The sequence below is a fragment of the Arthrobacter sp. DNA4 genome (genome assembly GCF_024362385.1).
GTDB lineage: Bacteria > Actinomycetota > Actinomycetes > Actinomycetales > Micrococcaceae > Arthrobacter.
Genome location: NZ_CP101466.1, coordinates 1,587,346 through 1,643,608 on the forward strand (window position 1 = coordinate 1,587,346; position 56,263 = coordinate 1,643,608).

A 56,263-nucleotide genomic window follows, 5' to 3' on the forward strand; every position below is an offset into this window, starting at 1 on the left:
TACTCCGGGGTGCGGGCCCTTGCGGGCTGGATATGGAGCCTCCGCGGAGGCAAAATGGATCCCCCGGGCGCAAGCGTAGGCCCCTACCGGCTGGTAGCGGTTGGGGGCAGCTCCCCTTTTTGGCCCCCTTTCCATCCCCCTGCGGGGCGCCCGTGGCTAGGATCGTGCTATGACCTCCGCGGACCACGGCAACAGCCCCTCTACTGACCCTGAGTTGAGCCAATACCTTGGGCAGGCCGTGGACCTCGCCACGCGGAACGTCGGCGAGGGCGGCGGTCCCTTCGGAGCGGTGGTGGTAACCCCCGACGGGCGCGTCCACGCAGGGGTCAACCGGGTGACCCGCGACAACGACCCCACCGCCCACGCCGAGGTGGTGGCCATCCGGGCCGCGGCGGCGGCCACGGTGAATTTCGACCTCACCGGCTCAGTTCTCTACGCAAGCTGCGAGCCGTGCCCCATGTGCCTGGCGTCCGCCCTCTGGGCCAGGATCGGCCACGTCTACTTCGCCGCCGACCGGCACGGGGCAGCCGCCGCCGGCTTTGACGACGCACTTTTCTACGACTACTTCAACGGTGCCGCGCCGGAGCTGATGCCGGTGACCAGGGGTGACATCCCGACGTCGGAGGTCCCCTTCCAGACGTGGCGCGCCTTTGACAGCAGGAAGGAATACTAGCCATGGAACCCACACTCCTCAGCTGCCCCAGCTGCGGGAAGACCAACAGGGTGCCCGCACAGGCTGCCGGCCACCCCCGCTGCGGCAACTGCAAGGCAGACCTGCCGTGGATCGTGTCCGCGGGTGATGGTGACTTCGCTGCCGTGGCGGAGCAGTCCTCAGTTCCCGTGCTGGTGGATTTTTGGGCGGCGTGGTGCGGACCCTGCCGCATGGTCAGCCCCGTCCTGGACAAGCTGGCCCGGGAACGGCCGGGGAAGATCAAGCTGGTGAAAGTGGACGTGGACAAGTCGCCCGGCCTGTCGCGGAGGTTCGACGTGCAGGCCATCCCCACCCTGATGGTGCTCGTGGACGGCAAGGTCGCCGCCCGCCAGGCAGGCGCCGCGCCGGCGGAGGCGCTGCGGTCCTGGCTGGACAAATCACTGGGCGGCGCCCGCAGCTGATACTGCCTGGGCCGGGTTTTACCGGCCGGCGGCAGGAAGCCGGGACAGTCCTTCCAACAGATCCTGCTTCCGGCCGCACAGCGCGATCCGGACCCACCCCTCGCCGATGGACCCAAAGGCAGTCCCGGGAGCCAGCGCTACCCCGGAGTCGGCCAGGAACCGCCGGACCCAGGACCGCACATCGCCGCCGGTTACGTGGGACATGTCCGCCCACAGGTAGAACGCACCCTGTGCCGGCAGGTAGCGGATGCCCTTCGCCGCCAGGACCGCGGACGCCGCATCCCGGTTGTCCCGGTAGTGCTGGTGCGCGTGGCGCACGTAATCCTGCGGCCCGGTGAGGGCTGCGAGCGCCGCGTACTGCGGGGCGGACGCCACGCAGGAGACGATCGATTCCATGACGTTGTCCATCTTCTGTTCAAGCCCCGGCGGGCAGACGAGCGCGCCGATCCGCAGCCCCGTCAGGCCGTAGGTCTTGGACAGCGTCAACGAGGTGAATACCCGCGCATCCTCCGCCGTGCCGCCGTCGAACCTTGCCGGGCTGACGTGCGGGACATCGTAGGTGAATGCCTCGTAGCACTCGTCCGAGATGACCCAGATGTCGTGCCTGCGGGCCAGCTCCACCAGCTCACGGACCAGGTCCTCACTGAGCACGGCGCCCAGCGGGTTGGACGGGGAATTGAGCACCAGGACCCGGGTGCGGCTGGTGATGAGGGCTTCCACGTCGGCGACCCGGGGCTGGAAGCCGTGGTCCGGGTGCAGGGGATAGCCGACGGGAACGGCGTTCAGCAGCCGGCTGGTCATGGCGAAGGTGGGGTAGCCCGGGTTCGGGATCAGGATCTCGTCGCCGGGGGAGAGCAGCAGGCTCATGGCGAAGTGCAGGCCCTGCTGGGCGCCCGACACCACGTACACCCGCCCCGCACCGACGTCCACGCCCTGTTCCTCCCGGAACCTGGCGGCGAACGCTTCGCGCAGGGCCGGGATCCCGGCATTGGGCGTGTAGTTGGTTTCATCGCGGTCCAGGCAGGCGATGCCGGCGTCCAGGACGTGGCGGGGGAGGGGGAAGCCCGGCTCCCCGATGCTGAGCACCACGGCGCCGGGAGTGCGCCAGGCGGCCTCGGTAATCTCACGGATCTGGTTGACGGGCACGTCGCGGATATGGGCGGCAAGCTCAGGCATGCCAGCCATCCTAGCCGTCCCCTGCCCTGCCTCCGCCCCGACCGGTGACGCGGCCGCCGTGCTGGGCCGCCGCCGTCGTACGCTCCCTGCCGGTACCCTGCACATGCGCCCCAACCCGCGCCCATATACTGGGAGGCGTGCTTTCTGGACTGGTGATAGTGGACAAGCCGCAGGGATGGACCAGCCATGATGTGGTTGGCCGGATGCGGCGCCTCGCAGGGACCCGGAAAGTGGGGCACGCAGGAACCCTTGACCCCATGGCCACCGGTGTTCTGGTGCTTGGCATCAACAAAGCCACCCGCCTGCTGACCTACATTGTGGGCACCTCGAAGACCTATACCGCCACCATCCGCCTGGGCCAGTCCACGGTGACCGACGACGCGGAGGGCGAGGTCACGGCCACCACCAGCGCGGACGGCGTCACCGACCAGCAGATTCACGACGGCGTTGCGGCCCTCACGGGGGACATCCAGCAGGTGCCCAGCAGCGTCAGCGCAATCAAGGTCAACGGCGAACGCGCCTACGCCCGCGTGCGGTCCGGCGAGGACGTCAAGCTCGCCGCACGCCCCGTGACCATCCACCGGTTCGACGTGCATGGCATCCGCAGGGACGCGGCAGCAGGTGTGGTGGACCTGGATGTGACGGTGGAATGCTCCTCCGGAACCTATATCCGCGCCCTCGCCCGGGACCTGGGCGACGCCCTCGGCGTCGGCGGCCACCTGACAGCGCTCCGCCGGACCCAGGTGGGCCCCTACTCACTGGACCAGGCGCGCACCCTCGAACAGCTCGCCGATGAGCTCAATGTCCTGGACATGTCCCTCGCCGCCAGGGCGCTGATGCCCAACCGCGAACTCACCGCCGAAGAAACCGCCGAGATCTCCTTCGGCCGGCGGATCGCGGCCGGTGCTGCAGCCGGTACGCCCGGTGCCGCCACGGCGGAGCGCCCTGCCGCGGCCTTCGCTCCGGACGGCAGCCTGGTGGCCCTTCTTGCCGACGCGGGCAGCTACGCCAAACCGGTCCTCGTCTTCGCCCCCGGCACCGGGCCTGGCGCCGGGACTGGACCTGGTGACGGGGCGGCAGCAACCTCCGCGGCGGAGGCATAGGCGTGGACGCATACTTTTGGATCATCCTGGTCGTCGGCCTGGTGTCCACCGTGGTGTGCCTGGGCGCGGGCATCCTGAAGAAGGCACCCAACGACATCACCATCCTGTCCGTCGTGGCCGTCGAAGTGGCCCTGGTGGTCTATCTGGTGGGGTCGATCGTCCGCGTGATCGCCGGTGAACCGATCGCCGGGGAGGCCTGGGAGTTCTGGGGCTACATGGCCACCGCCATGCTCCTGCCGCCCGCCGCCATCTACTGGTCCATCCTGGAGCGCACGCGGTGGAGCAACTTTGTCCTGGCCGCCGTCGGCGTCACGGCGCTGGTGATGGCCGCCCGAATGAACCAGATCTGGTACTGAAGTGGAAGAAGCAGCAGAAATGAAAGACCAGCAGGCCCAGGCGGCCACCGGAAAAACACCCGTCCGCAACACCCGCAACACTGGACCGGGCCGCCTCCTGATCGCGGTGTATGGGGTGTTCGCCATCTCGGCCACTGCCCGCGCCGGTTACCAGATCCTCACCAAGTTCTCCGAGGCACCGCTGGCCTACCTGCTCTCCGCCTTTGCCGCCCTGGTGTACATCCTGGCCACGGTGTCACTGGCAAAGGCCGGAACCACATGGTTCAAGGTTTCGGTTGCGGCGGTGCTGGTGGAACTGGCCGGCGTCCTGGTGGTGGGGACCCTGAGCATCCTGGACTCCGTGCAGTTCCCGCACGAGACCGTCTGGTCGCTGTTTGGCCGCGGCTACGGTTTCATCCCGCTGCTGCTGCCCATCCTGGGACTGGTGTGGCTGTACCGGCGCCGACCCTCACAGGCGAAGACTGCGCAGTGACGGGCAAAGCTGCGCAGTGAATCCGGGTAACCTTGAAGAGTTCCGCGGCCGTAAGGGTCCCGGAACGTTGATGCTTTCAGGCAGCTTAAGGCGAGGGTGATGGTTTACATCTGGAACGAACCGTCCGATGTCCCGGCGGACTTCGGCCCATCTGTTGTCACTTTCGGCAACTTCGACGGCGTTCACCGCGGCCACCAGCAGGTGCTGTCCCAGCTGATTCGGTCGGCCCGCCTCTCCCAAGCGAAGGCAGTGGCCGTCACGTTCGACCCCCACCCCGCAGTGATCCACCGGCCGGAGGCCGCGCCGGAGCTCATCATGGGCCTGGATGACAAGCTGGACGCGCTGGGTGAGCTGGGCCTGGACGCCATCCTGGTGGTCAAGTACTCCCTGGACCTCGCCAGCCTCACGGCCGAAGAGTTCGTGGAGCAGTACCTGGTGGACTGCCTGCACGCCAGCCACGTGGTCATCGGCCACGACGCCCGGTTCGGCCGCGGCAACTCCGGCGACCTGGACACCATGAAGGCGCTCGGGGAAAAATTCGGTTTCGATGTCCAGGTGATCAGCGAATTCGGCGCCGAAGGCTACCCGCTGCATGACGACGACGGCACGGACCGCCGCTGTTCCTCCACCTGGGTGCGCGAAGCGCTGCAGGCCGGAGACGTCACCACCGCCGCGTCGGTCCTGGGCCGTCCGCACCGGATGCGCGGCGAGGTGGTCCACGGCGCAGCCCGCGGCAGGGCACTGGGGTTCCCCACCGCGAACCTTGCCTCCAACGCCACAGGGCTGATTCCCGCCGACGGCATTTACGCCGGGTGGCTGGTGGACCAGGCCGGCAAGCGCTGGCCCGCGGCCATCTCGGTGGGGTCCAACCCCACATTCGACGGCGTCAGCCGCCAGGTGGAGGCACACGTGATCGACCGGCCCAAGGAAGCCGTGGAGGACTTCGATCTGTACGGCCAGACAGTGATCGTGGAATTCGTGGAGCGGCTTCGCGGCATGGTGGCCTACCGTGGCCCTGAGGCCCTGGTGGAACAAATGCGGCTGGACGTGGCCCAGGCCCACCAGCTCCTGGGCGGCCGCTGACAGCACGGCCAGGGTGACAACAACGAAAGGCAGGACGTGTCCGTCGAGAAGAACACCCGCAAGCTGGATAAGGGGATTGTCCGCGACTTCAGCTCACGGATGAGCTACGCCTCCTACCTGCAGCTTCCCACCCTGCTCAGTGCCCAGCAGCCGGTCAGCCAGCCCGAGCACCACGATGAGCTGCTGTTCATCATCCAGCACCAGACCACGGAGCTGTGGCTGAAACTGGTCCTGCATGAACTGCGCAGCGCCGCCGCCTGGCTCCGCGAAGACGACCTCGGTTCGGCGCTCAAGGGCATCGCCCGGGTCAAGCACATCCAGAAGACCCTTACCGAGCAGTGGTCCGTGCTGGCCACCCTCACACCCACCGAGTATTCGCAGTTCCGGGGCTTCCTGGGCAACTCGTCAGGGTTCCAGTCCGCACAGTACCGGGCCGTCGAATTCGTCCTGGGGAACAAGAACCGCAAGATGCTCCCGGTCTTCGAATCCGATCCTGAGGCCCACGCCATGCTGGAGGAACTGCTCGCTGCCCCCAGCATCTACGACGAGTTCCTGGCCTACCTCTCCCGGCAGGGGTTCGACGTTCCGCCTGCAGTCCTGGACCGGGACGTGACCCGCGCCCACGAGTTCGCCCCGGAGCTGGTACCGCTCTTCAAGCACATCTACGAGAATGCCGCTGACAACTGGGCGGCCTACGAGGCCTGCGAGGAACTGGTGGACCTGGAGGACAACTTCCAGCTCTGGCGGTTCCGGCACCTGCGCACCGTCCAGCGGACCATCGGCATGAAGACCGGCACCGGCGGGTCCAGCGGTGTGACCTTCCTGCAGAAGGCCCTGGAACTGACTTTCTTCCCGGAACTATTCGCGGTCAGGACGGAGATCGGACAATGAGCATCCACCAGGAAAACATCGCCGGCGTGACAGCGGAAACGCTCCGGCAGCGCGCCGAAGAGCTGGACCGACGGGACGTCCTGGCGCATTACCGGGACCACTTCATCGGCACCGACACGGCCCTGTCCTACCTCGACGGCAACTCGCTGGGCCGGCCCCTGAAGCGGACGGCGGACGACGTCGCTGCCTTCATCCGCGACGAGTGGGGTGGCCGCCTGATCCGCGGCTGGGACGAACAGTGGCTCGCCATGCCGGAGGCCATCGGGGACCAGCTGGGCCGTGCCGTCCTGGGGGCAGCGCCGGGACAGACCATCATCGCCGACTCCACCACCGTGGTCCTGTACAAGCTGATCCGGGCCGCCCTTGCGGCAGTGCAGGACCCGGACCGCAACGAACTGGTTCTGGACACCGAGAACTTTCCCACCGACCGCTACCTGGTGGAGGGCATCGCCCTCGAGGAAGGCCTGACCCTCCGCTGGATCGAACCGGACCCCGCAGCCGGGGTGACCCTTGAGCAGGTGCGCCAGGCCACCGGGCCGCGCACCGCCGTCGTCCTCCTCAGCCAGATTGCCTACCGCTCAGGCCACCTTGCGGACCTGCCGGGCATCACGGCGGCAGTGCACGACGCCGGGGCCCTGGTGGTGTGGGACCTTTGCCATTCGGCGGGGTCGGTGGAGATCGACCTGGACGGAGCGGACGTGGACTTCGCCGCCGGCTGCACCTACAAGTACCTGAACGGGGGCCCCGGATCGCCGGCGTTCGCCTACGTCAACGCCCGCCACCTGCCCTCGCTGAACCAGCCGATCTGGGGCTGGATGGGCCGCAAGGACGCTTTCGAGATGGCCGCGGCTACCAGCCGCCGGCATCCGCGGGTTCCTCAGCGGCACTCCCGCGATCTTCGGCATGATTGCCATGCAGGGAACCCTGGACCTCATCGAAGAAGCCGGCATGGCGGCCATCCGGTCGAAGTCCGAAGACCTTACCGCCTTCGCCGTGGAGGTCTTCGACGCGTGGCTGGCACCCCTGGGAGCCGAACTGGGCACGCCCCGGAATCCGGGGGAGCGGGGCGGGCACATCACAGTGGACCACGCTGAGTTCACCAAGGCTACCGTTGAGGCCCTGTGGGACGGCGACGTCATCCCCGACTTCCGCTCGCCGCACGGCATCCGGGTGGGCTTGTCACCCCTGAGCACCAGCTTTACCGAAGTGCTTCACGGCATGGGCGCCATCCGGGACAGGCTGCAGGGCTGACCACGGCGGTGATCCCGCCGCACGTGTTTCGACAAGGTTAGGCCCGGGCCGGTAAACTGGACGATGGATCCGGCTGCAGTCCGTGGCGGCTGGTTCCTGTTGGTGGCGGCCCCTTCCGGATTACCGGGGCGGACGAACACGGCAGACCCGGCAGTGAGTTACTGACCTGGGCCCTCACGGCACATTCCCAAGGAGTTATTGTGGCACTTGACGCCGCTGTAAAGCAGTCCATCATCAAGGAATACGCAACCGCCGAAGGCGACACCGGTTCACCGGAGGTCCAGGTTGCGGTCCTGACCCAGCGGATCAAGGATCTGACTGAGCACATGAAGGAGCACAAGCACGACTACCACACCCAGCGCGGTCTGCTGGCCATGGTTGGTCGCCGCAAGCGCATGCTGAGCTACCTCAAGAAGACTGACATCGCCCGCTACCGTTCGCTCATCGAGCGCCTCGGCCTGCGCCGCTAGTCTGGCTTTGGGGCGGCCCTTTCCATCCGGAACGGGCCGCCTTCTTCAAATGAAAAACTAAACAGGAGGATCAACCGCATCACGCATTCGCGGTCCTCGGTAGTGATCCCCGGGAACGGCTTCGTTGACTGAAGCCGACGGCCCGTGGGTCTCGATCGATGACCGGGTGCAGGGCCAGTAGACAGATGCTGGCCGGGTTGATGCGGCTGGACTTCCGTAAGCAAGAAACGGAGGTGACTCTCTTGGAGGGTCCCGAAATCCAGTTCTCGGAAGCAGTCATTGACAATGGCCGTTTTGGCAAGCGCGTAATCCGCTTCGAAACCGGTAAGCTTGCCAAGCAGGCAGCCGGCGCGGCCATGGTGTACATCGACGATGACACCGCGCTGCTGTCCGCCACCACCGCCGGCAAGCACCCGCGTGAAGGCTTCGACTTTTTCCCGCTGACGGTCGACGTCGAAGAGCGCATGTACGCTGCCGGCCGCATCCCGGGTTCGTTCTTCCGCCGCGAAGGCCGCCCGTCCACCGAGGCCATCCTGGCCTGCCGCCTGATGGACCGTCCGCTGCGCCCCGCCTTCATCAAGGGCCTGCGCAACGAGGTCCAGATCGTGGTCACCGTCCTGGCGATCAACCCGGACGAGCTCTACGACGTGGTGGCCATCAACGCTTCCTCCATGTCCACGCAGCTGTCGGGCCTGCCGTTCTCCGGCCCCATCGGCGGCGTCCGCGTTGCCCTGGTGAACGACGAAAACGGATCCCAGTGGGTTGCTTTCCCCAAGCACTCCCAGCTCGAGAACTCCGTGTTCAACATGGTGGTTGCCGTCCGCGTAGCCGGTGACGACGTCGCCATCATGATGGTGGAGGCCGAAGCCACGGACAACTCCTGGAACCTCATCAAGGAACAGGGCGCCACCGCCCCCACCGAAGAGGTTGTGGCCGAGGGCCTGGAGGCTGCCAAGCCGTTCATCAAGGCCCTGTGCGACGCCCAGGCCGACCTCGCCGCCCGCGCTGCCAAGCCCACGGTCGAGTTCCCGGTCTTCCTTGACTACGAGGACGACGCTTACGCCGCCGTCGAGTCCGCTGCCGCCGACAAGCTCGCCGCCGTCTTCCAGATCGCCGACAAGCAGGAACGCGACAACGCTTCCGACGCACTCAAGGACGAGGTCCTCGCCGGCCTCGCCGGTCAGTTCGAAGGCCGCGAGAAGGAACTGTCCGCAGCATTCCGCTCGGTCACCAAGCACGTTGTGCGCCAGCGCATCCTCAAGGACCAGGTCCGCATCGACGGCCGCGGCCTGACGGACATCCGCCAGCTCACCGCCGAGGTCGAGGTCCTGCCCCGCGTCCACGGCTCCGCCATCTTCGAACGCGGCGAGACCCAGATCATGGGTGTCACCACGCTGAACATGCTCAAGATGGAACAGCAGATCGACTCGCTGTCGCCGGTGACGCGCAAGCGCTACATGCACAACTACAACTTCCCGCCGTACTCCACCGGTGAAACCGGCCGCGTGGGCTCGCCCAAGCGCCGCGAAATCGGCCACGGCGCCCTGGCCGAACGTGCACTCGTGCCCGTCCTGCCGTCCCGCGAGGAATTCCCCTACGCCATCCGCCAGGTGTCCGAAGCCCTCGGCTCCAACGGTTCGACGTCGATGGGTTCCGTCTGCGCCTCCACCCTGTCCCTGCTGAACGCCGGTGTGCCCCTGAAGGCCGCCGTCGCCGGCATCGCCATGGGCCTGGTCTCCGACCAGGTGGACGGCCAGACCCGCTACGCAGCCCTGACCGACATCCTCGGCGCCGAAGACGCCTTCGGTGACATGGACTTCAAGGTTGCCGGTACCTCCGAGTTCGTCACGGCCATCCAGCTGGACACCAAGCTCGACGGCATCCCCGCATCCGTTCTGGCAGCGGCCCTCAAGCAGGCCCGCGAAGCACGCCTGCACATCCTCGAGGTCCTCAACTCGGCCATTGACACCCCGGACGAGCTCTCCGAGTTCGCACCGCGCGTCATCGCCGTAAAGATCCCCGTGGACAAGATCGGCGAGGTCATCGGCCCCAAGGGCAAGATGATCAACCAGATCCAGGAGGACACCGGCGCCGATATCTCCATCGAGGACGACGGCACGGTCTACATTGGCGCCACGAACGGTCCGTCTGCAGACGCAGCACGCTCCGCCATCAACGCCATCGCCAACCCGCAGGTCCCCGAGATCGGCGAGCGTTACCTGGGCACGGTCGTCAAGACCACCACCTTCGGTGCCTTCGTATCGCTGACCCCGGGCAAGGACGGCCTCCTGCACATCTCCGAGCTCCGCAAGCTGGCCAACGGCAAGCGCGTGGACAACGTCGACGACGTAGTCTCGGTGGGCCAGAAGGTCCAGGTGGAAATCACCAAGATCGATGACCGTGGAAAGCTCTCGCTCGCCCCGGTGGTTGCCGAGGAAGAAGGCGCGGAGGCCGACACCGAACGCGCCCACACCACGGAGCCCGCTGAAGGCGCTGAGGTCTAACAGCCCGGGCTTCCCGGCATAAGCACGAATCGGCGGGACCGGTGGATGATCCACCGGTCCCGCCGCTGTTACGATGGCAGCCAGATCCGGCTGCCCGTCCTGAAAGGCATCAATGACTGTTGTACCCCTGCCGCTTGTGCAGAACCACGCCGGCGACACCCTGGTCCACGGCTCCGACGGCGGGTCCGAGGTCCGGCGTTCCGTGCTGCCGGGGGGAGTGCGGGTACTGACGGAAGCGATGCCGGGCCAACGGTCAGCCACCATCGGGTTCTGGGTGGGCGTAGGCTCCCGCGACGAAGCTCCCGGCCAGCACGGATCCACCCACTTCCTTGAACACCTGCTGTTCAAGGGCACCAGGCGCCGCACGGCCCTTGAGATCGCCTCCGCCTTTGATGAGGTGGGCGGCGAGTCGAACGCCGCCACCGCCAAGGAAAGCACCTGCTACTTTGCCCGGGTCCTGGACTCAGACCTGCCGATGGCCATCGACGTCATAGCGGACATGATCACCGGCGCCGTACTGGACCCTGCCGAAATGGAGCAGGAACGGGACGTCATCCTCGAGGAAATCGCCATGGACAGCGATGACCCCACCGATGTTGCCCACGAGCACTTCGTGGCCAAGGTCCTGGGCAGCCACCCGCTTGGCCGCCCCATAGGCGGCACCCCCGCAGCCATCAAGGCCGTTGCCAGGGACTCCGTATGGGAGCACTACCGCAGGTACTACAAGCCGGAGGAACTGGTCATCACCGCAGCGGGCGGGCTCGACCACGACGTCGTCTGCGGACTCGTGGTGGACGCCCTCCAGGCCGCGGGCTGGTCCCTGGAACCGGACGCCGCACCGGTGCAGCGGCGCTCCACCGAACGCGCCCTGATCACCGGAACCGCCGGCCTGCACGTGGTCAAGCGCGCAGTGGAGCAGGCGAACATCATCATGGGATGCCCCACCATCGTTGCCACCGACGAACGCCGCTACGTCATGAGCGTCCTCAATGCGGTGCTCGGCGGCGGCATGTCCTCCAGGCTGTTCCAGGAAGTCCGCGAGAAGCGCGGCCTGGTGTACTCCACCTACTCCTTTGCCTCGTCCTACGCCGACGCCGGCTATTTCGGCATGTACGCGGGCTGCACACCGTCCAAGGTACGGCAAGTGCTGGACCTGCTGGCGATCGAGCTGGACAAGCTCGCCGAACACGGAATCTCCGAGGACGAGCTCCGCAAGGCCGTGGGACAGCTTGGCGGCGGAATCGTCCTGGCCCTGGAAGACACCGGTTCGCGGATGTCCCGGCTGGGCAGGGCCGAACTGGTGTCCGGCGAATACCAGGACATTGATGAGACGCTTCGCCTCATCAAGGCCGTCACCGTTGAACAGGTCCAGGAACTGGCTGCCGAACTGGCCGCAGCGCCTCGGACCGTCACGGTGGTTGGCCCGTTCGAGGAGAACGAGACGTTCGGGCTATAGCCAACCGGCTGCATACGGCACGGAGGCTGGCGGCGCCACGCAGAAGAGTCCATCCTGAGTGCAGGGGGGTTCATGTCTGCAGGCGGGGCGATGGGCGGTGCACGAAATGGAGCAAGGGCATCCGGCCTTGTCCGGCCTTCTGGGCCGCTGGCGGGGCCAAACAAAGGTCGCTGCAGGCCCATGGGGGCCCGAACGCAGCGTCGACGCCGAGGTGACCTACAGCCAGGTAGCCGGGGGACTGGGCGTCGTGCAGAGCTACCGCCACGTCGAACCGGACGGCAGCCACTTTGAAGGCCACGGCATCTTCACCGTCGATCCGGTCCACAACGACGTGCTCTGGTACTACGTGGACAGTACCGGCGTGCCGCCCGGCACTGCCGCGCGCTGCACCTGGCGGGACGGCGTCCTCCGCGTTGATCGCCCCAGCGACGCAGGCTGGACACGCCACTCCCTCCTGCTCCGTGACGGTGTCCTGACCCACGTCACCGAGTTGCGTTCAAGTGCCAAGGACGACGACGGCGGCGCGGCAGGTGCGGACGCCGCAGCGGACGGGCGAAGCCAGGCCTACAGGCCGTTCATGCGCTCGGTCTTCCACCGGGCCTGAAGTTCTTCGACCGGATTGAACTGCTCGCCAGGGTGTCGAGGGCCCACACTGTGAAGGGGGAGCGCTCGAGGTCCACTATGGCCAGGGCTGCATCATGTTCCAACAGTCCTTCAATGGGTCTGGCGGCAGCACGAAAGGGCGCGAGTAAAACTCTTCCCATAGGGGGTCGTCGAGGGGGATCGCTTCTGGCTCAAGAAACTTTTCCTGCGGGCCTGTGTCCAGCAATGCACTTTCCACATCGGGAAACGCGTTCGCGGCGAGTGGCCAGTGGGTTGGTTCTGCATCCCGGTGTTCTGGGCTGTAATGGCGTCCGGTGGGTGAGGTCCAGCCGGGTGGTTCATTCTTGTTGGCCGGGCCGGGTGTCCACATGCTGTTGTGTTTGAGCCGGTGGTGCCTTGGGCACAGCTGGGCCAAATTACTTGCTCCGGTAACGCCGCCGTGTTGCCAGGCGGTGAGGTGGTCGGTGTCGTTGTCGGGGGTGCGGTTGTTGCAGCCGGGGAAGGTGCACTTGGCGTCGCGCAGCCGGATCGAGCGTTTGATGGTTTCGGTGAGCCGGTAGTTCTTCCTGCCGATTTCCAGTGGTGCCCCGTCACGGGGGTCGACCAGGACCCGGTAGAACGAGTCAGCCCCGTCTGCGACAAGTTTGCGGGCCATGGATGCCGGGATTGGGCCGAAACCGTCCAGCGTGGCTGGTTCGTCGGTCTGGCCGAGGAGGGAGAGTACCGGCACGGTGACCAGGACGTCGGCCCGCGGGGTGGGGACCTTCCCGACCTCCGTGGATTTCCCGGTCTGTGTGGTGTTCTTAGTGCCGAGGAGCAGGGATGCTGCGATGTCGGGGCGGAGCTGGGTGACGGTGCGCTCTTCGCCGGGGCCCTGGAGGCCGCGGGCGGTCGCGGTGGTCCGGTTCCAGATGGCGCAGGCGGTATCGCCAGGGAGGTAGAGGGAGATCCAGGCCATGCCGTCCCGGTCTGGGGTGTATTCCATCCGCCGGTCAGCCACTCCCTTTGCGTGGCGCTTCTCGATCGACTCGGGGTGGTGGCGTTCCCGCCACCCACGGACCTTCGCCCGAAACCGTGACGGGACAATTTCACCGGGGGCGGCACCGCGGGCGGGGTGGGGTGTGTCGGGGTCGAAGAAGTGCGCCACCAGCGACGCCGCGCCCTCGGCGGTGAGGCCTTCGGTTTCGTCGGCAACGATTCGGGCGTGCTGCCAGGACATCGCGCCCGCGGCCAAGGCGTTCATAACGGGCGGCAGGGAGCAGACCCGCCGTGACTGCTCCACGAACGCCCCAGCTGCGGCAGAGCTGAGGGTCAGGACCCCGGCGATCTCCTCCACGACCGACATCTGCGCGTAGGTCCGGTCCTGAACCGAGGCGTCCGGCGGCGTCATCGCCTGCTGGAACTCAACGGCCCGGGCAACCTGCCGCGACTTTACCGCCGCGAGCTGTGCTTCCAGCCGGGCCGTAAGCTCCAACCCTTCCAGGCACAGCTCGTACCGGTGCTGCAGCACGTCAATATCTCCAGCCGCAGCAGTCAGCGCAGAATGTTCGAGGTTCCGGTCTTCAAGAGCGAGAGCATCAAGGGCTGCAACAGAGGTATGAACACCCTCCAACACCGCCCCAAAACCACCGCTGATTCCCATACCCACATCATCCAGCGTGGGTCTGACAATCAAGCCCCTACCGCGAAACCCCGACAGTCAAAACCGCCATGGCTCCAGCTGCCCTAAGCGATTAGCCCCCGGCGAACGGCGGCAGAACATCCACGACGTCGTCGGGGCCAAGAATGGTTGCGTGGTCCCGCACGGCCACCTCATTGAGCAGGAAGCTGCTCCGCGAAAGAAGCCGGGGAAGCGGAGGAGTGCCCGCCGGAGGCTCGGCGCGCTCCACGGCGGCGATGGCTGCCAGCAGGTCCGCCACCGTGGCGTCCTCGGGCAGCTGGAACTTTTCTTCCTCGAAACCTGCTGCAGCGCGCGCGGCAGCAAAATAGCGTACAAGCATCTGTGTCAGCCCCCGATGGCGCTCATGCTGCGGTCCGGCTGGACGAAGTCCGGAGCGTCCAGTCCCACATGGTCCATGCCGTGGGCCTTTGGTTTGACCCACATGGCGTCCTGCCACCGCTGCGCCAGTTCCGCATCGCCGGCGCCCGCCCGCAGCAGGCCCAGCAGGTCGAACTCCTCGCGTGAGAACAGGCAGCTCATGATCTTGCCCTCGGCAGTAATCCTGGTGCGCCGGCAGTCAGCGCAGAACGGCTCGGTGACGGAGGCGATGATTCCCACCGTCCCAAGGACGGGACCGTCAGCGGAGCCGGCGCCGTCCCCCGGGTCTGCCACCCGCCGTCGTACTTCAAACCGCTCCGCGGGAGCGCCATCGCGTGCCCGGGGATCGGGGGTGAGCACGTAGTCACGGGACAGCAGTGCGCGGATTTCGGCGGCGGTGATCATGTTGCGGCGGGTCCAGCCATGGTCGGCGTCGAGCGGCATCTGTTCGATGAACCGCAGTTCGTACCCGCGCTCCAGCGCCCATGCCAGCAGCTGTGGCGACTCGGCGTCGTTGATGCCCCGCATCAGGACCGCGTTCAGTTTGACCGGGCCCAAGCCGGCAGCCCAAGCAGCGTCGACCCCGGCCAGGACCTGGTTGAGGAACGGGCGCCGGGTCAGCTTGGTGAACGTCTCTTCATGCAGTGAATCCAGCGACACGTTGATGCGGGTCAGCCCGGCGTCCTTGAGAGCCGCCGCCTTCTTTGCCAGGCCGACGCCGTTGGTGGTCATGGAGATCGGCAGGTCCGGGTGGTTGGCCCGCAGGGCCGCGATGATGTCCACCAGGTCATGACGGACCAGCGGCTCACCGCCGGTCAGCCGCAACTCCCGGACCCCCAGCTGCTCCACGCCGACCTTGACGATCCGCACGATTTCCCCGGCCGACATCACTGCCTGCTTGGCGAGCCATTCCAGGCCTTCCGCCGGCATGCAGTAGGTGCAGCGGAGGTTGCACTTGTCCGTCAGGGACAGCCTCATGTCCGTGGCGCGGCGGCCATACCTGTCCGCCAGCCCCGCCGGTGCATCCGCGGGCCGGCGTGCGGGGACGCCGGGCAGCGCCGATGCTGCTTCCTCCCGCGGCTGCGGCATGCCTAGCTGGACACTCATGAATTCAGGCTACGCCACGTTGCGCCGCACATCACACCTGTGACCGGGTGGCGGAAGCACCCGTCCATCCGGGGACGTCATCCACACGGGGACTGCCGCACGGGGACTGCCGCCGAACCTATGCTGGAAGTTATGAGGAGTTCCCGGCAAGAGCACGGGGCGGTCGACGACGCCGCCGGCCTTGGGGAGCGTGCGGAGAGTCCCGTCCGGCACCAGGCAGTCCTGCGCACCGGGCCCCGGTGGGCTGCGGCTGCCGGAATAAGTGCAGCCGCCGGCGGCGTCGCAGCGGGGGAGCTGTTGGCGGGTTTTGCCAGCCCCTCCCTTTCGCCGCTGACCGCTGTGGGCGGGGCTGTCATCGATGCCGTCCCGCCCGGTGTCAAGGACTGGGCCATCGCCCTCTTCGGCACGGCGGACAAGGCTGCGCTCCTGGCGGGCATGGCGCTGGCCATTGCCGCGCTGGCCGCAGTTGCCGGCGTCCTTGAGCGCCGCCAGCGGTTCGCCGGTGCCGCCGTGATGGGCATCTTCGGGCTGGCCGGCGTGGCAGCGGTCCTGACACGGTCCCAGGCGACCCCGGCGGCCCTGATGCTTCCGCTCCTGGCCGCGGCCGTCGCCGTCGTGCTGTTGCGGTTCCTGGCCCGGAGGCTGCAGGCGTGGGAGGACCTGGAACCGGGAGACGCAGGCCCCGGAGGGGGAGGGCCTGCCGGAACCGCAGCCGCTGCCCGCCGCGGTTTCCTTCGATCCCTTGCCGCCACTGCCGCGGCGACCGCCCTGATCGGAGTGGTTGCCGGTGTCTGGCGCGGCGCCGCCGCCGCGGTCAGTGAAGCCAGGGCACGCATTTCCCTTCCCGTGCCGGCGTCACCGGCACCTCCCATTCCGGCCGCCGCAGAGCCGGGCGTGGCCGGCATGACGCCGCTGGTGACCCCTAACCCGGATTTTTACCGGATCGACACAGCCTTGGCCGTCCCCGCCGTCAACCCGGAGACATGGGGCCTCAAAGTCACCGGAATGGTGGCCCGGGAAGTCCAGTTCTCCTTCGCCGACCTCCTGGCAAAGCCCCTGGTTGAACGCCATGTCACCATTGCCTGCGTTTCCAATGAGGTGGGCGGGGACCTGATCGGCAACGCCCGCTGGCTCGGCTGGCCGGTGCGCGAACTGCTGGCCCTGGCCGGTCCCCAGCCGGGGGCGGACATGGTCCTCTCCCGAAGTGCCGATGGCTGGACTGCCGGAACGCCGCTGGACGTCCTCACCGACGGCAGGGACGCGCTGCTTGCCGTTGGCATGAACGGTGAACCGCTGCCGCTGGAGCACGGCTTCCCGGTCCGCCTGGTGGTCCCCGGCCTCTACGGCTATGTTTCGGCCACGAAGTGGGTTACGGAACTCAAAGTCACCAGGTTCGCCGACGACGCCGGGTACTGGACACCGCGGGGCTGGTCCGCCCGCGGGCCCATCAAGACGTCGTCCCGCATCGACGTTCCCCGCAGCGGGCGTCGGGTCAGCGCAGGAACAGTGGTGCTGGCGGGAGTTGCCTGGGCCCAGCACACCGGCATCCGGAAAGTGGAACTGCGGATCAACCGGGGACCGTGGCGGGAAGCCGAGCTTGCCCCGGGCATCTCGGTGGACACGTGGTACCAGTGGAAGCTGGCCGTCGACCTCACCCCGGGGCAGTACGAGGTCCAGGTCCGCGCCACGAACCTGTTGGGTGAACCCCAGGACGAAACGGCGCGGCCGCCGGCGCCGGACGGAGCAACGGGATTCCACACGGTTAGAGTGGACGTGAAATCCTGACGGCCGCGACCAAAGGCGTACCCATGACCAGCCACCCCCACGGCAAGGCCGAACATGCGCGGAGCGTCGCTGGTCATGCCGCCGCCGTCGCGGAACTCCTCCAGCCGCTCCGCTCGCTTGAGCGCACGGAAACCCTGCCGCTCACCCAGGCACTGGGCCGCGGCCTGGTGGACCATGTCACCGCGCCGATCAGCCTTCCCCCGTTCGCCAACTCGCAGATGGACGGGTACGCCGTCCGCTCCGGCGACCTGTCCGGCGCCGGCGCTGACCTGAGCATCGTGCCCCCGGTTCCCGCCGGGTCCAGCCCGCAGCCGCTCGCGCCCGGTACGGCCGCCCCCATCATGACCGGTGCCATGATCCCGGAGGGGGCTGACGCCGTCGTACCCATTGAAAAAGCGGAGCCGGACCGCTTCCCGGAGCCCGGCCCGGACGGCGCAGTGAACTGGAACGGCGCAGTGAAACTGCCTGCCACCGCCCCGGGAACCTACGTCCGCGCCGCCGGCAGCGACATCGCTGCGGGGGAGCGGGCACTGGCTGCCGGTACCTGCCTGGGACCGGCCCAGTTGGGGCTGCTCGCCGCGCTGGGCATCCCGGAAGTGACGGTGTACAAGGCCGCCACCGTCCTGCTCGTCACTACCGGTGACGAGGTGGTGGATCCCGGCCGGGACCTTCCGCCGGGCAAGATCTACGACTCCAACGGAACCCTCCTGGAAGCCGCCATGAAGCAGGCCGGGCTGACTGTCCGGCGCACCGCCATTTCCACCGACAACCCCGCGGAACTGCTGGCTCTGCTGCGCGCCGGGAGCCGGCGTGCAGACCTGATCGTGACCACGGGCGGGGTGAGCAAGGGCGCCTACGAGGTGGTGCGCCAGGCGATGGCCGACCAGCCTGTGGAGTTCCTGCATGTGGCCATGCAGCCCGGTGGCCCCCAGGGAATCGGCACGTTCGACGGCGTTCCCTTCCTTGGGTTCCCGGGCAATCCGGTCAGCTGCCTGGTGTCATTTGAAATGTTCCTCCGTCCCGCCCTGTCAGCATTCCTGGGGGCGCGGCACCCAGGCTGCCTCTGCGTGCCCGCCTGGACCAGCCCCTGGCGTCCCCCGCCCACAAGCACCAGGTCCGGCGCGGAAGCCTGCAGCCGGACGGAACCGTGAAGCTGGAGGGCGGCGAGGGCTCGCACCTGATGCACGCGCTCGCCGGTTCCAACGTCCTGGTCCACGTCCCCGGCGTAACGGATCTCGCCGCGGCGACGAGGTGGAAGTATGGATGCTGTGAACGCAGAACAAACCCCCGCACTGACGCACCTGCGCCAGGACGGCAGCGCCCAGATGGTGGATGTTTCCGCCAAGGCAGAAACAACCCGCGAGGCCACGGCCACCGCCACGGTCCGGACCACCCCGGAGGTGATGCGGCTCCTGGGCACCGGCGGGCTTCCGAAGGGGGACGCGCTGGCCGTCGCCCGTGTGGCCGGCATCATGGCGGCCAAGAAGACTCCGGACCTGATTCCGCTCTGCCATCCGCTGCCCCTCGCCAAAGTCACGGTCGATTTCGACCTCGGCGAGGACGCCGTCGCCATCAGCTCCACCGTCAAGACCCGGGGCGTCACCGGAGTGGAAATGGAGGCCCTGACCGCCGCGTCGGTGGCAGCCCTCAGCGTCTACGACATGATCAAGGCCGTGGACAAACATGCCGTCCTGACAGACATCAAGGTGCTGGCCAAAAGTGGCGGCAAGAGCGGAGACTGGGCCCTGTGACCACCCCCAACATCCTGGACGTCCCCGAACCGCACCGGCACGGCGACGTGCAGGGGCGGAAGGCCGGCGTCGTCATCGCCTCCACCCGGGCCGCCGCGGGCATCTACGACGACGAGACCGGACCGGTCATCACCGACTGGCTCACTGAGCATGGCTTTGACGTCTTCCCGGCCATGGTGGTCCCGGACGGCGATCCCGCGGGCGCCGCCATCCGCGCGCTCCTCACCCAGCACCCCGCCATCATCATCACCAGCGGCGGCACCGGCCTCAGCCCGGACGACCGGACACCGGACGTCACCCTGCCGCTGCTGGACCGGGAAATCCCCGGCATCATGGAGGCGATTCGCCGCGCCGGCGCTGCCAAGACCCCGCTGGCGGCCCTCAGCCGGGGCTATGCCGGCGCCGCGGGGCGCACCTTCATCGTGAACCTGCCCGGGTCGCCCAAGGGCGTCATGGACGGGTTGACCGTCCTGGACCCGGTGATCGGGCATCTTTGTGACCAGCTGGAAGGCGGACATGGGCACTGAAGCATTCGAAGTAGTGAGCGCGGTCCTGAGCGCGGAGCCCATCTCCGTGGACCAGGCAATTGCGGCAGTGGAAAGTGACACGGCGGGCGCCGTGGTCAGCTTCAGCGGTGTGGTGCGCAACCACGACGGCGGCAAGGCCGTTGAGCGCCTCAGCTACAGTGCGCACCCCACGGCGCACCAGGTGATGGCCGACGTCGTCGCGGGCCTGGTTGCCGAACAGAACGCCGAAGCAGGTGCCGGCCCCGGACAGCCCGTCCGGATCTGGGCGGCTCACCGGATCGGGATGCTGGAGATCGGGGAGCCCGCCCTGGTGTGCGCGGTGTCCGCCGCGCACCGAGGGCAGGCATTCGCGGTCTGCTCCGATCTGGTGGACCGCATCAAGGAACAGGTTCCCATCTGGAAGGAACAGTTCTTCTCGGACGGCACCGTGGAATGGGTCGGCGCAGGCAGCTGACGCTGCTGCCCGCACGGCGCCCCGAGTGCGAGGTAACGCACGCCGTCCGGTTCCTGCCCGCACCCGTCCCGCCGGTAGGGTTAATGCCATGACCGAACAACACTCCGTTCCCAAGCTGGTGGCCGTCCTTGGTGCCAATGGACGCATGGGCGCCGAGGCCGTCAAGGCCATTGACGCCGCGCCCGACATGAAGCTCGTTGCAGCCCTGGGACGGGGTGACTCGCTGGAGCAGCTGGCAGCCTCAGGTGCCCGCTACGTGGTGGACCTGACGGTTCCCGAAAGCACCGAAGCGAACGTCCGCTTCGCCGTCGAGCACGGCATCCACGCCGTGGTGGGCACCACCGGCTGGGACGCGGGGCGGCTGTCCGCCCTGGAATCCCTGCTGGCAGCGCACCCGGAGACCGGCGTTCTCATCGCCCCCAACTTCGCCCTGGGCTCGGTGCTGGCCTCTGCCTTCGCCGCGAAGGCGTCCAAATACTTCGAATCGGTGGAGATCATCGAGCTGCACCATCCGGACAAGGTGGACGCCCCTTCCGGCACCGCAGTCCGCACCGCTGAGCTGATCGCCGCCGAACGCCGGGCAGCGCAGGTGCCGCCCAGCCCGGATGCCACCACCAGTGAACGTGCCGGCGCCCGAGGCTGCGACGTGGACGGCGTCCGGGTCCACAGTGTCCGGCTTCGCGGCCTCGTGGCACACCAGGAAGTCCTGCTGGGCGGCCCGGGCGAACAGCTGACCCTCCGCCACGATTCCTTCGACCGCGCCTCGTTCATGCCCGGCGTGCTCCTGGGCCTGCGCAACGTTGCCGCACACCCGGGGCTGACCTTCGGCCTGGACGGCTACCTGGACCTGGGGCTCTAAGCCGTGAACGGGCTCCTTGCCGGCTTCCGGAAGAACCGCACCAAGATCTGGGTGGGCGCGGTGACGCTGCTGCTGGTCTTCTACCTGGTGGTGTCGCTCCAACGCTCAGTCCTGCTCCTGACGGACAGCAACCTCACGGCCAAGGCCATCGGCGCCGCCTACCTGGTACTGCCTGTGGTTGGTGCCTGGGCCCTGATCCGCGAGCTGATGTTCGGTGCCCGCACCGAGCAGATGGCCAAGGTCTTGGAAGCCGAAGGCGGGCTGCCCGTCGATGAGCTTCCGCGCACGCCGGGCGGCCGGATCGTCCGGGCCGCGGCGGACGCTGAATTCGAAAAGTACCGGGCCGAAGCCGAGGCCGCTCCCGATGACTGGCGTTCCTGGTTCCGGCTGAGCTGCGCCTATGACGCTGCCGGCGACCGCAAACGGGCGCGGGCATCCATGCGTGACGCCGTGCGGCTCTTTTCCGCCGCGTCCTGATACCGGTAAGCGCCGGACCTGCTCCAGCAGGCCCCGCGCTCCGCGGCCTCCTGCACCGTTTACTGCGATGGGCATTTCTGCCCATCGCAGTACGCTGCCGTCCGCGGTAGGTTTATTTAGTAAAGACGCTTTAGCTTTGGGGGAAAGCATGAGGTTGGCCATGTCCATGCCACGGGCGTGGTCCAGCTGCACCCCAGGCCCCTCCCCGGGCAACCGCACCCATCCCTGCCACGCACCAGCGCTCCCTTGCCGCGTGCCGGGAAGCCGGAGGCTGCCTGACGCTGCACGCAACCCAACCCTTGAACCCGCCCGCACACCTGCACCCGTGCACCCAAGAACCCGCACCTTTGGACAGAAGGACCATCCATGAGCCACCCGAATTTCCCCAACCCATCCCAGAGCGGACCGTCCGCTCCGCCCATTCCGCCGGCCCCGTCCACCTTCGGGGGACATTCCACGTTTGAGGGGCAGTACCCTGGAGCTCCGCAGGGGGAATACCAGCCGGGGCCGCTGGGCAGCGGTCCCTACGCGGACGGTCCGCGGAAGTCGTTCATGACAACCTGGATCCTTTCGCTGCTGCTGGGTACCTTCGGCGCGGACCGCTTCTACCTTGGCAAGACCGGCTCGGGTATCGCCAAGCTGCTGACGGCCGGTGGCCTCGGCATCTGGGCCATCGTGGACCTGATCATCACCTTGACCGGAAACACCAGGGACAAGGATGGCCGCCCGCTTGAGGGCTACCCGGAGAACAAGAAGAAGGCCTGGATCATCACCGGCGTCGTCTGGCTTATCAGCATCATCACCGGCATCCTGCTGGCCATCATGTCCGTCGCCATGATCGGGGCTGCCCTGGACAACCGGAAGCTCCCCGTATCTCCCGAGCTTCCGTCGGCCTCGCAGGCTGCGCCCAACCCGTCACGTGGAACAACTCCGTCGAACGGAGCCGCCCCGACCAGTGGCGCCGCCGCCGGCGCAAACTCCTTCGTGGCCACCGTGTCCGAAGGCAACACCGTAAAGATCAGCGTCCTCGATTCCATCTACACGGCCGAAATCCCGGGCATGACCTACATGCAGCCGAAGAACGGCGGTTTCCTGGCGGTCAAGGTTTCCTGGGAGACGCTGACCGGAAGCAGCTTCTCCAGCCCCTCGAATTTCAAGGTCTATGACGCCGAGGGCAACGAGGGCGAACTGGTCTACCTCGACGATGGAATGGGTGCCCTGCCGACCGACGAGGTCGGTGCCGGCGATGTCCGCCAGGGCGTCATTGCGTTTGATGTGAAGAAGGGCCCCACCCAGGTTGTCGTCAACGATGACTTCGGCGACAAGACGGCCACCTTCACCCTGACCCCGCAGTAGCAGCCGACGCACCCGCGCCCGGTTTTAGAACGGGACCCGCGGCCCCACCCTTCGGTGGGGCCGCGGGTTCTTTTCATTTCAGCTCAGGAGAGGGCCTTGAAGCCGCCCCGGCCCACCACGGCCGCCGCATGGCCCGCCCATTCCAGCGGGCCGCGCCAGGACAGGCGCGCAAAGACAATGCCCACAGTGATGGCAGTGGCCGCCTGGGCAAAGTACATCCCGTCCTCGGTCCAGCCGGCGGGCAGGGGTTTCAGGTAGAAGCTGGAAACCACCCAAACGTGGACTGTGTACAGGGTCAGGGTCATGGCGCCGGCCCCGCGCAGCGGCAGCAGCAGGTCCAGGTCCACCCACTCTGCGAGGCGCCCCAGCAGCAGGCAGGCCCCAATCACTGCCGCCGCCACTGCCGAGGTGTGCAGCAGATCAAGCGGAGTTCCCGAATGCGGTGCGGCCGATGCCAGCCACCACCATGAGCCCTCCTGGGAAATGCCCGTCAGGTTGACCTGCAGCACGCTGTCCAGCGGGTACCCCGGGGAATTGACGACCTTTTCCAGCGCTTCCAGGCCGCCCCAGTCCTCCATGGCCGCTGCCCCCACGGCCTTGGCTGCCACGGCCACTATGGTTCCGGCCGTCAGCAACAGTATGGGGACCAGTGCCTTGGTGAGAACCAGGCGGCCGATCACCAGTCCCACCAGCAGGTAGGACAGCCACTGGAACACAGGGTAGTAGCCGGTGAAGAACACATCCGCGAGCAGCCTGGAAGGTGTTCCGAGGTCTTCCCAGCCAGGGTTGTGGCCCAGCTTCAGGGGTGGTTCGGGGGCAAGGAGCCAGGGCCGCATAAGGTATGCCAGCACCGGCGAGGCAAGGATCCAGCCGCCGGCCCAGGCGCACAGCGGCTTCACGCCAAGCCCCAGGAAGGGGAGGATGCACAGGAACAGCACGGCGTAGTGGACCAGGATAATGGCCACGTTCACCTCCAGGCCGCCCAGGGTAAGTCCGACGGCGGCAATCACCAGGGCGCGCAGCGCCACACCGCGCCGGGCGGCGGAGAGCCCGGGCCCTGCCAGCGGCTTGTCCTTCCCGGTGGACAGGGCAAGTCCCACGCCGGCCAGCACGGCGAAGAGGGCGGCGGCGCGTCCGGAGAAGGTGAGGCCAATCCAGGTTGGCGTGAGGTTTGCATTCGATTCGAACGTCGGCAGCAGGTGGGTGGCCATCATGCCCAGCAATGCCACGCCGCGGGCGGCGTCGATGCCCCGGAGGCGCCCCGGTTGTTGCCTGCCTGGGGCCTTGCGGGACCGGGTGGCCGGGCTTCGGGACGTCATGACCAGATCGTCTCACATGCTGCTCCCGGGTCGCTTGTCACAGCCGGGGGCGGTCATCAGGGCTCCGGGGCGCCTGTGCCTCCGTCCATCCTGTGCCTCCATCCTTGCCTCCGTCCCACCGGTACCGGTACCGGTGCCGGGAGTACCGGGATGCCTTGTATTCGAATATATGTTCGAATAGCATGTCGGGTATGGAAATGACGTCGTCCGGAGCATCCGGATCCAGGGGAGGAGCGGCCGGGGGAGGCACCCCTGAAACCAGGGGGCAGGGGCGCCGGCAGCCGGGGCCCGCATCGGGCAGTCTGCAGGCGGGGCCCGTGCGGGAGGGCCATGTTCAGGCAGGCCCCGCGCCGGAGGACCATGTGCAGTCCGGGAGCCTGCCGCGCCGGTACACCCCGGACGCCCTTGCGCCCGGGGATCCTGGCGCCGCGGACGGGCCGCTGAAGGCAATGAGTCCCGGAGTGGTGGACTACTTGTTCCGCCAGCTTGTCTCGGGGCGGCCCGCCGAGGACGTCGCGTGGGAAAAGGAAGGTGTCAGCATTGCGGCCCAGCCGGAGGGGGCCGAGCTGGCCCGCAGGCTCGCGGAAACGGATCTTGATGCCCTGACGCCCATGGAGTTGTTCCATTACGTGCGGGCGGCACAGCGGCTCGCCTCCTGGGCAGAGGGCCTCCGGCAGTCGGCCGTTGGCCGCTATTGCCACGCGGGGACGGACGCGCCACGGCCGGGGCGGCACCGTATTTGACGTTCGTCACGCCCGTGGCATTGTCCTAACCAGCCGGGGACAGGGTAACGTTTTTTCCATGGCTGACTCTTCCGCGCACATCCCTGCCCTCGGTACCCTCCTGACCGCCATGGTCACGCCGTTCACCAAGGACGGCGCAGTGGATTACGACCAGGCGGCAGCGCTGGCCAGCAAGCTGGTCGACGACGGCTGTGACGGCCTGGTGGTCACCGGTACCACCGGTGAGACCTCCACGCTGACAGACGAAGAGAACCTCGGCATGTTCCGCGCCGTGAAGGACGCCGTGGGCGGCCGGGCGGCCATCATTGCCGGGACCGGCACCAATGACACCGCGCACTCGGTCCACCTCTCCCAGCAGGCTGCTGCCCTCGGCGTCGACGGCCTCCTCCTGGTGACCCCTTACTACAACAAGCCCAGCCAGGCCGGTGTCCGCGCCCACTTCGAGACCATCGCCTCCGCCGTCGACGTTCCGGTCATGCTGTACGACATTCCCGGCCGGTCCTCGATCCCGATCGAACCCGACACCATGATCCGGTTGGCGCAGCACCCCAACATCGTCGCCGTCAAGGACGCCAAGGCAGACCTCACCGCAGCCACCCGCGTCATGGCGGAAACCGACCTCCTGTTTTACTCGGGCGACGACGGGCTGACCCTTCCCTGGATGGCGCTGGGCGCCGTCGGCCTGGTGGGTGTCACTACCCACGTCGCCACCCGCCGCTTCCGCGAACTCATCGACGCCGTCAACGCCAATGACCTTGGGACTGCCCGCAAGATCAACTTCGAGCTGCAGCCCGTGGTCCGCGCAACCATGACCCGTGTCCAGGGGGCCGTGGCGGCCAAACAGATTCTTAAATGGCAGGGAGTCCTGCCCAACTCGATTGTCCGTTTGCCCCTCGTGGAGCCGGACGAAACCGAGATCGAAACCATCCGCGGGGATTTGGCGGAAGCGGGGCTGGTCTTCTCCTGAGGCTAAGACCGGCACCCTTCCGCCTGGAAAGAAGTGCACTATGACCCAAACTGCCCTTACCGGCCTCGTTACCCCACCGCGCCTGCCCCAAGGCACGCTGCGGATCGTCCCGCTTGGCGGGCTCGGGGAGATCGGCCGGAACATGGCCGTGTTCGAAATCGACGGCAAACTGCTGATCGTAGACTGCGGCGTCCTCTTTCCTGAGGAAACCCAGCCCGGCGTTGACCTGATCCTGCCGGACTTCTCGTACATCGAGGACCGGCTGGACGACGTCGTGGCCGTGATCCTCACGCATGGCCACGAGGACCACATCGGCGCCGTGCCGTACCTGCTGCGCCTGCGCAACGACATCCCGCTGGTGGGCTCCCAGCTGACGCTGGCCCTGATCGAAGCGAAGCTGCAGGAGCACCGCATCCGGCCCTACACGCTGACCGTTGAGGAAGGCCAGGTGGAGAAATTCGGGCCGTTCGAATGCGAGTTCGTCGCCGTCAACCACTCCATCCCGGATGCCCTTGCCGTGTTCATCCGCACTGCCGGCGGAACGGTCCTGCACACCGGTGACTTCAAGATGGACCAGCTGCCGCTGGACGGACGCATCACCGACCTGCGCCACTTCGCCAAGCTGGGCGAGGAGGGCGTTGACCTCTTCATGTCCGACTCCACCAACGCCGACGTGCCCGGATTCACCACGGCCGAGAAGGAAATCGGCCCCACGCTGGAGCGGCTTTTCGGCCAGGCCACCAAGCGCATCATCGTGGCGTCCTTCTCCTCCCACGTCCACCGCGTGCAGCAGGTCCTTGACGCCGCTGCCAAGCACAACCGCAAGGTGGCCTTTGTGGGCCGCTCCATGGTCCGCAACATGGCCATCGCGGAGAAGCTGGGCTACCTGGACGTCCCTTCCGGGCTGATCGTCGACATCAAGAACATCGACAACCTGCCGGACAACCGCGTGGTCCTCATGTCCACCGGCTCCCAGGGCGAGCCCATGGCGGCCCTGTCCCGGATGGCAAACGGCGACCACCGCGTGGTGGTGGGCGACGGCGATACCGTCATCCTGGCCTCCAGCCTCATCCCGGGCAATGAAAATGCGGTGTTCCGGATTATCAACGGCCTCCTCAAACTCGGCGCCGACGTGATCCACAAGGGCAACGCCAAGGTCCACGTGTCCGGCCACGCAGCAGCCGGCGAACTGCTCTACTGCTACAACATCCTCGAGCCGCTCAACGCGATGCCTGTGCACGGCGAAACCCGGCACCTGATCGCCAACGGCAAGATCGCCATCGAATCCGGTGTACCGGATGCCAGCGTCATCCTTGCCGACAATGGCACCGTCATCGACCTGCGCGACCACCAGGCGGACATCGTGGGCCAGGTGGAGGTTGGATTTGTCTACGTTGACGGCTCCAGCGTGGGCGAAATCACCGACGCGGACCTCAAGGACCGCCGCATCCTGGGCGACGAAGGCTTTATCTCGATCATCACGGTCATCCACCGGGCCACCGGCAAGGTAGTGTCCGGGCCCGAGATCCACGCCCGGGGCGTTGCCGAGGACGATTCAGTCTTCGACGACATCATCCCCAAGATCAACGCGGCACTGGAAGAAGCAGTCCAGAACCACGCAGACCACACCAGCCACCAGCTCCAGCAGGTGGTGCGCCGCGTTGTGGGCACGTGGGTCAACCGCAAGCTGCGCCGCAAGCCCATGATCATCCCGGTGGTGCTCGAGGCCTGAGATTACCTCCGCTGCCGTAGGGCAGGTTCGGAAGGCCCCGGTTCACCGTGAACCGGGGCCTTCCGCGTGTCCGGGCGGTGCGGCCGGTGCCCCCAACCGATGCGCTCCCCGGGCCCCGATATCCCCGGAATCACAGCATGCTTCCGGTACCGTGGCTACTATGGCCACACGTACTACTTCCGCGCCCAAAGGTACCGGCAGGGGCAGCTCCGGCAGCAAATCCGGGAGCTCCACAGCCCGCGGAACCGGCTCCACTTCCAGCAAGGCAGGGCGCGGCGGCTCATCCAGCACCGCACGCACCCGCCAGCTTCCCGCCGTCGAACACCACCAGCCGTGGCTGCTGCGCGTCGTAGGCGGAGCATGGCTGGGCATGGGCCATCTGGTGGGCGGGGGAGTGCGCCGCATCGGCCATGACGTCAGTGACCTTCCCGCCGAGGACCGCCGCGACGGCGCCGCGCTGTTCAACCTGGCGCTGGGCGTCTTCATCGCAACCTTCGCCTGGTGGGGCCTGACGGGCTGGTTCCCGGACGCCGTCTACGCCGTGGTCAACGGCACCTTCGGCTGGATTTCGCTGCTGCTCCCGCTCATGCTTTTTGTCTGCGCCTTCCGGTTGTTCCGGCAGCCCTCCGACGGCCGGGGCAACAACAGGGTGGGCATCGGCTTCCTGATCATGACGTTCGCCGGCTGCGGCCTGGCGCACATCCTGGGCGGCCAGCCCACCGTGGCCGACGGCTTCGACGGCCTCCGCAAAGCCGGTGGCATGCTCGGCTTCCTGGCCGCCACGCCGCTGGCCGCCATCCACCCCGCCGTGCCTGTGGCCCTCTACGGCCTGCTCGCTTTCGTGTCCCTGCTGATTATCACGGCCACCCCGTTCACGGCCATTCCGCGCCGCATCCGCGGGGCCTACGAGCACCTCATGGGCGTGGACCTGATGGACCAGGAACGCCCCGACGTCCACGACCGCAGCTACCTGGAACGGACGGCCCCCGCCGCACCCCGGAAGAAGAAGCGCAAGCTCTTTGGGAAGGACCAGGAGACCGAGGCAGGCCTTGAGGGCTACGTGGGCGACGAAGCCTTTGAACACGCCGTCATTGACGACGACGAGCAGGAACCTGCCCGGCCTGCGCCGGGTGTGCGCCGGCCCACCCAGGCGGAGATCGCCGTCGAAAAGATCAAGGCAGCCCAGGGCCTGGGTGCCGCCTCCCAGGCGTCACCGCCGGAAAATGCCACCGAGGCCATTCCACTGGTCATCCCGGGGGCTGCTGCTCCCAGCAAGCCCGCTGCGGCGCCAACCGTGCCCTCCAACCCCGTGGCCCCGGCCCCGCCGCCCGTCCCCATCCCGCAGCGGACCGAGCAACTTTCACTCGCCGGCGACGTCACGTACACCCTCCCGGCCTCGGACTTCCTCACACCCGGATCCATCCCCAAGGAGCGCACCGAAGCCAACGACGCCGTCGTCGCCGCCCTCACGGATACGCTGACCCAGTTCAACGTTGATGCCACGGTCACCGGGTTCAGCCGCGGTCCCACCGTCACCCGGTACGAGATCGAACTCTCGCCCGGCACCAAGGTGGAGCGCGTCACCGCCCTGTCCAAGAACATCTCCTACGCTGTTGCCTCCAGCGATGTCCGCATCCTCAGCCCCATCCCGGGCAAGTCCGCCATCGGCATCGAGATCCCCAACACGGACCGCGAAACCGTCTCCCTGGGCGATGTCCTCCGCAGCCAGAACGCACGCCGTACGGACCACCCGATGGTCATGGGCGTGGGCAAAGACGTGGAAGGTGGCTACGTGGTGGCCAACCTGGCCAAGATGCCGCACCTCCTGGTGGCCGGTGCCACCGGTGCCGGTAAGTCGTCCTTCGTGAACTCGATGATCACGTCCATCCTGATGCGCGCCACCCCGGACGAGGTCCGCATGGTCATGGTGGACCCCAAACGTGTGGAACTGACCGCCTACGAGGGCGTCCCGCACCTGATCACGCCCATCATCACCAATCCCAAGAAGGCCGCCGAAGCGCTGCAGTGGGTGGTGCGGGAAATGGACGCCCGCTACGACGACCTCGCCAACTACGGCTTCAAGCACATCGACGACTTCAACAAGGCCGTGCGCGCCGGCAAGGTCCAGCCGCCGGTCGACTCCAAGCGCGTCATCCGGCCCTACCCGTACCTGCTGGTGATCGTGGACGAACTTGCCGACCTGATGATGGTCGCTCCGCGCGACGTCGAAGACTCGATCGTGCGCATCACCCAGCTTGCCCGTGCCGCCGGCATCCACCTGGTGCTGGCCACCCAGCGGCCCTCGGTCGACGTGGTCACGGGCCTCATCAAAGCCAACGTGCCCTCGCGCATGGCCTTCGCCACCTCCTCCGTCACGGACTCCAGGGTGGTCCTGGACCAGCCGGGCGCCGAAAAGCTCATCGGCCAGGGCGACGCGCTCTTCCTGCCCATGGGCGCCTCCAAGGCAATGCGCGTCCAGGGCGCCTGGGTCACGGAGTCGGAAATCCACAAGGTGGTGGAGCACGTCAAGGGGCAGCTGCAGGCTGTCTACCGTGACGACGTCGCCCCTGAAGCGGAAAAGAAGCAGATCGACGACGACATCGGGGACGACCTCGAGGTGCTGCTGCAGGCCACCGAACTGGTGGTCACCACCCAGTTCGGCTCCACCTCCATGCTGCAGCGCAAGCTCCGGGTCGGGTTCGCCAAGGCCGGCCGGCTGATGGACCTCCTCGAATCCAGGGGAGTGGTGGGCCCCTCGGAGGGTTCCAAGGCGCGTGACGTCCTGGTGAAGCCGGACGACCTCGCCGCCGTCCTCGCCGCCATGAAGGGCCAGGAAGCCCCTGCGGCGCCTGACTCGCAGACCGCCGCACTCAGCGACAATGCCAACGCCAACATCGCCCAGGGCGGCTACGCCGAAGACCTGGTCGCTGCAGACCTGGACCAGAGGAAGCAGAACGTCGAATACTACGACGGCTCGGACTCCGCTCCGGGAGGCTATGGCGATGACGACGACGGCTCCGAAGACGCCTGGTCCCTCACCGGGCGCTAGGCCGGTAGCCTAGAACCGTGACTAGCACTGATGCAACCGCCGCCGGTCAGGGCCGTGCCGGGGTCTGGAACCTTCCCAATGTCCTGACCATGATCCGCATCGCGCTGGTCCCGTTCTTTGTGTGGTTCCTCGTGGCCGATGCGCCCGGGCTGCACAGCACCTCCAGTCCGTGGCGCTGGGCGGCAGTGGCCGCGTTTGCTGTGGCCATCTACACGGACAAGCTCGACGGCGACATCGCCAGGAGCCGGAACCTCGTCACCGACTTCGGCAAGATTGCCGACCCCATCGCCGACAAGCTCCTCATCGGCTCCGCGCTGGTGATGCTGTCCCTGCTGGGCGAACTGCCCTGGTGGGCAACCCTGGTGATCCTGGTCCGGGAATGGGGCGTCACTGCGCTGCGCTTCTTCGTGATCCGCTACGGCGTCATCCCCGCTTCCCGCGGCGGCAAGCTCAAAACCGTCGTGCAGACCGCGGCAATCTTCCTGTACCTGCTGCCGTTCGGGGCGTTCGCGCCGTGGATGTCCTGGGTGGCGTTCGCCGTCATGATGGCCGCCGTGGCGATCACGCTGTGGACCGGCGTTGAATACGTGATTGAAGCCCTGCGCCTCCGTGCGAAGGGCAAGCGGCAGGCAGGGACCGTGGAAGGGCAGGAACAGGCATGAGCAACCTTCACCAGCTGGCCGCGCAGGCCGTCAGGCAGGCGCTCGAGTCAGGACGGACCGTTGCCACCGCGGAATCTTTGACGGCCGGGATGGTGTCTGCGGTCCTGGCCGATACGCCCGGAGCCTCCGGCATGCTCCAGGGCGGGGTGGTGGCCTACCAGAACTCCGTGAAGGACGCGGTGCTGCACGTGCCCGCCGACCTGCTGGCCCGAGCCGGCTCAGTCGACCCCGACGTCGCCCGTGCCATGGCCGCCGGGGCGCGCACTGTCCTGGGCGCCGACGTCGGGCTTTCCACCACCGGCGTCGCCGGTCCCGAGGCCCACGACGGCAAGCCCGTAGGCCGGGTTTACATTGGCATTGCCACGGCTGCGGCACCGCCGGTTTCGAATACACCTTTACCGGCAGCAGGCCGGACATTCGCGCCGCTGCGTGCGGCGCCGCCCTGGAAAGACTGCTTGAGGCCCTGGTACTGACCCTCGCAGGCTGTGAAGTTACCGGGCGTAAAGTTGCCGGGAACAAAAGCCGGTACCGATTAGTTATTACATTGTGTCGCTTCCGGAGAGCGGAGGCGCCTAGGATGAAATGACCAAGACGGGTTCGCCGGCGGCGGACCTGACCAATGAGGGAGCAAGGCGATACAGATGGTAAAGCAGCCCGTATCCGTAAACGGCGTTGTCCGCTGGAAGGATGTGGGCCTCGCCGAACAGGCTAAGAGCGAACAGAAGGAGCGCAAGATGGTAGTACTTCGTCACGAAATCGGTGATGTCCTGCGCGATGTCCGCCAGCGTCAGGGGCGCACGCTCCGTGAAGTTTCGCACAGTGCCCGTGTCTCCCTGGGATACCTCAGCGAAGTGGAGCGCGGCCAGAAGGAAGCATCATCAGAGCTTCTGTCCTCGATCTGCTCGGCACTGGATGTTCCGTTGTCAAGCATGCTCCGCGAGGTCAGTGACCGCGTGGCAGTAGCCGAAGGCGTCGCAGTTCCGGACACCGTTCCGCAGGAATTTTCCCAGCGTTACGGCCGTGACCTGGAACGCGACCTCAACACTGAACTGAACGACGAACTCTCCACGGGCCTCCTCTCCGGCGCCCGGTAAAAGCAGCCCCACCCCAGGGTTGGACCAGGAAACATAAGGAAGCCCCCGGCCGTGCCGGGGGCTTCCTGCTGTCGCTTAGTTGTCGGGAGCGTCTTCCTGTGCGGTTGATGCGTCCGCTGTTTCCCTGGCGAACCCGTCACGCTCATAGGTGGAGTTCAGCTTGGCCATGCACCGGGCCAGTTCCTGCAGGTCCTCCACCGGCCACTCGCGCAACCGTTCCTGGAAGACCTGGCGCCGCGCGTCCTGGACCTGGTGCATCTTCTCTTCGCCCTTCGGCGTCAGCCGGATGGACTGCGCCCGGCGGTCCAGGGGGTCCGCCTCCTTGGACACCAGGCCCAGGCTTTCCAGGAAGGCAATCTGCCGGCTGACAGACGGCTTGCCCACCCCGATGTTCATGGCAAGATCGGTGAGCCGGATGGGTCCTTCCCTGCGGATAACCGTCAGGAGCCCATACGCGGCAGGCTCCATGTCCGGATGGACCTCGCGCGAGAGCTGGTTGGAGATGGCCCGGGCCCGCCGCCAAAAGAGGCTGATCTGGTGTTCGACATTCTGCAGCGCGGCGTCGGCGGCGTCGTTGCCTTTGTCCTGCCGCGGCGGGAGATCCGGGGAGTTGCTCATGGCAACAATTCTAGGGTCCGCAATCATGAGAGGATTTACCGATGCGAATCAGCGAGTACTGGCGTCTCATGGATGACGAGTTCGGTGCGGGGTACTCCCGCATGCTGAGCAGTACCCTGGTCCTTGCCGGCGTAGGCGGGCGCACCGCTGACCAGGCCCTGGCCGCGGGCATTGAACCGCGGAGGGTATGGCTTGCTGTCTGCGACGTCCAGGACGTCCCGGCGGAACGGCGGCTCGGGCGCGACATCGCCCCGCGCCGCGATTGACGGCGGGGCCGGCCTTGACGAGGGCGGCCGGGATCCTTCCTCCTGACACGCCGCAGGAACTCCACTCTTCGAATACCTGTTCGGATAAGGCTATGCTTTTTCCATCGGGTTTATCCACATAACCGTCGTCCTCCGGCCGGAATGTCAGTGGGTCCCCTTAGCGTCAGAGATGACCAATAAAACGGCCGCGTAGGCCACCATCGAGAAAGCATTAGAGGTGTCAACCATGGCGGCAGCCCCGGATCGTGCAAAAGCGCTGGAAGCAGCGCTGGCCCAGATTGACAAGCAGTTCGGCAAGGGCTCGGTCATGCGCCTGGGCGACGAAGTCCGTGCCCCGATCGAAACCATCCCCACGGGCTCCATCGCCCTGGACGTGGCCCTCGGCATTGGCGGGCTCCCGCGCGGCCGCGTCATCGAAATCTACGGTCCGGAATCCTCGGGTAAAACCACCGTTGCCCTGCACGCCGTGGCGAACGCCCAGCGCGCCGGCGGGATCGCAGCCTTCATCGACGCCGAGCACGCACTGGACCCCGACTACGCCGCCAAGCTGGGCGTGGACACGGATGCCCTCCTGGTCTCGCAGCCGGATACCGGTGAGCAGGCCTTGGAGATCATGGACATGCTGGTCGGCTCCGGCTCGCTGGACGTCATCGTCATCGACTCCGTGGCCGCCCTGGTGCCGCGCGCTGAAATCGAAGGCGACATGGGTGACAGCCACGTCGGCCTCCAAGCACGGCTCATGAGCCAGGCACTGCGTAAGATCACCGGCCGCCTGAGCCAGACCAAGACCACCGCCATCTTCATCAACCAGCTCCGCGAAAAGATCGGCGTGTTCTTCGGTTCCCCGGAAACCACCACCGGTGGTAAGGCGCTGAAGTTCTACGCGTCGGTCCGCATCGACGTCCGGCGGATCCAGACCCTCAAGGAAGGCGCCGATTCCGTCGGCAACCGGACCAAGGCGAAGATCGTCAAGAACAAGATGGCTCCGCCTTTCAAGGTCGCCGAGTTCGACATCATCTACGGCCAGGGCATTTCCCGTGAGGGTGGCATCATCGACATGGGCGTGGAGCACGGCATCATCAAGAAGTCCGGCTCCTGGTTCACCTACGACGGTGACCAGCTGGGCCAGGGCATGGAGAACTCGCGCCGGTTCCTCCGCGACAACCCCGAGCTGGCTGCCGAGCTGGAGCGCCTCATCAAGGAGAAGCTCGGTGTCGGGGTCAAGCCGGCGGAGGATGAGTCCAAGGACGCGCCGAAGCTGAAAGCTGTCGACGGGTTCTAGCCCTTGACCGGACCACGAACACGGCGTTCCCGTTCCGGCACCTCCTCAACAGGGGTGCCGGACGGGTATGCAGTCCCTGAAGACCCGCAGGCCGCGGACGCCGAACCGGACCCGTTCACGGTGGCGCAGGCCATCGTGTACCGGCAGCTGACGGCGGCGCCCAAGAGCAGGCTGCAGCTTGCCCGGAAACTGGCCGAACGGAACATCCCGGAGCACGTCGCGGAGGCGGTGCTGGACAAATTCCAGGAAGTCCGGCTGATCAACGACGCAGAATTCGCTGACATGTGGGTCAGGAGCCGCGCCCAGTCCCGCAAGCTGGCCAAGGCGCGCTGAGGCGTGAGCTCGCGGAAAAGGGCATCGACCAGGAGACAGCGGCGTCAGCGCTGGAACAACTGACTGACGCCGATGAGGAGTCCGCCGCGCGCGCCCTGGTTGAGCGCAAGCTCCGGCCCGGAACGGACCTGTCCGGTCCCGGGGAACGGGACAAGGCAGTGCGGCGCCTGGCGTCCATGCTGGCAAGAAAGGGTTACCAGCCCTCGCAGGCGTTCCGGATCGTCAACGATGTCCTCGATTCCCAGCAGGACCCCGACAGCGGGGGCCTCCAAAGCCGGTACCCTTAACGGGTGAGTTTGACCATTCCTTCCCCCCAACCCGGCACCACCCCTTCCGTCGAAGCAGGGGCCGCGCCGCAAACCGGAGGCCTGCCCCGCACCTACCAGGTGCGCACCTTCGGCTGCCAGATGAACGTCCACGACTCGGAACGGATGTCCGGCCTGCTCGAGGCCGCGGGCTACGTCCCGGCCGAGGGCGAGCATGCCGACGTCGTGGTCTTCAACACGTGCGCGGTCCGGGAAAACGCGGACAACAAGCTCTACGGCAACCTGGGCATCCTGGCCCCCGTGAAGGCGGCCAACCCCGGCATGCAGATCGCCGTGGGCGGTTGCCTGGCGCAAAAGGACCGCGAGACGATCCTGAAGAAGGCGCCATGGGTGGACGCAGTCTTCGGTACCCACAACGTCGGTGCCCTTCCCGCCCTCCTGGACCGGGCGCGGCACAACAATGAAGCGCAGCTGGAGATCCTGGAATCCCTGGACGTCTTCCCGTCAACGCTGCCAACCAAACGTGACTCCGTTTACTCGGGCTGGGTGTCCATCTCCGTGGGCTGCAACAACACCTGCACCTTCTGCATCGTGCCCGCCCTCCGCGGCAAGGAAAAGGACCGCCGGCCCGGAGAGATCCTCGCCGAGATCCAGGCACTCGTGGACGACGGCGCCATTGAAGTCACCCTGCTCGGCCAGAACGTCAACTCCTACGGGGTGGAATTCGGGGACCGGCAGGCATTCTCCAAGCTCCTGCGTGCCTGCGGAGAGATCGAGGGGCTCGAACGCGTCCGGTTCACCAGCCCGCACCCTGCCGCCTTCACGGATGACGTCATCGACGCCATGGCAGAGACGCCGAACGTGATGCCGCAGCTGCACATGCCGCTGCAGTCCGGATCGGACAGCATCCTCCGGGCCATGAAGCGTTCCTACCGGTCCACCAAGTTCCTGGGCATCCTGGACAAGGTCCGCGAAAGGATTCCGCACGCCGCCATTTCCACCGACATCATCGTCGGCTTCCCGGGCGAAACGGAAGAGGACTTCCAGGCCACCCTGGACGTGGTGGAAAAGTCCCGCTTCGCCACCGCCTTCACCTTCCAATATTCAAAGCGTCCCGGCACGCCCGCGGCCGACCTGCCCGACCAGCTTCCCAAGGCCGTGGTCCAGGAACGCTTCGAACGCCTCACCGCCCTGCAGGACCGCATCGCCGCGGAGGAAAACCGGAAGCAGCTAGGCCGCCGGCTCGAAATCATGGTGACCGCACAGTCCGGGCGGAAGTCGGAGGAAACCCACCGGCTGTCCGGCCGGTCGCAGGACCAGCGCCTGGTTCATTTCTCGGTGCCGGAGGGCGCACCTGCCCCCAGGCCCGGGGACCTCGTCACTGTCACCATTACCGAGGCCGCGGCTTTCCACCTGGTCTCCGACCCGACGCCTGGGGACTACAGCCTTCGTCGTTCACGGGCAGGGGACGCGTGGGACAGGTCCCAGGCCGACTCCTGCGGAGCGCCGGTCCCCGGTTCCGGAGAGGCACGAAAGGGCGTCTCCCTCGGCATGCCCTCACTGCCGCTGCGCACCCGCTGACAGGTGGCTGCCCCGCCCGTCATCGCCGTCGTCGGTCCCACCGGCTCCGGAAAGTCCGACCTCGCCGTCAACCTTGCCCTCGAACTGGACGGCGAGGTCATCAACGCCGATGCCATGCAGTTCTACCGCGGCATGGACATCGGCACCGCCAAGATCACGGTGGCCGAGCGCAGGGGAGTGCCGCACCACCTCCTGGACATCCTGGACGTGACCCAGGAAGCCAGTGTTTCCGACTTCCAGGCCCAGGCGCGCGAAACCATCGACGACATCCATGGGCGCGGCAAGCGCGCCATCCTGGCAGGGGGCTCCGGGCTGTACGTCCGGGCCGCCCTGGACGTCCTGGAATTCCCGGGGACCGACCCTGCGCTGCGTGCCCGGCTTGAGGCGGAGCACGCGGAACTCGGCACAGGCGAACTCCTGGGCAGGCTCCGGAGGGTGGATCCCACCTCCGCCTCCCGGGTCTCCGATGCCCGGCGCATCATCCGCGCGCTGGAGGTCCACGAACTCACCGGGCGCCCCTTCAGCTCCTTCATGCCGCGGAGGGAGTACCACCAGCCCGCCGTCCAGGTGGGCCTCGGCGTGGACCGCGGGGTTTTGCGGGACCGGCTGGCAGCGCGCGTGCACCGGATGGTGGACGCCGGCCTGCTGGAGGAGGTCCGGATGCTCGATGCCAAAGGCCTGCGCCGCGGCAAAACCGCATCCCGCGCCCTGGGCTATGCACAGTTCCTGCGGGTCCTCGACGGCGCCTCCACCGTTGAGGCTGCCGCGGAAGAAACCATCGTGGCCACCCGGCAGTTTGCCCGGCGGCAGTTGACCTGGTTCCGCGCCGATCCCCGCATCACGTGGCTGGACTGGCAGGATCCGGAGCTCGTGGGCAAGGCAGCGGAGTTGTGCCGGTAGCTGCGGTTTCAGGACCGGCAGCACCCGCCGCTACGCTTGGGATCATGAATGCTACCCCCGCAGAAACCACCGGCCCCGCCCTGCGCACACTGAGCGGGCTCCGCTTTTCCAAGGGGCACGGCACCGGCAACGACTTCGTCCTGGTGGCGGACCCCGAGGGGACGCACGTAATCGGCGCCGACCAGGCCGCCGCCCTGTGTGACCGCCACCGTGGGATCGGGGCCGACGGCCTGATCAGGGCCGTCCCGTCCCGCTTCCTGCCGGAGGGCCGGGAACTGCTCGCCGGCACTCCGGACGCGGAATGGTTCATGGATTACCGCAACGCCGACGGCTCCCTGTCCGAGATGTGCGGCAACGGGGTCAGGGTCTTCGTCCACTTCCTGCGGACGCAGGGCCTGATCGACCTGCCCGACGGCGGATCGCTCACCATCGGCACCCGGGGCGGCGTCAAGACCGTGGTCCGGACCGGAGACGGCTACGCGGTGGACATGGGACCCTGGGAGTTCATTTTCCCCGGTGAAGCCGGCGCCAAGGCCATGGACTCCCTTGTCACCGCCGACGGGCTGGAGGTTCCCCGGCCGGCACTCTCCGTGAGCATGGGCAACCCGCACACCGTGGTGGCCCTCGCTGAACTTGCGGAGCTCACGGGCACCCGGCTGTTCACCGCCCCGAAGGTCGACCCGGTACCCGCGAACGGGACCAACGTGGAATTCGTGGTGCCGGCAGAACCGCTGGTCCACGACGGCGTCGGATCCGTAACCATGCGCGTGCACGAGCGTGGCGTGGGGGAGACCCAGTCCTGCGGGACGGGCGCCTGTGCTGCCGCCGTCGCCATCAGGCACTGGGCCGGGGCGGAAGCCCCCGACGCTTGGCAGGTCCACGTCCCGGGAGGAACGGTGGGCGTGAAGTTCTTCGCCGGCCCCGGCGGCCACGAGCATGTGGAGCTCAGCGGCCCCGCAGTCATTGTGGCGAGTGGGACGCTTTCTTGACCTTCAGGATCCGGAAGGACTTGGACGTCGATTCGCGGGTCACGGTGAAGGAACTGTCCAGTTCGGCGGCCAGCCAGCGCTGAAGGGAATCAGAGCCAAGGTTCTTCTGCACCACCAGCCATGCGGTGCCGCCATCTGCCAGGCGCGGCAGCCACAGTTTGAGCAGGGCATGCAGTTCATCCTTGCCGATCCTGATCGGCGGGTTGGACCAGATGGTGTCGAAGCGGATGCCGGGATCCACGGCCTGGGGCGTGCTGGCGACGACGTTGGACAGTCCCAGCGCGGCGGCGTTCTCGTTGGTCAGGGTGATGCAGCGTTCGTTGACATCCACGGCGTAGACCTTTGATTCGGGGGCCAGCAGCGCCATAGTGAGCGCCACCGGACCCCAGCCGCACCCGATATCCAGGAGATTGCCCTTTGGATGCGGGGCCGGAACTTCGGCGAGGAGCACCGCGGTGCCCTTGTCGATTCCGTCGGGGCTGAAGATGCCCGTGGAGGTCTGGAGCCGTCGCGTCTCACCGGCCAATTCCACCGTCAAAGGCTTCCGGGTAAAGGGGCCGGCAGGGGACGTGCTGAAATAGTGTGCGGACTCCATAACTGGCCAGAGTAGTTCCCCCTGCAGCGTAATGGGAAACCGGCCTGAAGGCCCTCTGCTACGCTGGAAGGCATGTTCCTGATCTTCGAGTAGCCGGTACGGGCCATGCCCGTCCCGCAGCCTGTCCTCCAGCGACAGTCCGTCCCGCAGCGACGCAGGTTTCCATGCCTTCCGCTTTGCGCACCGGCCAGACCTTTCCGTCTGAGCCGGTCGCCGGACAATACTCGAAAGTCAGCCTGCTGCTGCACTTCCTGCCATTCTCCGGCCTTTTCCAGCCCTGCCGCCGTCCTGACGCGGCATTCGAGCCCCGGCCTCGCAGCCGGTCGCGAAACAACCAGGAGAACTGCATGACCGCAGGCCGTCAGCCCAGCGCGAATACTTTCCAACTTCCACCCAATCAGCACTATTCTGGAACTGCCGAATCTTCAAAGGAGACCATGACCAGCCAGCCCAATACCGGTTCCGAACCAGCCTCCCAGGACATGAGTCCGCAGGAGATCCAGGCTGTCATCGACCGGATCCTCGCCAAGGAGGTACCGGCCAGAAACGTCAGCACGCCCGGTGGTGAAGGCGGCAATGGAAAGGCGGTGCTTGGCAAGGCGCAGGCAATTTCCCGCCTTGACGAAGAACACTCAACCTACGACGGCGACCAGCAGGACCTCGAGGAACGGCGCGCGCTGCGCCGGCGGGCAGGCCTGTCCACCGAACTCGAAGACGTCACCGAGGTCGAATACCGGCAGCTGCGCCTGGAACGCGTCGTCCTCGCCGGGCTCTGGTCCGAAGGAACGCTTGCCGACGCCGAAAACTCGCTGCGTGAGCTCGCGGCCCTCGCCGAGACCGCCGGTTCGGAGGTCCTCGACGGGTTGGTGCAGCGCCGCGACAAACCAGACCCCGGGACTTTCCTGGGGTCCGGCAAGGCCCAGGAGCTGAAGGACATCGTCATGTCCACCGGCGCGGACACCGTGGTGGTGGACGCCGAACTGGCACCTTCCCAGCGCCGCGGCCTTGAAGACATCGTCAAGGTCAAGGTCATTGACCGCACGGCCCTGATCCTGGACATCTTCGCCCAGCATGCCAAGAGCCGCGAGGGCAAAGCCCAGGTGGAACTGGCACAGCTGGAATACCTGCTTCCCCGCCTGCGCGGCTGGGGCGAGTCGATGTCCCGCCAGGCTGGTGGCCAGGTGGGCGGCGCTGCTGCCGGCATGGGCTCCCGTGGCCCCGGTGAGACCAAGATCGAACTGGACCGGCGCCGGATCCGTACCCGCATGGCAAAGCTGCGGCGCGAAATTGCCGCCATGAAGCCCGCTCGGGAGACCAAACGGGCCAACCGCCGTCGTAACGAAGTGCCCTCGGTGGCAATCGCCGGGTACACCAACGCCGGCAAATCCTCGCTGCTCAACCGGCTCACGGACGCAGGTGTCCTCGTGGAAAACGCGCTGTTCGCCACGCTGGATCCCACTGTCCGCAAGGCCGAAACCGCCGACGGCCTGGGGTACACCCTGGCCGACACCGTCGGATTCGTCCGGTCGCTGCCCACACAGTTGGTGGAAGCCTTCCGTTCCACCCTCGAAGAGGTCGCCGACTCGGACCTGATCCTGCACGTGGTGGACGTTTCGCATCCCGACCCCGAAGGGCAGATTGCAGCGGTCCGGAAAGTCTTCAGCGAAGTCGATGCCCGCAAGGTGCCCGAAATCATCGTCCTGAACAAGGCCGATGCAGCCGACCCCTTCGTGGTGGAGCGGCTGAAGCAGCGCGAGCCGCGGCACGTGGTGGTCTCCGCCCGGACGGGGGAGGGCATTCCGGAGCTGCTGAAGGCCATCAGTGAGTCCATCCCCCGGCCATCCGTCAAGATGGAGCTGCTCATTCCGTACGACCGCGGGGACCTGCTCAGCAAGCTCCACGAGTCCGACGCCGAAATCCTCAGCCTGGACCACGTTGAGACAGGCACCAGGGCTGCCGTGATGGTCCGTGAGGGCCTCGCGTCTGAACTGGAACCATTCGTCGTCAATGACTGACCCTGCTGCCGGCGAAGCTGCGCAGACGGCGGGCGAGCAGTTCGTTATTGAACTGCTCGACCGCGCCGTCGCCGGCATGGGCGGACAAAGCCGCACCGGACAACACGAAATGGCCCGCCAGGTGGCCCGGGCCATCGAAACCGGCAACCACCTGTTGGTCCAGGCAGGCACCGGCACCGGCAAATCGCTCGCCTACCTGGTACCGCTTATCGCCCATGCCCTGGAAAGCAACAAACCGGCCCTGGTGTCCACGGCCACGCTGGCACTCCAGACCCAGATTGTGGGCAGGGACCTGCCCAGGCTCCTGAAGAACATCACGCCGGCACTGGACCGGCCGGTCAAGGTTGCCTTGGTCAAGGGGCGGTCCAACTACGTTTGCCGCCACAAGCTTGAAGGCGGTTTCCCGTCAGAGGAACCATCGGAAGGGCAGCTCTTCTCCCTGGGAGAGGACACCAGCGTTCCACATTTCGCTGCTTCGGTGGGCGGACCATCGTCGCAGCTCGGCAAGGAAGTGGTACGGCTCCGCGAATGGGCCGAAAAGACAACCACCGGCGACAGGGACGAGCTCCTGCCCGGCGTGACCGACCGCGCCTGGCGCCAGGTTTCCGTGACGTCGATGGAATGCCTGGGGGCACAGAAATGCCCGATGGCCGCCGAATGCTTCAGCGAACTCGCCCGGCAAGACGCAGCCGAGGCCGATGTGGTGGTCACCAACCACGCCATGCTGGCCGTCAGCGCGTTCGAGGGACTTGCCGTCCTGCCCGAATACGACGTCGTGGTGGTGGACGAAGCGCACGAACTGCAGGACCGGGTCACTGGCGCCGTGTCCGGACAGTTGTCCGTGGCTATGGTTCACGCTGCCGCTTCGGGTGCCCGGAAACATACCGCCATCACCGTTGACGCCCTGAACGCCGTAGCTGCCAACCTGGAACTGGCCCTTGCCGGCGCACCGAACGGTCTGCTTCCCAACGGGCTGAACGATGAACAGCTCGACTGCGTGGACCAGTTGCGTGAAGCGTGCCGGGCCGCGTTGTCCGATTCCAAAGGGGACAGCAACACCACAGCCGACGGCGGGCGGCAGCTGGCGCGTTCCCGGCTGATGCTCATCCTGGAACTCTGCGAAAGGCTCATTGCTGCACGCGAGAACCGCGAAGTGGTGTGGTTCTCCCGCGCCAGCACCTTCGATCCCGGCCAGGGATACTCACAGCCCGATGACAGTGCGCCGGTGCTGATCAACATAGCCCCACTGTCCGTCGCCGGCAGGCTGCGGGAGGGACTCTTCGCAGACCACACCGTCGTGCTGACCTCTGCCACCCTGGCCATCGGCTCCGCCTTTGAACCGGCGGCCGGGGGACTGGGCCTGGTAGGCGACGGGGCCCCCAGCTGGACGGGCGTGGATGTTGGCTCGCCCTTCGACTATCCCAAGCAGGGCATCCTCTACGTAGCCGGTCACCTGCCCAAGCCCGGCCGCGGCGTGTCACAGGAAGCGCTGTCAGAACTCGAAGCACTCATCAAGGCATCAGGCGGGGGCGCCCTGTGCCTGTTCTCCTCGCGGCGGGCGGCCGAAGAGGCCGCCGACGCCCTCCGGCCCAAGCTCAATATGACTGTTCTCTGCCAGGGCGAGTCGACCATGACCGCCTTGGTCAAGCAATTCGCCGACGAACCGGACACCTGCCTCTTCGGCACTATGTCCCTATGGCAGGGCGTCGACGTTCCCGGAGGATCCTGCCGGCTGGTGGTAATAGACCGCATACCCTTCCCACGGCCGGACGATCCCCTGGTGACGGCGCGTTCGCGTGCCGTGGCGCAGGCAGGGGGAAACGGCTTCATGGCCGTTTCCGCCACCCACGCGGCCATCCGGCTCGCCCAGGGTGCCGGGCGCCTGATCAGGTCTACCGGGGACAAAGGCGTGGTGGCCGTCCTAGACTCACGGCTCGCCACCGAACGCTATGCAGGATTCCTGCGCGGTGCGCTGCCCCCGTTCTGGGCCACCACCGACCGCGCCAAGGCGCTGGCCGCGCTCAACCGGCTCGGTGCCGACGCTTCCTGACGGACTGCCGGACAACGCCTGCGCGGATGCCGCGCAGGCGTGCGCAGGCTAGAGGGAACGCAGGACCGAGACGACCTTGCCCATGATGGTGGCGTGGTCGCCCAGGATTGGTTCGTACTGCGTGTTCTGGGGGAGCAGCCACGTGTGGCCGTCGCGCTGGCGGAACGTCTTCACGGTCGCCTCGTCGTCCAGCAGGGCAGCAACAATGTCCCCATTGGCCGCGTCAGCCTGGCGCCTCACCACCACCCAGTCACCATCGCAAATGGCGGCGTCCACCATGGAGTCGCCAGCCACTTTGAGCATGAAAAGTTCGCCCTGGCCCACCAGCTGGCGGGGCAGCGGCATGACATCCTCCACGAGCTGTTCTGCGAGGATGGGCCCGCCGGCGGCAATCCGGCCCACCAAAGGAACCATGGCCGTATCCAGTGCGGTAGGCAGTTCGGTGACGGTGGCGCCCCCGCCCGCAGCCTGCGGCGCAGGAGACGCACCGGCGCCTTTGCCCCCGCCGTCCAGCGTGAGCGGCATCAGCACTTCCATGGCGCGCGGCCGCTTGGGGTCGCGGCGCAGGTAACCCAGCTTCTCCAACTGGGAAAGCTGGTGGGTCACGCTGGACAGGCTCGCAAGGCCGACGGTATCGCCGATCTCGCGCATGGAGGGCGGATACCCGTTCTCATTGACCGAGCGCTGGATGGTCTCGAGGATCTTTTTCTGCCGAGGGGTCAGCCCCTTGGCTGTCCTCTTGGATTGCGGGGCGGTCCTGCCCCCGGCGGCTGCTGCTGCCATATTCGCCAATGCCTTTCGCTTGCCGCCGGATCTTCCGTGGGCCGCTGTTCCACAGTGCCGCCGGAAGGACTCCCACTGTCATTGTCAGACCCTGCTGTTCAACTTCAGTGGTGGTTGTTCTGTGGTTTCAAAACTAGGCCAGCCACATTGCTTTTTCAAACATTTGTTCTAGCGAGTCTCGACATTGTTCGTTGATAGGTGCTAAAACTTAACAAGCAAAGTTCGAACATGTGTTCTAACCAGCAGATGCGCCATTCGAATACGCGGCCGGGAGAAGTCCCGGCGCGATATGAACGGCAAGGCAGCAGCGGGCGGACACCCGGGCAGCACGGCAAGTCCAGGAGGGCTTAGTTCATGTCAGCTTTATCTCTTCACCAGGTTTCACCTTCGTCCGCGCCCCTGCGGCTGACCCGCCGGGGGAGGATCGTCCTGATCGGAGTTCCGCTCGTGCTCCTGGCTGTACTCCTGCTGTCGCTTTCGGGCCTCTTCCACTCCCCGGCCAAGGCGTCGGACTCGGCCGCCGACCTTGCGGTGACGCCCACCGTTACGGTGACCGTGCAGTCCGGCCAGTCGCTGTGGGCCATTGCGGGCGCCGTCGCTCCGGACCGGGACGCCCGGGACGTCGTGGCGGACATCGTCCAGCTTAACAACCTTGCCGCGGGTACCGTTCTTCCGGGCCAGCAGCTCTTCGTCCCCACCCACTGATTGTCCGGAGCCGCCGGATCTGCCGCCTCCGCCGGCTGCCAGGGCCCGCTGCCTGCGCTGCCGCCTCACGTGAAGCGGGCGGCCGCGGGACATGCCGAGGGCGAACAGGAACCGTCACATTTTCCGGTCGTTGCCGCGGCAACTAAACTGTTCAGGTGAACGACCAGCTAGAACGTCTGAACCGGCTTCCCCTCCGCAGCAACCTCCGCGGCCTGACCCCATACGGGGCGCCCCAACTGGACGTCCCCATCCTGCTGAACGTCAATGAAAACACCCATGGTGTTCCCGCGGACGTGCGCGCCGCCATCAGTGCCGCCGTGACGGAGGCCGCTGCGGGCCTGAACCGTTATCCGGACCGTGAGTTCACCGCGCTCCGGAAGGCCCTGGCCGAATACCTCGGGCATGGGCTCGATGAAACCAACCTGTGGGCCGCCAATGGTTCCAATGAAGTCCTCCAGCAGATCCTCCAGGCCTTTGGCGGTCCGGGCCGCACCGCACTCGGTTTCCCGCCCACGTACTCCATGTACCCCCTGCTGGCCAGCGGAACAGACACGCAGTACATCACCGGGGAACGCGCGGAGGGCTATGACCTCAGCGCGGAGTCGGCCGCCCGCCAGGTCAAGGAACTGCAGCCGAACATCGTGTTCCTCTGCTCGCCCAACAACCCCACCGGGACGGGACTTGGGCTGGACGTCGTGGAGGCCGTCTATGACGCCGGTGCCGACAGCCAGGCCATCGTCATCGTCGATGAGGCGTACCACGAGTTCGCGCACGACGGAACTCCCAGTGCCCTGAAGCTCCTGCCCGGCCGTGAGCGGCTCATCGTGTCCCGCACCATGAGCAAGGCGTTCGCCCTGGCGGGTGCCCGGCTCGGTTACATGGCCGCTGCACCCGAGGTCACCGATGCCCTGCGGCTGGTCCGCCTGCCGTACCACCTGTCCGCCATCACCCAGGCCACCGCCCTGGCAGCACTTGAGCACCGCGAAGCGCTCATGGCCGACGTCGAAGACATCAAGAAGCAGCGGGACCGCATCGTGGCCGAACTGACCAGGATGGGCCTCAAGCCCGCCGCGTCGGACTCCAACTACGTGTTCTTTGGCGCCCTGGAAAATCCGCACCAGGTCTGGCAGGAACTGCTGGACGCGGGCGTGCTCATCAGGGACGTGGGCATCCCCGGCCACCTCCGGGTCACCGCAGGCACTGAGGCGGAAACCACAGCCTTCCTCACGTCCCTGGAACGCATCCTTGCCGGCCACGCCGCGCTTCACGCCTAGACTTGATACTGCGGCGCTGGTCGCCTTGAACCACTCCTTCTCGCACTAAGGATCCTTCACCATGAGTCCAACCGGATCGAATACGGCTGCTGCCCGGACCGCCCGCATGGAGCGTGCCACCAGCGAGTCCTCCGTACTCGTGGAGATCAACCTCGACGGAACGGGCGTATCGGACATCGATACCTCGGTGCCGTTCTACGACCACATGCTGACCGCCCTGTGCAAGCACTCGCTGATCGACATGACGGTCAAGGCCACCGGAGATACCCACATCGACGTCCACCACACCGTGGAGGACGTCGCCATCACCTTCGGCGAGGTCCTGCGGACTGCCCTGGGCAACAAGGCAGGAATCCGACGGTTCGGTGAGGCCACCGTGCCGCTGGATGAGGCCCTTGCCAATGCTGTGGTGGACGTCTCCGGCCGCCCGTACCTGGTGCACGGGGGTGAGCCGTCGGGCCAGGAATACCACCTGATCGGCGGCCACTTCACAGGGTCCCTGACCCGTCACGTTTTCGAGGCCATCACCCTGCACGCCGGCATCTGCCTGCACATGAACGTGATCGCCGGCCGGGACCCGCACCACATCGTCGAGGCACAGTTCAAGGCCTTTGCCCGTGCCCTGCGCGCCGCCGTTGAACCGGATCCGCGGGTTGAAGGCATCCCGTCCACCAAGGGTGCGCTGTGAGCGGGCAGGTCCTGAAGGACGGGGCGGTCATCGACCCGTCGGTGTCGCGCAGGCTGCCGTCGCCGGAAGGCAAGCCCACGGTCACGGTGCTGGACTACGGGTCCGGGAACGTCCGGTCGGCCGTGCGCGCCCTGGAACGTGCCGGCGCGGAAGTGATCCTGAGCTCGAAGCCGGAAGATGTGCTGAACGCGGACGGCCTGGTGGTGCCAGGCGTCGGCGCGTTCGAGACCGTGATGCGCGAACTCAAGGCCGTGGACGGCATCCGGCTCATCGGCCGGCGCGTGGCGGGCGGCCGCCCGGTCCTTGGTATCTGCGTGGGCCTGCAGGTCCTGTTCGAGGCCGGGGTTGAACACGGTACCGAAGCCCAGGGCATCGGCGAATGGCCCGGCAAGGTGGAGGCCCTCCCCGCCGAAGTTGTTCCGCACATGGGCTGGAACACCGTCAAGGTCCCCGAAGGCTCGAAACTCTTTGCCGGCGTCGAAAACGAACGGTTCTACTTCGTGCACTCCTACGGCGTGCAGGAATGGAACTTCGACGTCATCCAGCCTCGGATGGCGCCGCCCCTGGTTACCTGGTCCGAGCACGGCGGACCGTTCATCGCCGCCGTTGAAAACGGCCCGCTCTGCGCCACCCAGTTCCACCCCGAAAAGTCCGGCGATGCCGGCGCGCGGCTCCTGCGCAACTGGGTCGAAGGCCTGCGCAAGCCGGCCGCCGCTGACTCTGGCGCCCCGGCGGCCGACGCCGGCAGTGACGCCTAGATGTGGCCCGTACTCCTGACGGGCCTCGCCGGCCTGCTGATTGGCGGCGGCATCTCGTTCCGGCAGCAGCGCAAGCCCCTCTGGACCCAGGTGGCCTTTTATGTCCTGGCCGCCATGTCGCTGGTCGCCGCCTACCTGCTCACGCTGCGGCTGATCCAGGGGCTCTGCGGCCCTGCCTGAACGCGCCGAATTCCACCCGCCTTTGCCCGAAACCGAAGAACCAACACCGAGGATGAGTATGACCACCGCACATGACCTGCCGGTACTTGAACTGCTGCCTGCCGTCGACGTCGTCAACGGCCAGGCCGTCCGGCTGGTCCAGGGCGAGGCGGGCAGCGAAACCAGCTACGGAACCCCCCTCGAAGCGGCGCTGAACTGGCAGCAGCAGGGTGCCGAGTGGGTTCACCTGGTGGACCTTGACGCAGCGTTTGGGCGCGGCTCCAACGCCGACCTGCTCCGCGAGGTGGTGGGCCGGCTGGACATCAAGGTGGAGCTCTCGGGCGGACTCCGCGATGACGAAACGCTGGAAGCAGCCCTCGATTTGGGCGTCGCACGCGTCAACCTCGGGACCGCAGCACTCGAAAACCCGGAGTGGACTGCCCGGGCCATCGAGCGCTTCGGCGACAAGATCGCCGTCGGCCTTGACGTCCGGGGGACCACCTTGGCCGGTCGTGGCTGGACGAAGGAGGGTGGAGACCTGTGGGACGTGCTGGGCCGCCTCGAAGAGGCCGGCTGCGCCCGCTACGTGGTGACCGATGTGACCAAGGACGGCACCCTGCAGGGCCCGAACGTTGAACTCCTGCGCCAGATGGTGGAGAAGACCGGCAAGCCCGTGGTGGCCTCCGGCGGCATCTCCAGCCTGGACGACCTCAAGGTCCTCCGCTCGTTGGTTCCCCTGGGCGTCGAAGGCGCCATTGTGGGCAAGGCCCTCTACGCCGGAGCCTTCACGCTGCCCGAGGCCCTCGACGTCGCCGGCCGCCGCTAGGCGCGGGGAAGCAGCCCCGCCATGCCCAGCTCCGAAGAACCGGTAAGCCCTCCCGCCCGCCACCTGCCCGGACACATCGCGGCGGCGCTTGCCGGCGCCGGTGGTGCCACGGATTCCGCGGGACAGCCATGGGCCGGCCGCAGCCTCGCCGGTGAGGACGCGAAGATCCATAACTTCGAGGACGACGACGGAACGGCCGACGCCGGCTACCTCGCCGCCATTGCCGCGCTCCGCGAGGGGCGGGGCGATGAGGCGGATGTCGTCGCGTCACTGGCCACGGTCCGGGTCTTCATTCCCATCGTGGCGCAGCTGGCTGAAGAGGCAGAAACAGAGCACGGGCTGCACGCCGACAAACAGGCGGACATGGCGCTGGTGACGCTGAAGGCTGCGGACGGACGGACTGCGCTGCCGGCCTTCACGTCGGCAGCCGCATTGTCCGCATGGCATCCCGAGGCCCGGCCGGTGGCCGTCTATGCCGCGCGGGCGGCGCTCTCGGCCGTCGCCGAAGGGGCAGAACTCCTGGTCCTGGATCCGGGTGCCGACGTGACGTTCGTGGTGCGCAGGCCCGGTGTCTGGGCCCTCGCCAAGCAGCATGGCTGGACCCCTTCCTACAGTGACCAGGAGCTGGCCGCCGAGATGGGCAACGTTGCCACCGGCTTCGCGGCTGTCCGCGGCATGGAGCTGCTGCCTGGCAGGGGAGTGGCCGCCAGGGCCGCCGACGGCTCTGTGGTTCCAGGCGGCGGTGCCGGGCCGGAGCTGCAAGTGGTGCTGTACCTTGAAGACGGCCTCGACGCTGCCGGTGTGCAGGGGCTCGTGGCCGGTCTGCAGTCGGAGTGGTCGCGGAATGTATTGTTTGGGGAGCGCGTCGACTCGCTGGAAATCAAACTGAGGCGCGCTCCCGATTAACCGCTGCAGGATGGGTGATCCCCGCCGGTACAGCGGAATACCCTGAAGGACCGCTTCGTGAATTTCGCTCTCTACCGGGAGTTGCTCGCCATCCGGCCGATCCGGCGGCTGCTGCTGGTGGGCATGGTTGCCCGCATCCCGCATTCAGCCGCAGGGGTCCTGCTGACCCTGCACATCGTCCTCACCCTGGGCCAGGGCTACGCCGCAGCCGGCGCTGCAGCGGCCGTCATGACCATCGGGATTGCCCTGGGGGCGCCGTGGCGGGGGAGGCGCGTGGATACCGTGGGGTTGCGGACCGCCCTCATCCCGTCGGTCATCTCAGAGACCGTGATCTGGTCCATCGTGCCCCATGTGTCGTACCAGTGGCTCCTGCCGCTGGTCTTCGTGGGCGGCCTGCTCACACTGCCCATCTTCAGCGTGGTGCGGCAATCCCTGGGTGTCCTGGCCGAGGGTGACCAGCGGCGCACGGCGTTCGCCCTGGATGCCATCACCACGGAATTCGTGTTCATGATCGGCCCGGCCGCCGGCGCCGTCGTAGCCACCAGCGGCCACACTATTGCAGGCCTGACAGTGGTGGGCGTGGCTACATCCCTCGCCGGGCTGTTCCTCATGTGGTTCAACCCGCCCACCCGCAGCCCGGACCAAACAGTCGAGTGCATGGAAGACGAACAGCACGCTGCGGAAGTCGCCGTCGTCTCCACGGCCCCGGCGCATGTCCAGGAAGCAGCCGCGGAGCTGGCCCCTGCCGGCGCGGCCACCAGCGCGGCACAAAGCGGCCTGCGGGGAAGACTGGCCGGCGGCTTCGCCTGGTTCACCGCCACGGTCGCGGCACTCTTCGCCGTTGCCGCCGGTGCGGGCATGGTCCTCAGTGGCACCGACGTCGGCATTGTCGCGGCCCTGGAAACCGGCGGCCACCAGAGCGAAATCGGGATCGTCTTTGTCTTCTGGTGCGCTGCCTCCGTGCTGGGCGGCCTGATATACGGCGCCATGCACCGGCCCATTCCACCTGTCATCCTGCTGCTGGGCATGGCCGCGCTGACCCTGCCCATGGCCTTCGCCCACGACACCTGGACGCTTGCCTTGGTCTCCGTCCTCCCCGGCCTGCTCTGCGCCCCCGTCCTGTCCGCGGCCTCCGAGAAGGTCGCGGACCTGGTATCGGAGGAACGGCGCGGGGAGGCCATGGGCTGGTACGGCTCAGCGCTGACCGCCGGCGTTGCGCTCGGTTCGCCCCTCGCCGGGGTCTTCATCGACATCATGGGTCCCTCCGGCGGCTTCGTGTCCGTCGGCGCCGCCGGCGTGCTGCTCTGCCTGGTGGGCCTGGCGCTCCAGCAGCGCCGCCGCCGCGCCGCCGCCTGAGCGGGCCCGTCCAGTGGGGAGTTAAAGCACGACGGCGGGACGACCTGTGAAGGCCGTCCCGCCGTCGGACGCTGCTTGGGGGAGCTGCTCCCTAGTTCACGGCTCCGGTGTACTTTTCACCCGGGCCCTTGCCCGGTGCGTCCGGAATCAGCGACTCTTCCCGGAAAGCCAGCTGCAGGGACCGCAGGCCGTCGCGCAAGGGCCCTGCGTGCTGGGAACCGATCTCCGGGGCCGCCGCGGTCACCAGGCTTACCAGTGCGGTGATCAGCTTCCGGGCCTCGTCGAGGTCCTTGAGTTCGGCTGCGTTGTCCTCTGCGGCCAGGCCAAGCTTTACCGCGGCCGCGCTCATCAGGTGCACGGCGGCCGTGGTGATGACCTCGATGGCGGGAACTTCGGAGATGTCGCGGATCTGTTGTGAAACGTCTGCGCCTGCTTCGCCGGGCTCGAAGACGTACGAATTACTGTCTGAGGTGCTCATACTGGTAAGCTTGACACAGACCGACTGGATGTCGTTATTTCAGGGATCGTCCCAAACGATCAGGTTCCCAACAGTGCTTCGCGGCGTTGACGGGAATTTTTTCTGTAGTATGGCTTCCAGTTTGCAAGCGGAGTTCTCTCCCACCCGCGTCAGCCGTTGTCCCGCCCGTTCCTTTGGAACCTGCAGGGGCGCAAGGTTGCCGGGTACCTGGTTGGGCATGGGCCGGCATTTGCCGTCATCGTGCGCGTGCAGTCCTTTACGGGTTGCCGGTCCAACCTCTTTGAGGCCTTCGATTGCTCCGGCAATTGGGGGCCTTCTTCATTTGCCGGACTCAACAACAAACACAGGAGCTTTAACATTAGCGAGCCAAGAATCAATGAGCGTATCCGCGTCCCCGAGGTGCGGCTGGTCGGACCTGCAGGTGAACAGGTAGGAATCGTCCGTATTGAGGATGCCCTGCGCCTGGCTGCCGAGTCCGACCTTGATCTCGTTGAAGTTGCACCTCAGGCGAAGCCTCCGGTGTGCAAGCTGATGGACTTCGGCAAGTACAAGTACGAGGCCGCGGTCAAGGCACGTGAGGCCCGGAAGAACCAGACGAACACGGTTCTGAAGGAAATCCGCTTCCGCCTGAAGATCGACACCCACGACTACGAGACCAAGCGCGGCCACGCCCTGCGCTTCCTCGGCGCCGGGGACAAGGTCAAGGCGATGATCCAGTTCCGTGGCCGTGAGCAGCAGCGTCCGGAGATGGGCATCCGCCTGCTCCAGCGCTTCGCCGACGACGTCGCCGAAGTCGGCGTGGTGGAGTCCAGCCCCCGCATCGACGGCCGCAACATGGTCATGGTGGTTGGCCCGCTGAAGAACAAGGCTGAGGCCAAGGCGGAAGCACGCCGGGCAACCCAGCGCGCCGAAGCGAAGGCACAGAACGAAGCCAAAGCCGAAGGACGCGTTGACACCTCCGGCAAGGACCAGACCCCCATGACCCAGTCACTGGCGGACCTCCTGCCGGAAGGCTTCACCGTTTCCACCGAACCGGAGGCAACGGCCGCGGACAGCACCCCGGCTGAAGCGCCTGCTGCCGCTCCTGAGCAGGAAGCCCCCAAGGCCCCCGCATCGAAGCAGGAAGCTCCGAAGCAGGAGGCCCCGAAGGCTGAAGCCGCCAAGGCTCCCGCTCCGAAGCAGGAAGCTCCGAAGCAGGAGGCCCCGAAGGCTGCCGCTCCCAAGGCTGCTGCACCGAAGGCGGCCGCTCCGGCGCCTAAGCCTGCAGCTGCCGCCAAGCCGGAAGCAGCCGCACCGGCGGCGCCGAAGCCGGCTGGTGTGCCTGCGCCGCCGAAGCCGGTGGCCAGGCCTGCTGCACCGAAGCCTGCTGCCCGCCCTGCCCCCAAGGCAGTGCCGAAGCCGGCCGGTAAGAAGACCAACTAGTTCACAGCTGCCGGGGCGTGTCCCCGGCAGTCAGCAACCAGCATGCTGCCCGCAGGGGTGGCTGCGCGATAGAACTGCCGGCCCCCGGGTCCGCAGAAACGTAAGGAGATCGGTTCCCATGCCGAAGATGAAGACCCACAGTGGTGCTAAGAAGCGCTTCAAGCTGACCGGCAGCGGCAAGCTGCGCCGCCAGCAGGCCAACCGCCGCCACTACCTGGAGCACAAGTCCAGCCGCCTGACCCGCCGCCTTGCCGGCGACAAGATCGTCTTCAAGGGCGACGCCAAGGTCATCCGGAAGATGCTCGGCATCTAGTTTCCAAGTTTATTGATGGACCGCTTACCGGTGGTCCGTCACCTGCCAAACAGCCTTCTCAGGCCGCCGGAACACCGGCAACAGATGCTTGGGATCAGATTTTCGAAGGAGTACGCACGTGGCACGTGTGAAGAGGGCGGTCAACGCCCACAAGAAGCGCCGGGTTGTTCTTGAACGGGCGAAGGGTTACCGCGGACAGCGTTCGCGCCTGTACCGCAAGGCCAAGGAACAGCTGCTGCACTCGTTTGTGTACAGCTACGGTGACCGCAAGAAGAAGAAGGGCGACTTCCGCCGCCTGTGGATCCAGCGCATCAACGCTGCGTCCCGCGCCAACGGCCTCACCTACAACCGCCTCATCCAGGGCCTGAAGGCCGCTGAGGTCGAGGTTGACCGCCGCATGCTGGCCGAGCTTGCCGTTTCTGACGCCAACGCCTTCGCCGCACTGGTCCAGGTGGCCAAGGACTCCCTGCCGGCAGACACCTCCGCCAAGAAGGTTGCCGCAGCCTAGCAGTCGCTGCCGCCCCTCGCCTGAGGGGCCAGTTCAGGAACTGGAAGCGTCAGCTACTACAGTTCTTGTATGAACGAAACCGGGCGCCCGCAAGATCTTCCACTGTCCAACCCCCGAGCCGATCGGGTCAGGGACGTGGCAAAGCTTGCAGGGCGCCCGGCCCGTTTAAAGCGCGGCCATTTCCTTGCCGAGGGGCCGCAGGCGGTCCGGGAAGCCCTCAAGCTCCACCAGCAGCGCCTCTCGGCGGGAGCGCCCGGAGTGGTTACCGAGGTATTCGCCAGCGAAAGCTGCCTGGACCGCTTCCCCGAATTCGAAGAGCTCGCCGAAGGCACCAACGCCCGGCTGGCCACCGATGAGGTCCTGGCGGCCATGGCGGACACCGTCAACCCTCAGGGAATCGTGGCCGTCTGCAGGTTCGTGGACGTCGCCTTGGCGGACGTGCTCGACGCCGGCCCGCGCCTGATTGCCGTGCTGTGCCAGGTCCGGGACCCGGGGAATGCAGGCACCGTGTTGCGTGCGGCCGATTCGGCCGGCGCCGACGCCGTCATTTTCACGGCGTCCAGCGTAGATATCTACAACCCCAAGGCGGTCCGCTCCACCGCGGGGTCGCTGTTCCATCTTCCGGTCGTCCTGGCTGCGGATCCTGCGGAACTGGCTGCCGCCTGCAAGGCCCGGGGCATCGGCGTCCTCGCTGCCGACGGTTACGGGCAGCTGGACCTGGATGTCCTGCAGGACGAGAACGCGCGCCGCAGGCTCACCGGTGAAGGCCCTGCATCCGCCTTTGACCTCGCTGCACCGACCGCCTGGTTCTTTGGGAATGAGGCCCAGGGGCTCTCGGCTGAGGAGCTTGAACTTGCGGACCACCGGGTTGCGGTTCCGGTCTACGGTGCGGCCGAAAGCCTCAACCTTGGAACGGCGGCCACTGTGTGCCTCTACGCCAGCGCCCGTTCCCAGCGCCGCCCCGATACTGCCGCCGGGCAGGTCCGCGCCGGGTAGGGGCGCACGACGGCGGTTGGCGGCCTGCGCCCAGCGGGATTCCCGGGCGCCCATGTTCACCTGCGGGGCAGCATGATTGCGGGCCACAAAGAAAGGCCCCGGAAATCCGGGGCCCGATGGTTGTTGCTGGACAGAGTTATCAGGGAGCGCGGCTGGCTTTTCCGCGTCCGGTGACGGCTCCGTAGATGCCGGCGACAACCAGGCCGCCGACGATAGCGAGAATCCAGGTGCCGAGGTCGAAGAAGGCAAGATCGCCCTTGTTGAACAGGAGGCTGCCAATCCAGCCGCCAACGATGGCTCCAACGACACCCAGGATGAGGCTGGTAACCCAGCCGCCGCCGACCCGTCCGGGCATAACGGCTTTAACGATGGCCCCGACAATCAGGCCCAGAATAATCCAAGCAAGAAAACCCATGTCTCCTCCTCATTGTGACCGGGATTAATAGTCCCGATGAGCCTCAAGCTAACATAAGCACCCCGCAAAGTCAGTAGCCCCAAAAAGGGCGTTGCCGCATCGTTAGGAGCCTCACGCGGCCGGGAGTTGGAGGGGCCGTGACGGCGGGGCACGCGGTGGTCGGCAGCCTAGCCCGCCAGCGGCCTCTTGCGTTCCAGCAAGCCGCTGAGGAGGGCGACGCCGAAACCGAGGACGGCCAGGACGGCGCCGACGAGTGCCGGGGCAACAAAGCCCCAGCCGAGGGCGATGACCACTCCACCGAGGAACGCGCCGAGTGCGTTGGCGACGTTGAGGGCGGCATGGTTGAGGGAAGATGCCAGCGACGGTGCATCCGGCGAGGCGTCGAGGAGGCGGGTCTGCAGGGCGGGGATCAGCATGGAACCGGAAGCTCCCACCACGAACACCATCACCATGGCGCTCCACTGCCAGTGGGCTGCCACCGCGTAAACCACCAGGGCAACGGCAATAGCCGGGAGGACGCGGTAGAGGGTGCCCATCACCGATTTATCGGCCAGCCTGCCCCCGACAATGTTTCCGGCCACCATGCCCAGCCCGTAGAGCGCCACCACCAGGGGGAGCAGCCCCGACGGGATGCCGGCCACAGCCGTCATGGTGTGCGCGATGTAGGTGTAGGTGGCGAAGAAGCCGCCGAAGCCCACGATGCCCACCAGGAGGGCCAGCCAGACCTGGAGCCGCTTGAGGGCGCCAAGTTCGCGACGGATGCTGGCATCGGGGTGGGCGTGCTGGAACGGGACGAATTTCCACACCATGGCCAGGGCCAGCAGGCCGATGGCGCCCACCAGCACAAACAGCAGGCGCCACCCGAAGGTTTGGCCCAGCCACGTGGCGAACGGGACGCCCACCACGTTGGAGACACTGAGCCCGGCCATGACCATGGAGATGGCCCAGCCCCGCCGGGTGGGGGGAACCAGGGATGCAGCGATGACGGCTGCAACTCCGAAGAACGCCCCGTGGGGCAGCCCGGCGGCAAAGCGGGAAACGAGCATCGACCCGTAGTCAGGGGCCATGAACGAGGTCAGGTTGGCCACGGTGAAGAACAGCAGGAGGCCCAGTGCCAGTTTCTTGCGGGGCAGCCTGGCGCCAACGGCGGCAAAGAGCGGAGCACCTACCACTACTCCCAGCGCGTAGGCGGAGATCAGGTGCCCGGCCTCTGGAGTACTGATCCCCAGGCCCTGTTCCACTTCCTTGAGCAGGCCCATCATGGTGAACTCGGTGACGCCGATGGCCACCCCGCCCATGGCCAGGGCAAAGATGGCCATGCCGACGTTGGGGGTCTTGGTGCGGGCTGCCGTGGACGGGGAAATAACGCTGCTCATATGCCTG

The 56,263-nt window shown here is 66.9% G+C and carries 54 protein-coding genes and 4 pseudogenes; 47 read left to right on the plus strand and 11 right to left on the minus strand.

The annotated features are described in order from the left end of the window. Positions 1–169 precede the first annotated feature (169 nt). The gene (locus tag NMQ03_RS07345) at positions 170–673 is read left to right on the plus strand and encodes a nucleoside deaminase (RefSeq protein ID WP_255175027.1); all 504 of its coding nucleotides are present in this window, start codon (positions 170–172) and stop codon (positions 671–673) included. A gap of 2 nt (positions 674–675) precedes the next feature. Beyond that, positions 676–1,113 (plus strand): thioredoxin, encoded by a 438-nt coding sequence (gene trxA / locus NMQ03_RS07350; RefSeq protein ID WP_255175028.1) that lies wholly within the window; start codon positions 676–678, stop codon positions 1,111–1,113. An 18-nt stretch (positions 1,114–1,131) separates the two neighbouring features. Here the strand turns inward: trxA and NMQ03_RS07355 are convergent, their stop codons facing one another. Further along, the gene (locus NMQ03_RS07355; RefSeq protein WP_255175029.1) at positions 1,132–2,289 is read right to left on the minus strand and encodes a pyridoxal phosphate-dependent aminotransferase; all 1,158 of its coding nucleotides are present in this window, start codon (positions 2,287–2,289) and stop codon (positions 1,132–1,134) included. A gap of 137 nt (positions 2,290–2,426) precedes the next feature. Between NMQ03_RS07355 and truB the strand changes: the two genes are divergently transcribed. The 10 genes and pseudogenes from truB (at position 2,427) to NMQ03_RS07405 (ending at position 12,479) form a co-directional block, all read left to right on the plus strand. Then, positions 2,427–3,392, plus strand: coding sequence for a tRNA pseudouridine(55) synthase TruB (gene truB, locus NMQ03_RS07360; protein WP_255175030.1), 966 nt, complete (start codon positions 2,427–2,429; stop codon positions 3,390–3,392). A 2-nt stretch (positions 3,393–3,394) separates the two neighbouring features. Beyond that, positions 3,395–3,748: a hypothetical protein gene (locus NMQ03_RS07365; RefSeq protein WP_255175031.1), complete on the plus strand. Its 354-nt coding sequence runs from the start codon at positions 3,395–3,397 to the stop codon at positions 3,746–3,748. A 19-nt stretch (positions 3,749–3,767) separates the two neighbouring features. Continuing rightward, the gene (locus NMQ03_RS07370; RefSeq protein ID WP_255175032.1) at positions 3,768–4,220 is read left to right on the plus strand and encodes a hypothetical protein; all 453 of its coding nucleotides are present in this window, start codon (positions 3,768–3,770) and stop codon (positions 4,218–4,220) included. 99 nt (positions 4,221–4,319) lie between these two features. Then, a complete protein-coding gene (locus NMQ03_RS07375; protein WP_255175033.1) occupies positions 4,320–5,303 on the plus strand; it encodes a bifunctional riboflavin kinase/FAD synthetase in 984 nt (327 codons plus the stop codon). Between the two features lie 36 nt (positions 5,304–5,339). Then, complete coding sequence (gene kynA / locus NMQ03_RS07380) at positions 5,340–6,194, plus strand: tryptophan 2,3-dioxygenase (RefSeq protein ID WP_255175034.1); 855 nt, start codon at positions 5,340–5,342, stop codon at positions 6,192–6,194. Then, positions 6,191–7,445 (plus strand): annotated as a pseudogene (locus NMQ03_RS07385) (kynureninase). The gene kynA and the pseudogene NMQ03_RS07385 overlap by 4 nt, the downstream one beginning before the upstream one ends. Positions 7,446–7,645: 200 nt before the next feature. Beyond that, complete coding sequence (gene rpsO, locus NMQ03_RS07390) at positions 7,646–7,915, plus strand: 30S ribosomal protein S15 (protein WP_043452786.1); 270 nt, start codon at positions 7,646–7,648, stop codon at positions 7,913–7,915. 242 nt (positions 7,916–8,157) lie between these two features. Continuing rightward, positions 8,158–10,419, plus strand: coding sequence for a polyribonucleotide nucleotidyltransferase (locus NMQ03_RS07395; RefSeq protein WP_255175558.1), 2,262 nt, complete (start codon positions 8,158–8,160; stop codon positions 10,417–10,419). A 112-nt stretch (positions 10,420–10,531) separates the two neighbouring features. Beyond that, the gene (locus tag NMQ03_RS07400; RefSeq protein ID WP_255175035.1) at positions 10,532–11,875 is read left to right on the plus strand and encodes a pitrilysin family protein; all 1,344 of its coding nucleotides are present in this window, start codon (positions 10,532–10,534) and stop codon (positions 11,873–11,875) included. Between the two features lie 127 nt (positions 11,876–12,002). After that, a complete protein-coding gene (locus tag NMQ03_RS07405) occupies positions 12,003–12,479 on the plus strand; it encodes a DUF1579 family protein (RefSeq protein ID WP_255175036.1) in 477 nt (158 codons plus the stop codon). A gap of 75 nt (positions 12,480–12,554) precedes the next feature. Here the strand turns inward: NMQ03_RS07405 and NMQ03_RS07410 are convergent, their stop codons facing one another. From NMQ03_RS07410 to moaA, 3 genes are all read right to left on the minus strand, one after another. Further along, on the minus strand, positions 12,555–14,120 hold the full coding sequence (locus tag NMQ03_RS07410) for an HNH endonuclease signature motif containing protein (protein WP_255175037.1): 1,566 nt from the start codon (positions 14,118–14,120) through the stop codon (positions 12,555–12,557). Between the two features lie 91 nt (positions 14,121–14,211). After that, complete coding sequence (locus tag NMQ03_RS07415; protein WP_255175038.1) at positions 14,212–14,478, minus strand: MoaD/ThiS family protein; 267 nt, start codon at positions 14,476–14,478, stop codon at positions 14,212–14,214. A gap of 5 nt (positions 14,479–14,483) precedes the next feature. Continuing rightward, positions 14,484–15,623, minus strand: a complete 1,140-nt coding sequence (moaA, locus tag NMQ03_RS07420; RefSeq protein WP_255175039.1) for a GTP 3',8-cyclase MoaA — start codon at positions 15,621–15,623, stop codon at positions 14,484–14,486. Positions 15,624–15,755: 132 nt separating this feature from the next. Here moaA and NMQ03_RS07425 point away from each other — a divergent pair, with 132 nt between their 5' ends. The 8 genes and pseudogenes from NMQ03_RS07425 (at position 15,756) to NMQ03_RS07460 (ending at position 22,832) form a co-directional block, all read left to right on the plus strand. Continuing rightward, positions 15,756–17,408, plus strand: coding sequence for a molybdopterin-dependent oxidoreductase (locus NMQ03_RS07425; RefSeq protein ID WP_255175040.1), 1,653 nt, complete (start codon positions 15,756–15,758; stop codon positions 17,406–17,408). Between the two features lie 23 nt (positions 17,409–17,431). Continuing rightward, positions 17,432–18,680 (plus strand): annotated as a pseudogene (gene glp, locus NMQ03_RS07430) (gephyrin-like molybdotransferase Glp). Continuing rightward, entirely contained in the window at positions 18,668–19,159 is a 492-nt protein-coding gene (gene moaC / locus NMQ03_RS07435) for a cyclic pyranopterin monophosphate synthase MoaC (protein ID WP_255175041.1), read from the plus strand. The pseudogene glp and the gene moaC overlap by 13 nt, the downstream one beginning before the upstream one ends. Next, positions 19,156–19,686 (plus strand): molybdenum cofactor biosynthesis protein B, encoded by a 531-nt coding sequence (locus tag NMQ03_RS07440; RefSeq protein ID WP_255175042.1) that lies wholly within the window; start codon positions 19,156–19,158, stop codon positions 19,684–19,686. The genes moaC and NMQ03_RS07440 overlap by 4 nt, the downstream gene beginning before the upstream one ends. After that, entirely contained in the window at positions 19,676–20,140 is a 465-nt protein-coding gene (locus NMQ03_RS07445; RefSeq protein WP_255175043.1) for a molybdenum cofactor biosynthesis protein MoaE, read from the plus strand. The genes NMQ03_RS07440 and NMQ03_RS07445 overlap by 11 nt, the downstream gene beginning before the upstream one ends. An 88-nt stretch (positions 20,141–20,228) precedes the next feature. Next, positions 20,229–20,999, plus strand: coding sequence for a 4-hydroxy-tetrahydrodipicolinate reductase (dapB, locus tag NMQ03_RS07450; RefSeq protein ID WP_255175044.1), 771 nt, complete (start codon positions 20,229–20,231; stop codon positions 20,997–20,999). A gap of 3 nt (positions 21,000–21,002) precedes the next feature. Then, the gene (locus NMQ03_RS07455; RefSeq protein WP_255175045.1) at positions 21,003–21,476 is read left to right on the plus strand and encodes a hypothetical protein; all 474 of its coding nucleotides are present in this window, start codon (positions 21,003–21,005) and stop codon (positions 21,474–21,476) included. 366 nt (positions 21,477–21,842) lie between these two features. Beyond that, the gene (locus NMQ03_RS07460; RefSeq protein ID WP_255175046.1) at positions 21,843–22,832 is read left to right on the plus strand and encodes a TM2 domain-containing protein; all 990 of its coding nucleotides are present in this window, start codon (positions 21,843–21,845) and stop codon (positions 22,830–22,832) included. 83 nt (positions 22,833–22,915) lie between these two features. Here NMQ03_RS07460 and NMQ03_RS07465 read toward each other — a convergent pair whose 3' ends face one another. Next, a complete protein-coding gene (locus tag NMQ03_RS07465; RefSeq protein WP_255175047.1) occupies positions 22,916–24,151 on the minus strand; it encodes a heparan-alpha-glucosaminide N-acetyltransferase domain-containing protein in 1,236 nt (411 codons plus the stop codon). A gap of 317 nt (positions 24,152–24,468) precedes the next feature. Here NMQ03_RS07465 and NMQ03_RS07470 point away from each other — a divergent pair, with 317 nt between their 5' ends. The 7 genes and pseudogenes from NMQ03_RS07470 (at position 24,469) to NMQ03_RS07500 (ending at position 32,398) form a co-directional block, all read left to right on the plus strand. After that, a complete protein-coding gene (locus NMQ03_RS07470; RefSeq protein WP_255175048.1) occupies positions 24,469–24,894 on the plus strand; it encodes a hypothetical protein in 426 nt (141 codons plus the stop codon). A 58-nt stretch (positions 24,895–24,952) separates the two neighbouring features. After that, positions 24,953–25,861, plus strand: a complete 909-nt coding sequence (gene dapA, locus NMQ03_RS07475) for a 4-hydroxy-tetrahydrodipicolinate synthase (protein WP_141940780.1) — start codon at positions 24,953–24,955, stop codon at positions 25,859–25,861. Positions 25,862–25,901: 40 nt separating this feature from the next. Beyond that, positions 25,902–27,593 carry a ribonuclease J gene (locus tag NMQ03_RS07480; RefSeq protein WP_255175049.1) on the plus strand — a complete coding sequence of 564 codons (1,692 nt, stop codon included), beginning with the start codon at positions 25,902–25,904 and terminating at the stop codon, positions 27,591–27,593. Between the two features lie 160 nt (positions 27,594–27,753). Then, positions 27,754–30,642 (plus strand): DNA translocase FtsK, encoded by a 2,889-nt coding sequence (locus tag NMQ03_RS07485; protein WP_255175050.1) that lies wholly within the window; start codon positions 27,754–27,756, stop codon positions 30,640–30,642. 17 nt (positions 30,643–30,659) lie between these two features. Continuing rightward, a complete protein-coding gene (gene pgsA, locus NMQ03_RS07490; protein ID WP_255175051.1) occupies positions 30,660–31,304 on the plus strand; it encodes a CDP-diacylglycerol--glycerol-3-phosphate 3-phosphatidyltransferase in 645 nt (214 codons plus the stop codon). Beyond that, positions 31,301–31,770: pseudogene (locus NMQ03_RS07495) on the plus strand (CinA family protein); the annotation flags it as partial. The gene pgsA and the pseudogene NMQ03_RS07495, both read left to right, overlap by 4 nt. A gap of 175 nt (positions 31,771–31,945) precedes the next feature. Then, the gene (locus NMQ03_RS07500) at positions 31,946–32,398 is read left to right on the plus strand and encodes a helix-turn-helix domain-containing protein (protein ID WP_018771597.1); all 453 of its coding nucleotides are present in this window, start codon (positions 31,946–31,948) and stop codon (positions 32,396–32,398) included. 75 nt (positions 32,399–32,473) lie between these two features. Here NMQ03_RS07500 and NMQ03_RS07505 read toward each other — a convergent pair whose 3' ends face one another. Next, the gene (locus NMQ03_RS07505; protein ID WP_255175052.1) at positions 32,474–33,016 is read right to left on the minus strand and encodes a MarR family winged helix-turn-helix transcriptional regulator; all 543 of its coding nucleotides are present in this window, start codon (positions 33,014–33,016) and stop codon (positions 32,474–32,476) included. Between the two features lie 41 nt (positions 33,017–33,057). Here NMQ03_RS07505 and NMQ03_RS07510 point away from each other — a divergent pair, with 41 nt between their 5' ends. The 6 genes and pseudogenes from NMQ03_RS07510 (at position 33,058) to dapF (ending at position 38,633) form a co-directional block, all read left to right on the plus strand. Further along, a complete protein-coding gene (locus tag NMQ03_RS07510) occupies positions 33,058–33,282 on the plus strand; it encodes a DUF3046 domain-containing protein (RefSeq protein ID WP_255175053.1) in 225 nt (74 codons plus the stop codon). A gap of 226 nt (positions 33,283–33,508) precedes the next feature. After that, the gene (gene recA, locus NMQ03_RS07515; protein ID WP_043455230.1) at positions 33,509–34,564 is read left to right on the plus strand and encodes a recombinase RecA; all 1,056 of its coding nucleotides are present in this window, start codon (positions 33,509–33,511) and stop codon (positions 34,562–34,564) included. Positions 34,565–34,684: 120 nt separating this feature from the next. Next, positions 34,685–35,184: pseudogene (locus NMQ03_RS07520) on the plus strand (regulatory protein RecX). Between the two features lie 3 nt (positions 35,185–35,187). After that, a complete protein-coding gene (gene miaB / locus NMQ03_RS07525) occupies positions 35,188–36,744 on the plus strand; it encodes a tRNA (N6-isopentenyl adenosine(37)-C2)-methylthiotransferase MiaB (RefSeq protein ID WP_255175054.1) in 1,557 nt (518 codons plus the stop codon). Positions 36,745–36,747: 3 nt separating this feature from the next. Continuing rightward, complete coding sequence (gene miaA / locus NMQ03_RS07530) at positions 36,748–37,644, plus strand: tRNA (adenosine(37)-N6)-dimethylallyltransferase MiaA (RefSeq protein WP_255175055.1); 897 nt, start codon at positions 36,748–36,750, stop codon at positions 37,642–37,644. A gap of 44 nt (positions 37,645–37,688) precedes the next feature. Beyond that, positions 37,689–38,633, plus strand: coding sequence for a diaminopimelate epimerase (gene dapF / locus NMQ03_RS07535; RefSeq protein WP_255175056.1), 945 nt, complete (start codon positions 37,689–37,691; stop codon positions 38,631–38,633). Here dapF and NMQ03_RS07540 read toward each other — a convergent pair. Further along, positions 38,605–39,228 (minus strand): class I SAM-dependent methyltransferase, encoded by a 624-nt coding sequence (locus tag NMQ03_RS07540; protein WP_255175057.1) that lies wholly within the window; start codon positions 39,226–39,228, stop codon positions 38,605–38,607. The genes dapF and NMQ03_RS07540 overlap by 29 nt on opposite strands. Before the next feature lie 437 nt (positions 39,229–39,665). Between NMQ03_RS07540 and hflX the strand changes: the two genes are divergently transcribed. Then, positions 39,666–41,243 carry a GTPase HflX gene (hflX, locus tag NMQ03_RS07545; RefSeq protein WP_255175058.1) on the plus strand — a complete coding sequence of 526 codons (1,578 nt, stop codon included), beginning with the start codon at positions 39,666–39,668 and terminating at the stop codon, positions 41,241–41,243. Next, positions 41,236–43,293, plus strand: coding sequence for an ATP-dependent DNA helicase (locus NMQ03_RS07550; protein WP_255175059.1), 2,058 nt, complete (start codon positions 41,236–41,238; stop codon positions 43,291–43,293). The genes hflX and NMQ03_RS07550 overlap by 8 nt, the downstream gene beginning before the upstream one ends. Before the next feature lie 48 nt (positions 43,294–43,341). Here NMQ03_RS07550 and lexA read toward each other — a convergent pair whose 3' ends face one another. Beyond that, on the minus strand, positions 43,342–44,076 hold the full coding sequence (gene lexA / locus NMQ03_RS07555; RefSeq protein ID WP_255175060.1) for a transcriptional repressor LexA: 735 nt from the start codon (positions 44,074–44,076) through the stop codon (positions 43,342–43,344). A gap of 354 nt (positions 44,077–44,430) precedes the next feature. On the opposite strand from lexA, the gene NMQ03_RS07560 reads away from it, so the two are divergent. The 8 genes from NMQ03_RS07560 (at position 44,431) to NMQ03_RS07595 (ending at position 50,748) form a co-directional block, all read left to right on the plus strand. Continuing rightward, a complete protein-coding gene (locus NMQ03_RS07560; protein WP_159632320.1) occupies positions 44,431–44,781 on the plus strand; it encodes a LysM peptidoglycan-binding domain-containing protein in 351 nt (116 codons plus the stop codon). Between the two features lie 155 nt (positions 44,782–44,936). Further along, positions 44,937–46,055 carry a histidinol-phosphate transaminase gene (locus tag NMQ03_RS07565; RefSeq protein WP_255175061.1) on the plus strand — a complete coding sequence of 373 codons (1,119 nt, stop codon included), beginning with the start codon at positions 44,937–44,939 and terminating at the stop codon, positions 46,053–46,055. A 61-nt stretch (positions 46,056–46,116) separates the two neighbouring features. After that, positions 46,117–46,743 (plus strand): imidazoleglycerol-phosphate dehydratase HisB, encoded by a 627-nt coding sequence (hisB, locus tag NMQ03_RS07570; protein ID WP_255175062.1) that lies wholly within the window; start codon positions 46,117–46,119, stop codon positions 46,741–46,743. Further along, positions 46,740–47,501, plus strand: coding sequence for an imidazole glycerol phosphate synthase subunit HisH (gene hisH, locus NMQ03_RS07575; protein WP_255175063.1), 762 nt, complete (start codon positions 46,740–46,742; stop codon positions 47,499–47,501). Before hisB ends, hisH begins: the two co-directional genes overlap by 4 nt. Then, the gene (locus tag NMQ03_RS07580) at positions 47,502–47,681 is read left to right on the plus strand and encodes a hypothetical protein (RefSeq protein WP_255175064.1); all 180 of its coding nucleotides are present in this window, start codon (positions 47,502–47,504) and stop codon (positions 47,679–47,681) included. 58 nt (positions 47,682–47,739) lie between these two features. Continuing rightward, positions 47,740–48,486 carry a bifunctional 1-(5-phosphoribosyl)-5-((5-phosphoribosylamino)methylideneamino)imidazole-4-carboxamide isomerase/phosphoribosylanthranilate isomerase PriA gene (gene priA, locus NMQ03_RS07585; protein WP_159632316.1) on the plus strand — a complete coding sequence of 249 codons (747 nt, stop codon included), beginning with the start codon at positions 47,740–47,742 and terminating at the stop codon, positions 48,484–48,486. A gap of 21 nt (positions 48,487–48,507) precedes the next feature. Continuing rightward, complete coding sequence (locus NMQ03_RS07590) at positions 48,508–49,392, plus strand: SseB family protein (RefSeq protein WP_255175065.1); 885 nt, start codon at positions 48,508–48,510, stop codon at positions 49,390–49,392. 57 nt (positions 49,393–49,449) lie between these two features. Next, positions 49,450–50,748, plus strand: coding sequence for an MFS transporter (locus NMQ03_RS07595; RefSeq protein ID WP_255175066.1), 1,299 nt, complete (start codon positions 49,450–49,452; stop codon positions 50,746–50,748). A 91-nt stretch (positions 50,749–50,839) separates the two neighbouring features. On the opposite strand, the gene NMQ03_RS07600 is transcribed toward NMQ03_RS07595, so the two are convergent. Continuing rightward, positions 50,840–51,226: a DUF1844 domain-containing protein gene (locus NMQ03_RS07600; RefSeq protein WP_255175067.1), complete on the minus strand. Its 387-nt coding sequence runs from the start codon at positions 51,224–51,226 to the stop codon at positions 50,840–50,842. A 399-nt stretch (positions 51,227–51,625) separates the two neighbouring features. Here NMQ03_RS07600 and infC point away from each other — a divergent pair, with 399 nt between their 5' ends. The 4 genes from infC (at position 51,626) to NMQ03_RS07620 (ending at position 54,465) form a co-directional block, all read left to right on the plus strand. Next, positions 51,626–52,648 (plus strand): translation initiation factor IF-3, encoded by a 1,023-nt coding sequence (gene infC / locus NMQ03_RS07605; RefSeq protein ID WP_255175068.1) that lies wholly within the window; start codon positions 51,626–51,628, stop codon positions 52,646–52,648. Positions 52,649–52,766: 118 nt separating this feature from the next. Further along, entirely contained in the window at positions 52,767–52,961 is a 195-nt protein-coding gene (rpmI, locus tag NMQ03_RS07610) for a 50S ribosomal protein L35 (RefSeq protein WP_009358635.1), read from the plus strand. A gap of 118 nt (positions 52,962–53,079) precedes the next feature. After that, a complete protein-coding gene (gene rplT, locus NMQ03_RS07615) occupies positions 53,080–53,469 on the plus strand; it encodes a 50S ribosomal protein L20 (protein WP_018763610.1) in 390 nt (129 codons plus the stop codon). A gap of 69 nt (positions 53,470–53,538) precedes the next feature. Then, on the plus strand, positions 53,539–54,465 hold the full coding sequence (locus NMQ03_RS07620) for an RNA methyltransferase (protein WP_255175069.1): 927 nt from the start codon (positions 53,539–53,541) through the stop codon (positions 54,463–54,465). A 139-nt stretch (positions 54,466–54,604) separates the two neighbouring features. Here the strand turns inward: NMQ03_RS07620 and NMQ03_RS07625 are convergent, their stop codons facing one another. Continuing rightward, a complete protein-coding gene (locus tag NMQ03_RS07625; RefSeq protein ID WP_159632311.1) occupies positions 54,605–54,880 on the minus strand; it encodes a GlsB/YeaQ/YmgE family stress response membrane protein in 276 nt (91 codons plus the stop codon). Between the two features lie 167 nt (positions 54,881–55,047). Beyond that, positions 55,048–56,256, minus strand: coding sequence for an MFS transporter (locus NMQ03_RS07630; protein WP_255175070.1), 1,209 nt, complete (start codon positions 56,254–56,256; stop codon positions 55,048–55,050). Between the last annotated feature and the right edge of the window lie 7 nt (positions 56,257–56,263).

Bases quoted from the DNA above. Each gene is read 5' to 3' on its own strand.
- NMQ03_RS07345 (WP_255175027.1), top strand. From the start codon at position 170: ATGACCTCCGCGGACCACGGCAACAGCCCCTCTACTGACCCTGAGTTG.
- trxA (WP_255175028.1), top strand. From the start codon at position 676: ATGGAACCCACACTCCTCAGCTGCCCCAGCTGCGGGAAGACCAACAGG.
- NMQ03_RS07355 (WP_255175029.1), bottom strand. From the start codon at position 2,289: ATGCCTGAGCTTGCCGCCCATATCCGCGACGTGCCCGTCAACCAGATC.
- NMQ03_RS07370 (WP_255175032.1), top strand. From the start codon at position 3,768: ATGAAAGACCAGCAGGCCCAGGCGGCCACCGGAAAAACACCCGTCCGC.
- NMQ03_RS07375 (WP_255175033.1), top strand. From the start codon at position 4,320: ATGGTTTACATCTGGAACGAACCGTCCGATGTCCCGGCGGACTTCGGC.
- NMQ03_RS07400 (WP_255175035.1), top strand. From the start codon at position 10,532: ATGACTGTTGTACCCCTGCCGCTTGTGCAGAACCACGCCGGCGACACC.
- NMQ03_RS07410 (WP_255175037.1), bottom strand. From the start codon at position 14,120: ATGGGAATCAGCGGTGGTTTTGGGGCGGTGTTGGAGGGTGTTCATACC.
- NMQ03_RS07415 (WP_255175038.1), bottom strand. From the start codon at position 14,478: ATGCTTGTACGCTATTTTGCTGCCGCGCGCGCTGCAGCAGGTTTCGAG.
- moaA (WP_255175039.1), bottom strand. From the start codon at position 15,623: ATGAGTGTCCAGCTAGGCATGCCGCAGCCGCGGGAGGAAGCAGCATCG.
- NMQ03_RS07425 (WP_255175040.1), top strand. From the start codon at position 15,756: ATGAGGAGTTCCCGGCAAGAGCACGGGGCGGTCGACGACGCCGCCGGC.
- moaC (WP_255175041.1), top strand. From the start codon at position 18,668: ATGGATGCTGTGAACGCAGAACAAACCCCCGCACTGACGCACCTGCGC.
- NMQ03_RS07445 (WP_255175043.1), top strand. From the start codon at position 19,676: ATGGGCACTGAAGCATTCGAAGTAGTGAGCGCGGTCCTGAGCGCGGAG.
- dapB (WP_255175044.1), top strand. From the start codon at position 20,229: ATGACCGAACAACACTCCGTTCCCAAGCTGGTGGCCGTCCTTGGTGCC.
- NMQ03_RS07460 (WP_255175046.1), top strand. From the start codon at position 21,843: ATGAGCCACCCGAATTTCCCCAACCCATCCCAGAGCGGACCGTCCGCT.
- NMQ03_RS07465 (WP_255175047.1), bottom strand. From the start codon at position 24,151: ATGACGTCCCGAAGCCCGGCCACCCGGTCCCGCAAGGCCCCAGGCAGG.
- dapA (WP_141940780.1), top strand. From the start codon at position 24,953: ATGGCTGACTCTTCCGCGCACATCCCTGCCCTCGGTACCCTCCTGACC.
- NMQ03_RS07480 (WP_255175049.1), top strand. From the start codon at position 25,902: ATGACCCAAACTGCCCTTACCGGCCTCGTTACCCCACCGCGCCTGCCC.
- NMQ03_RS07485 (WP_255175050.1), top strand. From the start codon at position 27,754: ATGGCCACACGTACTACTTCCGCGCCCAAAGGTACCGGCAGGGGCAGC.
- NMQ03_RS07500 (WP_018771597.1), top strand. From the start codon at position 31,946: ATGGTAAAGCAGCCCGTATCCGTAAACGGCGTTGTCCGCTGGAAGGAT.
- NMQ03_RS07505 (WP_255175052.1), bottom strand. From the start codon at position 33,016: ATGAGCAACTCCCCGGATCTCCCGCCGCGGCAGGACAAAGGCAACGAC.
- NMQ03_RS07510 (WP_255175053.1), top strand. From the start codon at position 33,058: ATGCGAATCAGCGAGTACTGGCGTCTCATGGATGACGAGTTCGGTGCG.
- recA (WP_043455230.1), top strand. From the start codon at position 33,509: ATGGCGGCAGCCCCGGATCGTGCAAAAGCGCTGGAAGCAGCGCTGGCC.
- dapF (WP_255175056.1), top strand. From the start codon at position 37,689: ATGAATGCTACCCCCGCAGAAACCACCGGCCCCGCCCTGCGCACACTG.
- NMQ03_RS07540 (WP_255175057.1), bottom strand. From the start codon at position 39,228: ATGGAGTCCGCACACTATTTCAGCACGTCCCCTGCCGGCCCCTTTACC.
- hflX (WP_255175058.1), top strand. From the start codon at position 39,666: ATGACCAGCCAGCCCAATACCGGTTCCGAACCAGCCTCCCAGGACATG.
- NMQ03_RS07550 (WP_255175059.1), top strand. From the start codon at position 41,236: ATGACTGACCCTGCTGCCGGCGAAGCTGCGCAGACGGCGGGCGAGCAG.
- lexA (WP_255175060.1), bottom strand. From the start codon at position 44,076: ATGGCAGCAGCAGCCGCCGGGGGCAGGACCGCCCCGCAATCCAAGAGG.
- NMQ03_RS07560 (WP_159632320.1), top strand. From the start codon at position 44,431: ATGTCAGCTTTATCTCTTCACCAGGTTTCACCTTCGTCCGCGCCCCTG.
- hisB (WP_255175062.1), top strand. From the start codon at position 46,117: ATGAGTCCAACCGGATCGAATACGGCTGCTGCCCGGACCGCCCGCATG.
- NMQ03_RS07580 (WP_255175064.1), top strand. From the start codon at position 47,502: ATGTGGCCCGTACTCCTGACGGGCCTCGCCGGCCTGCTGATTGGCGGC.
- priA (WP_159632316.1), top strand. From the start codon at position 47,740: ATGACCACCGCACATGACCTGCCGGTACTTGAACTGCTGCCTGCCGTC.
- NMQ03_RS07590 (WP_255175065.1), top strand. From the start codon at position 48,508: ATGCCCAGCTCCGAAGAACCGGTAAGCCCTCCCGCCCGCCACCTGCCC.
- NMQ03_RS07600 (WP_255175067.1), bottom strand. From the start codon at position 51,226: ATGAGCACCTCAGACAGTAATTCGTACGTCTTCGAGCCCGGCGAAGCA.
- rpmI (WP_009358635.1), top strand. From the start codon at position 52,767: ATGCCGAAGATGAAGACCCACAGTGGTGCTAAGAAGCGCTTCAAGCTG.
- NMQ03_RS07620 (WP_255175069.1), top strand. From the start codon at position 53,539: ATGAACGAAACCGGGCGCCCGCAAGATCTTCCACTGTCCAACCCCCGA.
- NMQ03_RS07625 (WP_159632311.1), bottom strand. From the start codon at position 54,880: ATGGGTTTTCTTGCTTGGATTATTCTGGGCCTGATTGTCGGGGCCATC.
- NMQ03_RS07630 (WP_255175070.1), bottom strand. From the start codon at position 56,256: ATGAGCAGCGTTATTTCCCCGTCCACGGCAGCCCGCACCAAGACCCCC.